Genomic DNA, 52,027 nt, shown 5'->3' with positions numbered 1-52,027 from the left:
CACCCCCGGGGGCCAGAGGCGCGGCACGGCGCCGATCCTCCGGGTGGAGGGAGACGTGGTCCCCTCCGTCTCGCCTATCGCTGTCACAGTGTCCTCCCCGTCCTGATCCGGCTCCACGGCCGAAGCGGTGCGAGCATTCCCGCGGCTCGAGGTCGATCCCGGCTGCGGCATCCTTTTTGTCCTGCGATACGACCCAAATGTAAGCGCGGTCACACTAGCCGTGTCAAGGGTTTTCCCAGACTTTTTGTGATCGATCACAGTTCTCCCCGGTCAGGGCCGCTCGCCGCATGGATCTCTTCTGCCCCGCAACGCACACGCCGGCAACGACGCACCGCGGAGGGGGCCCCTAGACTGGAGCCCATGCCGGTTCAGATGAGCGACGAGGACTTCGACGAGGCAGCCTCCCGCGCCCTGGAGATGATCCCGCAGGCCCTGCGCGACAAGCTGGACAACGTCGCCGTCTTCGTGGAGGACCGCTACGAGCCGGAGCCCGGAGAGCACCCGGACACGGTGCTGCTGGGCCTCTATGAGGGCATCCCGTTGACCGAGCGCGGCGGGGAGCCGTGGGCCATGCCGGACCGCATCACCCTGTACAAGGAGCCGATCCTGCAGATGTGCTCCACACGCGACGAGGTCGTCGAACAGGTGACCATCACCGTCGTTCACGAGGTCGCCCATTTCTTCGGCATCGACGACGCGACGCTGCATCGCCTCGGCTGGGGATGAGCGCGCCGGACCACAGGGCGCACAGCCCCCTCTCCCCACCCCTGAGGCCAGGCCGTATCACATGAGGAAGTCGAAGTCACGGAAGCTCAACCTTCAACCTACTTGAAGGTTGAGCGATACCTTTCCGTGACCTCCGATCCCCGGAATGACGCGGATCCGGGCCTCACAGGTAGATCACAGGAACGACACGAGCTGTTGCCAAGGTGACGAAACCGCAACTATCGTGACGGGTGTAGCGCCACATGGCCGTCATGCGATTCCCTTCTCTGACGGTCGTCGGCACCACTGTCACCCGTGACGGCGTCAACACGTCCGAGCGGAACGGAGGCCCCTGACAGGGTCTGCGGGACAGCAGGGCCGGAGACCGTCGGTGTCGCCGATGAGAGTCCTGGGGCACTGGTCCGACAATCCCATCGCGGGAGCTCTGCGCGTCGTCGCGGTCCGCAGATCTCCACGGTCGAACCAGCACCCCACAGGACCGAGGCGTCCGCATCCAGCGGCCGGCCCGAGCGCGTGGTGCTGCGCCCGTGAGGAACAAGTGAGGAACTACCGTGAAGAACCGCCGCAATCTCGGCGTGGCAGCAGTGACTGCCGCCGTCGTGACGACTGCCCTGGTCGGGACGACGCTTCCCGATCTGCTGGCTGACCGCGCCGCCAGCACCGTCCAGCAGCAGAACCAGAACGCCGAGGGATCCGCAGCCTCCGTCGTGGTGACCGAGCTTCCGGAAGTGCCCTCGGCCAAGGAGATCTCCAGCGCCAAGGAATCCTCCCAGGCGACGGACCAGATGATCTCCGAGATCAACGAGCGACTCTCGCAGGCCAACCAGCGCGCTCTGGAGCTCGAGGCCGCGGTGCAGATGGAGCACCAGAACGCCCTCGAGGCCGAACAGGAGGCCGCTGAGGCCGCCGCCGCAGCCGAGGCAGCCCGAGAGGCCGCCGAGACCGCCGACTCCGGCGCGGCTGAGCAGTACGCCGCCGGCGACACCGGCGCGGGCGACGTCCTCCTCTCCGAGGATGAGAACGCCCTGGCGGACGCCGCCACCGAACAGCGGCTCGAGGATCAGGCCGAGTCCGACGCCGCGCAGGCCGAGCAGGAATCCTCCGAGGCCGACGCGCTGGCCGAACAGGCCGCCCAGCAGTCCACGGCCGCCGCCGAAGCTGCCGAGGCCGCTGACCGGCAGTCCGAGGAGAGCGCCGAGCACGTCACCCAGGTCGGTGAGCGCGCCCTCGAGCTCATCGAAGAGCTGGCCGACCTCAAGGGCGTGCCCGTGGAGATCCTCCGCGCCCAGATCGAGGCGAACTCAGACTTCCACGACGAGAACGGCGACGTCGACCCGCAGCAGATCGCCTACCGCATCGCGCAGCTGCGCGAGATGATGTCGGCCGACTCCGAGGACGAGGAGTCAGCGGAGGACGCCGAGGACGAGACCGCCGAGGACTCGTCGGACGATGAAGAAGGGGAAGCTTCATCGCCCGACGAGTCCGAGGCCCCAGACCCTGCCGATGCTGAGCTCCCGGCTCAGAGCCTCGACCAGTACCTCGAAGGGACCCGGGAGCTCGTGCAGCGCCTGGCCGAGCTGGAGGACACGGACGTCGAGTCCCTGTTCGCCGAGCTCATCGAGAACGAGGACTTCCTGGACGAGGACGGCCTGCTGGACCACTCCGCCGTGCTGGCACGCGTCTACGAGCTCGAGCCGGAGCCTGAGCCTGAGCCTGAGCCTGAGGATGAAGACGAGGACGCTGAAGGCACTGAGGACGAGGATGCCGATGACGCCGCGGCAGACGAGACCTCGGCAGACGAGACCTCCGAGGAGGAGGACGCCCCGGCAACCTCCTCGCACCGCCTGGAGGACTACCTGCCCGGCACCCAGGGCCTGGTGGAGCGCCTCGCCGAGCTGGAGGACACCGACGTCGAGTCGCTGTTCGCCGAGCTCATCGCCGACGACGACTACACCGACTCCGACGGCCTGCTCGACCACGCAGCCATCCAGGCCCGTGTCTACGAGCTCGAGCCGGAGCCCGAGCCGGAGCCTGAGGAAGATGAGGCCAGCGAGGACGAGGCCAGCGACGCCGACGCGTCCGAGGACGAGGCTGCCGAGGAGGAGCCGGCCCAGCCGGCCCACCGCCTGGACGACTACCTGCCCGGCACCCAGGGGCTCGTCAAGGAGCTCGCCGAGCTCGAGGACGAGTCCGTGGAATCGATGTTCGCCAAGCTGATCGACGACTCGGACTTCACCGACTCCGACGGCCTGCTGGACCACAGCGCCATCCGCGCCCGTGTCGCCGAGCTCACCCCCGAGCCCGAGCCTGAGCCGGAGGAGGAGAGCAGCAGCTCCTCCAGCTCCTCCGAGGAGAGCGCCCCGCAGCCTTCCGGTCCGAGCCTGGACCAGTACCTGCCGGGCACCCGCGCGCTGGTCGAGGAGCTCGCCGAGCTTGAGGGCGAATCCGCCTCCGACATGTTCGACCAGCTGATCAAGGACTCGGACTTCACCGACTCCTCCGGCCTGCTGGACCACAGCGCCATCCGCGCCCGGGTCGCCGAGCTCACCCCCGAGCCGGAGCCTGAGCCTGAGCCTGAGCCGGAGGAGGACAGCAGCAGCTCGTCGAGCTCCGGGTCCTCCAGCTCCGGATCATCGGGCAGCGGATCCTCCGGCTCCTCCGGCAGCAGCTCTTCGCAGCCGACCGGACCGAGCCTGGACCAGTACCTGCCCGGCACCCGTGCTCTGGTGGAGCAGCTGGCTGAGCTGCGCGGTGACGGAGTGCAGGAGACCTTCGAGTCCATCCTGGGAGACTCCGACCTGGTGGGCGGCAACGGCGTCATCGACCACGCCGCCCTGCAGCGCGAGGTCACCCGCCTCACTCCGGCACCCGAGCCCGAGCCGGAGCCCGCGCCCGAAGAGAGCAGCAGCTCCTCCGGCTCCGGGTCCTCGGACTCCGGGTCCTCCAGCTCCGGCAGCTCGAGCTCCGGCTCGGGCGGGCAGTCCGTGGCCGCGGGCAGCTCCTCGGCCGCACAGATCGCCGTGGACTTCGCCGTCGGCAAGGTCAACGAGCCGGGCACCCACTATGTGCTGGGCGCCACCGGCCCGAAGGCCTGGGACTGCTCCTCGCTGATGCAGGCGGCGTTCGCCCAGGCCGGGATCTTCCTGCCGCGCACCGCGCACCAGCAGTTCCAGGGCGGCCAGTCGGTCTCGCTGGACAACCTGCAGCCCGGTGACATCGTCTTCTGGGTCAACGGCGGCCGCGCCACCCACAACGCGATCTACATCGGCAACGGCAAGATCGCCCATGCCCGGAACCCGCAGGCGGGACTGACGGTCACCGACCTGTACTACGCCTACCAGGACCCGCACCCGGTGGCGAAGCGCTACTGGTGATCCGCCGGCAGGCGACCACCTGCTGACCACGGCGGGCCCGGACGGACACTGCGTCTGTCCGGGCCCGCCGTCGTCATACCGCACAGCCGACCCGGCCGGTGTGGCGCACAGCTCAGTGATTCGGCATACTTGCCCTGATATTCGGGGATTCCCCCATTTGATCCTGCGGCCCGCGGTCACCCCGACGGTTCGCCGCCAGTCATCACTCCGCATCTGAGAGGAAAGGCTCTCGTGATCAACATCCTCTGGGGCATCATGGGCATGACCGTGGTGCTCGCCATCGCCATCCTGTTCTCCGTGGACAGACGCAAGATCAACGTCCGCACCGTCGCGATCGCCCTGGCCATCCAGGTGTTCTTCGCCGTCGTCGTCCTCTACCTCCCGTGGGGCCAGACTGCCCTGGCCGGGGTCACGCGCGTCGTGCAGAGCATCATCGACGTCTCGGGCGAAGGCATCGACTTCGTCTTCGGCGACCTGGCCGGCGAAGGGATGTTCTCCTTCGCGCTGGCAGTGCTGCCGGTGATCATCTTCTTCGCCTCGCTGACCGCGGTGCTCTACCACCTGAAGATTCTGCAGTTCGTCGTCCGTGTCATCGGAGGTGCCCTGCAGAAGCTGCTGGGCACCTCCCGGGCCGAGTCCATGAGCGCTGCGGCGAACATCTTCGTCGGCCAGACCGAGGCCCCGCTGGTCATCCGCCCCTACATCTCGGGGATGACCAAGTCCGAGCTCTTCGCCGTCATGGTCGGAGGGCTCTCCACCGTCGCCGGGTCCGTGCTGGTGGGTTACGCCGGCATGGGCGCCAGCCTGGAGTATCTGATCGCCGCCAGCTTCATGGCCGCTCCCGGCGCGCTGCTGATGGCCAAGATCATCATCCCTGCCGGATCCTTCGATGAGATCGACGCCGGCAAGTCCGAGCGCCAGGCCGGTGACGAGGCGACGCTGGGCGGCAGCCGCTACACCAGGGGCCGCAGGGCGGCCGCAGCAGGTGCTGACACCGTCGGTGACGAGGTCTCAGGGTCGACCACCACGCTGACCGAAGACCGCCCCGCCACGGACGACGCCACCGACAGCGACGACGTCTCAAGCCCTGAGGACTCCACGACGTCGGACGGGGAGCGCCCCCGTCCGGACGTCTCGGTCACGGACACCGCTGCGGCCGCGGCCGGCTCCGAGGAGAAGCCGCGCAACGTCATCGACGCCGCCGCCCGTGGCGCCGGGGACGGCCTGCGCCTCGCTGCGAACGTCGGCGCCATGCTGCTGGCGTTCATCTCACTGATCGCCCTGATCAACCTCGGCATCGGTCAGGTCGGCGGCTGGTTCGGCGCCCCGGACCTGACGTTCGAACAGATCATGGGCTACGTGTTCGCGCCGCTGATGTGGGCCGTGGGCGTCCCGTGGGAGGAGGCCGTGGCCGCGGGGTCCTTCCTGGGCCAGAAGCTGGTGCTCAACGAGTTCGTCGCCTTCGCCGACTTCGCGCCCCAGGCTGAGGCCTTCTCCGTGAAGTCCCAGGCGGTCATCACGTTCGCGCTGACCGGTTTCGCGAACTTCAGCTCCATGGCCATCCTGCTCGGCGGGCTGGGCGGGATCGCGAAGAACCGCCGCTCCGACATCGCTCAGCTGGGCCTGCGTGCCGTGCTCGCCGGCACCCTGGCGAACCTGATGAGCGCCGCGATCGTGGGCATGATGATCTTCTGACCCCACCGTCCATGGCCGTGCGACGCCGTCGCACACCTGCACCCCAGCTCCCCGTCCGGATCGGCCGGTGAGCTGGGGTGTTCCACATCTCGTACCGCGCGAGTCCTGGGCTGTACCATGGGGTCACCCCACGCGGGACCCGACGCGCCTTGGAGGTCAGGATGAACGTCGTACCAGCTCAGAACCCCGGACAGGGCACCTCAGGCCAGAGGCCCGACGGCTCCCGTCGGCACGGTGTGGTCGTCGGCGTCGACGGCTCGGAGCAGTCGCTGCGCGCCGCCCACTGGGCCGCCGCGGAGGCGAACCGTCGGCAGCTGCCGCTGACCGTGGTGACGGCCTACTCGCTGCCCGCCTTCGCCGCCTCCTCCATGGACGGCGGCTATGCGCTCATGGACGAGTCGGCGCTGCGCCAGGGCTCGGAGAAGGTCATCGATCAGGCCAAGGAGTTTCTGCGCGACTATCCCGGCGAGGTGGAGTACACGATAGAGTCCGGCGACCCCGCCGGGGTCCTGCTCGACTACTCGCAGGAGGCCGAAGTCCTGGTGGTCGGCAGCCGCGGGCGCGGCGGCTTCCTGGGTCGGCTGCTCGGATCGGTGTCCGCCGCCCTGCCGGCGCACGCGAAGTGTCCCACCGTGGTGGTGCCGCTGAAGTTCTCCTGCCAGGAGACCAACGCCGTCACCACCGCCACCGGCGCGATCCCCATCATCACCCCGGACGCCTCTGCTTCGGAGAGCGCCTCGGAGTCTCCACGGCGCAGCGATGACAGGCGACCCGTGGTCGCCGGCGTGGACGGTTCCGACTATGGCCGGGTCGCCGCGCTGGTCGCCGCCCGGGAGGCCAGCGAGCGCGGCACCACGCTCCGAATCGTCTGTGCACTGCCCCCGCTGGGCGCCACGCTGGTGTGGATCCCCACGCATGTGGAGGACGGGCAGGCAGTGGAGGAGCTGCGCGAGAAGCTCGAGGCCGGCCGCCGCTGGCTGCACAGCCACTACCCGAACCTGCACATCGACGCCGAGGTCATCGACGGCACCGCCGTGGACGTCCTGGTGGAGGAGACCCGCCACGCGCAGCTCACGGTGCTGGGCACCCGGGGCCGCGGCGGCTTCGCCGGCATGCTGCTGGGATCGACCTCCCAGGGCGTGCTCCACCACGCAGAGGGCCCCCTGATGGTGGTCCCGGAGAAGAAGGACCGGCGATTGGCCGACCGCCCGGAGTTCGGACCCGTCCTCGGTGAGTGAGCCTCCCGCCGGGAGGTGAGCCGGGACAGCAGGAGAGGACGCATCATGGGCATCGGAGGAGTGGGCAAGGTCGCCATCGGCGTGCGGGACCAGCAGCGGGCGCTGTCCTTCTGGGTGGACGTCGTGGGCTGCCAGGTGGCGATCGACGCGCCCTACGGCGAGAGCGGCGAACGCTGGCTCGAGGTCACCACGCCTGACGGACAGACCCGGCTGGTGCTCAGCCTCGACCCGGACGGCGAACACACCCAGGATGCTCCGGAGGGCCTGCCCACCTCGGAGGTCTTCTTCTACGCGGAGGACCTGAGAGCGACCTACGAGGTGCTGACCGCCCGGGGTGTGCGATTCCCGACCCCGCCCCAGGAGCACCCCTGGGGCTGGTGGTCGCTGTTCGAGGACACCGAGGGGAACCGATTCGCCCTACAGCAGCGCGGCTGAGCCGCTGAGCGCCCTGCCTGGCGCTGCGGCTCACGACGTCGGCTGGGCCCCGGTGGTCCGGACGGCGTCGGCCCCTGCACGCACACCGCGACGCACCGCCTCCTCCACGGAGGCGTCGGCGTCGAGCGCCGCCGCCAGGGCGCCCACGAACGCGTCCCCCGCCCCGGTGGTGTCCACCACGTCCACTGCGGGTGCCGGCACATGTGTGACCTCGACGCCGGACCCCGGCAGGGACCGGCCGAGGTAGGCCCCGGCCGCCCCGGCCGTCATCACCACCGAGGGCACGCCGTCGGAGACCAGCGCCCGCACGGCCGCCAACCCTCCGCCGACGGGCCCCTCGGCGGCGCCGGGGGTCGATCCCCGGGAGCCAGCCAGCAGCGCAGCGGCATGCACGGCCTCATGCTCGTTGACCACCAACGGGTCAGCACGACGCAGCGTCGCGGCGGAGACCTCCACCGCGGGTGCCAGGTTCAGCACCACCCGCCCCTGGGCGAGGCGTGCGGCCTCCTCCACACCCTCCCGCGGGATCTCGCCCTGCAGCACGACGACGGCGGCCTGGCTCAGCCGTGCCTCATGTCCGGCGACGGCGTCACGGTCCAACTCCGTGTTCGCCCCGGGGATCACCACGATCGAGTTCTCGCCGACGTCGTCCACCGTCACCACGGCGAGTCCGGTGGGTGCTGCAACGGTGACCAGCCCGGTGAGGTCCACGCCGGCGGCGCGCAGACCCGACTGCGCCGGCTCGGCGAACTCGTCGGAGCCGACCGCGCCGATGAACGTCACTGATGCGCCGCGGGCGGCTGCGGCCACAGCTTGGTTCGCGCCCTTCCCGCCGGGACGGACCTCCAGGTCCTGCCCCAACACGGTCTCCCCCGGGGCGGGGTGTCTGCGGGCACGGACGATCAGGTCGACGTTGATCGAGCCGACCACCACGACGCCCACGATGCCGCGCTCAGTCGCCGAGGGCGGATTCGAGTCGGGCGACCTTGCCCTCCAGCTCACCGCTGTGACCGGGACGGATGTCCGCCTTGATGACCAGGGAGATGCGACTGCCGTAGGGGGCCACCGCCTGGGTGGCGCGCTTGACGACGTCGAAGACCTCGTCCCACTCGCCCTCGATCTCGGTGAACATCGCGCTGGTGCGGTTCGGCAGCCCGGAGTCCCGGACCACTGCCACCGCGGCGGCGACCGCCTCGTGGACGGAGCCGTCCTCGGTCTGGCCTTCATGGCCGGGCTGCGGAGTGCCGGAAGTTGCCACAGAGAATGCCACGATCATGGCACCAGACTAGGGGCGCGCTCCGTGTCCTGACCAGAGGTGCTCACCGCCGCGATGACCCGGGCGGGGAAGTTCGTGGTCATCTCCTGCACGCCCAGAGCCAGCAGCAGCTCGACGTCCTCGAGCTCGTCCACGGTCCAGACCCGCAGGCCCGTCCCGCGGGCCAGCCAGGCCTTCACGTCGGCGCGTCGTTCCCGCACGAAGCGCATGCCCGGTCCGGCCAGCCCCACCTGGGCGTTCCACACCATGGCCTCGCAGTCGCGGGCCGTGCCGCGCATGACTGCCGAGACCACGGGCCGCAGCGCGAAGGAGAACCGCAGGTGCTCGAGCCGACGCAGCACCTGCTCCTCGGTGACCTGGTCGAAGAGCGCACAGAGCTTCTCCGGGGGCACCATCTCCGCCAGGTGGAGGAGGGAGCCCGGGGAGAAGCTCATGAAGGAGACGTCGACCTGCGGAGCCGAGGCCGCGGCGTGGCGAGACCGGGCCCCTCGGCCCGGGACCAGCGAGGTCTCCGGGTCCCAGCCGAATCGCAGCAGGATCTGCAGCACCTTCTCCTCCAACCGGTGCCCGAAGGGCGAGGGGTGCTTGAGCTCCACCGCCAGGCCGACATCCCGGCCCGCGTCGACCAGCAGCTCCAGCAGATCCTCGAACGTCATCAGCTGCTCGCCGGGGCGCCCATACTCGGCGGGCAGCCGCGGCGTCTTCCAGGAGTGCACGTCGAGCCGGCGCATGTCGGCCAGGGTGAGGTCGGCGACCGCGCCGTGGCCGTCCGAGGTGCGGTCCACCAGGGCGTCGTGGAAGCAGACCACCTCTCCGTCACGGGTCAGGTGCACATCGATCTCGATGCCGTCCGCCCCTTCGTCCAGGGCACGTCGGTAGGCGGCCCGGGTGTGCTCCGGGAAGAGGCCGGAGGAGCCCCGGTGGGCGTAGACCTTCGCCCGACGGCGGGGACGCAGGGGGGTCATGAGGTCCAGGTCCGCCGGCAGCGGGTGCAGCGCGGGGTCGGGGATGCGCCCCACCGGGTGGGCCTGGGGCAGCGGGGACACCGGGCCGCTGGATCCGTGTCGACGTCGTTCATCAGCCACGGCTTCACGCTATCCCGCCGAGACCAACGGCGTGCGACGCCCAGGCGACGCGCCCCGGCGACTCCGGGTGAACAGCAGACGACAGGTCGGCCCCTCCCCTGCCCGGGGCTGTGGGACGACCGGCCGCGCCGTCCATCAGGCGTCCCGATCCTCGCCAGGGGTTGCGGATGCGGAGCCCTCGGGGGCGCGCGACGGCGACTCGGGCGCCTCGGCCTGGACCTTCTGCAGCTGCTGCTCGGCCCGCTGAGCACGCTTGCGTGCACGCTCCAGCTTGAGCTCGCGGCGGCGGGCGTCGCTGTCACTGCGACGCTCCTTCAGCTGGGTCCGACGCTCGGCACGCAGCTCCTTCTTCCTTCCGCGCCGCTCCTTCCGGTCGGCGCGGAACTTCTCGCGCTCCAGCGCGCGGCGCATGTCGTCGATCAGTGCCTGGGGGGTCTGCTCCGGAAGCTCCCCGAAGGTGCGGTGCGCGGCGCGGACGATCTGCTTGGCCAATACGTGGTTGGCCGCTCCCCCGACCACCGCGCCGATCCCGAAGGGGATCGCACGGGCCACCATGGTGGTCCCCTGGCGGATGAAGAAGCGCTTGACGAACTGCCGCTTGATCTGGTCCACGACGAGGCCACCCACACTGGATGAGCTCGCCAAGGATCGCATCGGCACCAGGGTGGAGAACGGTCCGGCGCCGCGGCCATCCACCTGCTCGGAGAGCTCCCCGAGCAGCTGGCGCCCTTCCTCGCCCAGCATGATCCCCATGACGAGGACCTGGGCCCGCTGCGGGTCCTCCGTGGAGACCCCGGACAGCTCGGCCACAGACTGCGCGTACAGGGCGCTGGTCTCCAGGAAGCCGCCGGTCGCCACTGCCGAGAGTCCCAAAGACACGACGGTCCCCACCGAGGGGATCGCCGCGGTCGCGCCGATGGCGGCGCCCGCTCCGGTCATCACGCGGACGAACTCCTTGTCCAGTTCTCGCGCCAGCTGCCGGTTGCTCAACGTCGGGTGGTTCTTCCGCAGGTGACGCAGATTCGCCATCACCAGGGGGCGCTGCACGGTGACGGCGCGGGTCAGGAAGCTCTCGGCGGCCGGGGTCAGGCTCCCGTCGTCGGCGAAGGCCTGTCGGGAGGCGAAGGTCAGCGCCTGCTGGCCGAAGAAGGTCGCGGCCGCGCCCCGCATGATCGACCGGCCGCGCCGCTCCTTCTTCCGGCGGGGAGCCGGCGCCGGGCGTGGACTGGAGGGCCGGGGCGCCGGTGCCGGCGCCTCGGCAGGGGCGGGCGTGCGGTCGAGGGCACCACCGCGGGGGATCAGCGAATCAGGGGTCATTCTGCGGCTCCGATGGGTCGTCAGCTCCTCTGCCGCGGACGGGCCGCGACCGGGAGACGGGGACGGGGCGTTCTCCAAGGGAGACTAACGCATCCACCAGGACGCGGGGCAGTCGGGGCGCACCGCTGACGGGTCAGTCGGTCGCTCGGCCCGTGGGACGCGTCAGGGCGCCTGAAGATCCACCCAGACGAGGCGGTCGGCGAGCACGGCATTCCCGGCGGGGTCCACAAGGTCGAAGCCGAACTCACCCTCTGCGGGCCAGAAGATCCCGGAGTCGCTGACCTCGGCCTCGGCGTCGGGCAGCACGAGGGAGACGCGCCGATCCGGCTCCCCCTCGACGGCCCGGGTGGCGTGCTCGTCGGTGTCCGTGTCGTCTCCGGCGCGCGCGCTGAGCGGCTGGTCCGTGACGGCCTCCGGGAGCGGGTCCTGCACTGCCGGGGAGTCCAGCAGCGGCAGGTCACGGTCGTCCTCGGGCTCGGCCTCGGCCGGGGCGCTGTCCCCGGGCCCGGCGCCGGGCTCGCCGACCACCACGAAGGAGGAATCGGGCTCGAGGGCTCCGGCCTCCCCGACGTCGTCATAGATGTAGGCGCCGCCCTGAGGGTCAGCGGACACGTAGTCCTCGATGAAGCGACGCTCGTCGGCTGCTCGGACGTCGTCGAAGCTGCGGGCCTCCTGCTCCGGCGTCTGGCTGTTGGCGATGACGTGGAGGGTCTCGCCGTCGTCGCCGATCTCCACCGGCACGTCCCACAAGGAGGTGGCCGAGAGCCGCAGGACGGACTTGTCCAGATCGGAGTAGTCGGCCTGGGGCAGCGAGTTGTCCGGCATGTCCTGCCACAGGAAGTCCTGGAAGGTGCGGACCTCGTCCTCGAGGATCGGGTACGCCGAGTAGACCACCATCCCGTGCTGGCCGGGGAACTCGCCGTAGCCCAGGGCGTCGCCGGGGCCGCCGATGCGGCCGTCGCCGTCGAGGTCGGTGCCCGAGTCGATGCCCGAGTTCGTCGGGGCGGTGTAGACGTAGGGCAGGTCCAGGCCTGCCGGGGCCAGATAGCGGGCGTTGAGGGTGTCTGCGATCCGACCGTCGGAGTCGTGGGTGATGCCGGTGAGGACCAGGATGTCCGGGGCGTTCAGATGCGCGGTGCGGGCCACGGTCCGAGCGGCGGGGCTGTGCCCGCCGCGGAGGGTCTCCAGCACGGTCTCTGCCGAATCGCCCGTCAGGCCCGCGTGCAGGGTGGCGACCCGGACATCGCCCTCGGCCTTCTCCACCGTGGTGTCCGCGGCGTCGGCAGCATCCGCGGCCTCCTCGGGCGCCGGCGTCGGCAGAGGCTGCCCGGGGGCCGGGTACGACGGCAGCGACGGCGCGGAGGACTCCTCGCCGTCGCTGGCATGTGTCGCATGCGCCGGACCGGCGGCTCCCAGGAGGAGCCCTCCGGCGATTCCGGCGGTCGCGCTGATCGCCAGGGTGCGGCGAAGTCCGTGCGCGGACATACGTGGGCCTGTAGGCATGCTGACCACCGTAGCGGCGGCCGGTGCCTCATCCAACCCAGATCAGCTCAAAGATTGAACAGTTACGGAGGTGTGACACTCGGGCGATGGAACGATTCATCGTTGTGACATGTTCGTGATGTGGATGCATGGTGACACACGCCACAGCGGGGCCGCCCCTGACCGGGACGACCCCGCCGTCACGATGCGCCTCGGGCCTCAGCCTCCAGACCGCCGCCCGAGGCGTCGCCTCATCCTTGGTCAGGATGCTTGGAGAGGTGCACGATCGCCGCGACCAGACCACCCCAGACGGTGATCAGCGCGACGAGCATCATCACGATCGCTGCAGCGTCCATCAGCGCTCCCCTCCTTCCGACGCGGACGAGTCGGCGGGTCCGCCGCGGCGGCGGCCATCGGCGCCGACCAGCTCGTCATAGTTGTCCTCATCGATCTCCGGGTCCTCCATATGCATGGCCGACCGGGCGTTCCACGGGCTCAGCGTCAGCACCACCGCGAGCACGGTGACCAGCGCCAGCGAGCCCCAGCCGAATGTGGCCACCACCCAGGTGTCGAAGCCGCCGTAGCCCTCGGCGATCTTGTCGGAGATGTCCATGTAGAGCAGCACGGCCAGCACGATCGGCAGCACGATGCCGATCAGCGCCTTCCAGACCGTGCCGACCCGGAAGGAGCCGTAGGCGTTGAGGCCCGCGGCCAGCACGTCCATCTTCCGGAACACCCAGGCCACCAGCAGGACCGCGACGAAGGCGCCGCCCACGATGCCGATGTTGTTGGAGAACGCGTCGACGGTGTCCAGGATGGTCACCCCGGAGACCCCGCCGATCAGCACGATCGAGATGATCGCGCTGGAACCTCCGACGACGGCGACCGTCAGACCGCGCGACCAGCCCGTCTTGTCCTTCACCGCGGAGATCACGACCTCCAGGATGGAGATCTGCGAGGTGAAGCCCGCCAGGGTCAGCGAGCCGAAGAACAGCACACCCACCAGGGCGGAGGCGGGAGCCTCGGAAATGATCGTCGGGAAGGCCACGAACGCCAGCCCCAGCCCGGAGGAGACGACCTCGTCCACGGCCGTGTTGGCCGCCAGCGCCAGGAAGCCCAAGGCCGAGAAGACACCGATGGCCGCCAGCAGCTCGAACGAGGAGTTCGCGAACCCGACCACGAGACCGGACCCGGTGGCGTTCGACTTCCGCTTCAGGTACGAGGCATAGGTGATCATGATGCCGAATCCGACCGACAGGCTGAAGAAGATCTGCCCGTAGGCCTGGATCCACACTGTGGCGTCCGTCAGCGCGCCCCAGTCCGGAGTGAACAGGGCGTTCAGCCCGGCGGCCGCGCCCTCGAGGGTCAGCGAGTAGGCCACCAGAATGGCGAACATGACGAACAGCACCGGCATCCCGATCAGGGACACCGTGGCGATGCCGCGGCGCACGCCGACGGCCAGGCAGAACAGCAGCAGCGCCCAGACGGCGATCAGCGGCCAGCCCACCTGCGCCACGAAGTCCACCGACAGTCCTGCGCCTTCGGCGCCGCCGCCGTCGTACTGCAGGTACTCGGCGAAGAAGAAGCCCTCGGCGTCGTCGCCCCAGGCCTGGGACAGTGAGAACCAGGTGTAGCTGGCCGCCCAGGCGATGATGGCCGCGTAGTATATGGAGATCAGGAAGCAGATCCCCACCTGAAACCAGCCGATGACCTCCGCGCCGGGGTGCAGACGCTTGAAGGCCATGGGCGGGGAGCCGCGGAACTTGTGGCCCACGGCGTAGTCGAACAGCAGGATCGGGATGCCTGCGGTGAGCAGGGCGATGAGATACGGGATCAGGAAGGCGCCGCCACCGTTCTCATAGGTGATGTAGGGGAAGCGCCAGATGTTGCCCAGCCCGACAGCCGAGCCGATGGCGGTGAGGATGAAGGCCTTCCGGCCTGCGAAGGACTCGCGGATCCGCACGCCGCCGGCCGAGCCCGAGGAGCCGACAGAGCTGCTCATGGTCTCTCTCCTGACGGAAGAAGAAGAATTGATTGGATAACCTCTTATCCTGACAGAACATCTGCGCTATCGTCACCAGTCAGGGCCGCGCGGCTTGCCCTCGGGACTCCACTTAAGGCCTAATGGACCATGAGCGTCAGTTTTTCGAGAATGAGATGCGCCATGACCATGACGGCGTCGACGCCGCTGCAGACTGCTGACCAGGCGACTGCTCCCTCCGGGAGGACCTGGCGGCGCGCACGGCTCCGCCGTCTTTTTCATGCCTTCACCACGATCGAGACGCTGACCGAGACGACACTGCAGCACAAGATTTCACGGTAATACACAACCAAGGAGGACTTCATGGCTTCGCACACCGAAGCAGAAGTGAACCATTGGTCGGTGAGCTACGTCTGGCGAAGCCTCAGCAAGCCAGTCTTCATCCCGGCCGTCCTGATCATCGCCGCCGCCCTGATCTTCGCCACCTGGTTCGGCCGGGAGCACGGCGACGAGGCCTTCGAACAGCTCAACAGCAACATCGTCAACGGGATCGGCTGGTGGTACGTCGCCATCGTCACCGGGTTCGTGCTCTTCGCGATCTGGGCCGGGCTCTCCAAGGCGGGCAACATCCGACTGGGCCGGGATGACGAGAAGCCGGAGTTTTCGATCCTGTCCTGGTTCACCATGCTGTTCTCCGCCGGCATGGGCATCGGCCTCGTGTTCTGGGGCGTGGCCGAGCCGCTGTGGCACATGGTGGCCCCGCCGGACATCAGTGGTGAGGTCGGCGTCGACGCCGCCGGTGAGACCCTGATGGCCACTCAGGCCGAGCTGTCCGGCACGGCCATCGGCCAGTCGCTGTTCCACTGGGGCCTGCATGCCTGGGCGATCTACGTGGTCGTCGGGCTGGGCCTGGCCTATATGACCTTCCGCCGTGGGCGCCCGCTGTCCATCCGGTGGCTGCTCGAGCCGGTCTTCGGCCGGCGGCTCATCGAGTCCTGGGTCGGTCACGTCATCGACGTCGTCGCGATCGTCGGCACCGTCTTCGGCGTGGTCACCTCGCTGGGCCTCGGCGTCCAGCAGATCGCCGCGGGGCTCGAGTTCATGGGCTGGGCGGAGTCCAACACGGCGCTGCTCACCTGGCTGATCGTGGGCATCACCGCCATCGCCACCATTTCGGTGATCACGGGTGTCCACAAGGGACTGAAGTGGCTGTCCAACATCAACATGACCATGGCCGCCGCCCTGGCCATCTTCGTCCTGCTGGCCGGCCCCACGCTGTACCTGCTGCAGCAGCTGGTGGCCAACGCCGGCGAGTATGCCTGGGCGTTCCCGCAGCTGATGTTCGAGACCGGCGCCTCCTACGCGGGCGGCGACGGCGGCGGCTGGTCCGCCGACTGGACCATCTACTACTGGGGCTGGTGGATGAGCTGGGCACCCTTCGTGGGCATGTTCATCGCCCGCATCTCCCGGGGCCGCACCATCCGTGAGTTCGTCTTCGGCGTGCTGCTGGCCCCGACCCTGATCGGCATCATCTGGTTCTCGATCTTCGGATCCTCCGGAATCTACTACCAGCTGACCGAAGGCGTCATGGTCGACGCCGAGGGCAACATCGGTACCGAGGCCGCGCTGTTCACCTTGCTGGAGCAGCTGCCGATCGCCTCCATCACCGCAGTGGTGGCGATCCTGGTGATCGCGTTCTTCTTCATCACCTCGTCCGACTCCGGCTCGCTGGTGGTCGACATCCTCTCCCACGGCGGCCGTCCCGACACGCCTCGCCTGACGCGAGTGTTCTGGGCTCTGGTCGAGGGTGCGGCGGCCATCGTGCTGATCGCCGCCGCGGGCGAGGCGGCCGACGCAGCTCTGCGCGTGCTGCAGGTCAGCTCCATCGCCGCAGCCGCCCCGCTGTCCATCGTGCTGGTGCTGGCGGTGATCGGCATGATCCGGATGCTGTACTACGAGGGCGCGACGGCGCCTCGCTATGTGCGGATTCGCCCGCAGGCCTCCCCGGCCTCCCTGGTGGACACCGCCCGCGAGGTGGCCGGGGCCGAAGAGGGCCCCGCGGTGGAGCGGAGCCTGCGCAAGATCGTCGCGGGCCAGGGCCGGGCCCTGTCCGGGTTCTTCGGCGGCACGTCCTCGACCCTGTCCGGCCTGCCATCCGGCACCGGCCGTGGGGTCACGGACAGCACCGTCACCACCACGGACGAGATGGTCTTCGCCATCCACGACGTCCCGGCCCACGCGACGCAGGTCAACCCGGAGACCGGCACGCTCAACCTCGACGAGGAGGCGTATTACCACGACCCGATCGCCGACGAGCAGTTCGACACCCCGGAGTTCGCCGAGTCCGCCGAGGGCTGGGAGCAGGAGTCCGGGCACCTCTACGACGAAGTCGTCGGCAACGGCGACTCCGGCGAGGAGGAGGAGAACCCGCAGGCCTGACCCGCTGAACGGTCCCTGAGAATGCCGCTGGGCCCCGTCCGAATCATCGGACGGGGCCCAGCGGCGTTCTCAGGCGGCTGCGATCATAGGACACCGCAGCCAGGCGGGGGTCAGGAGCCGGGATTGAACTCGGCCGGGTTCGGGCCGAGGCGCCCGCCCTTCTCCAGACCGTCGATGGCCTCCAGCTCGGCGTCGGTCAGCTCAAAGCCGAGGACGTCGAAGTTGGCGGCGATCCGCTCGTCGGTGACCGACTTCGGGAACAGGATGCGGCCCTGCTGCAGGTGCCAGCGGATGACCGCCTGCGCCGGGGTCACTCCGTGGGCCTCGGCGGCGGCCCGCACGGCCGACTCGTCGAAGACCTGCCCCTGCGCCAGCGGGCTCCAGGCCTCGGTGGCGATGCCGTGCTTCTGGTTCGCCTCCACGACCTCGCGCTGCTGCAGGTAGGGGTGGATCTCGATCTGGTTGACCGCAGGGGTGCGGCCACCCAGGGCCACGATCCGGTCCAGGTGCTCCTCCAGGTGGTTGGAGACGCCGATCGAGGTGGACAGGCCCGCCTCAGCGATGTCCTCCAGGCCCTCCCAGGCACGCAGGTACTGGTCGGTGGCCGGCGCGGGCCAGTGGGTCAGGTACAGGTCCACGCGGTCCAGGCCGAGCTTCTCCAGGGAGGTCTCCATGGCGGCCTTGGCCTCAGCGCGGCCGAAGTCCGAGACCCAGAGCTTGGTGGTCACGTAGAGCTCGTCACGCGGAATCCCCGAGGCGGCGATGGCGCGCCCGACGCCCTCCTCGTTGCCGTAGACGGCCGCGGTGTCGATGTGCCGGTAGCCGACCTCGAGGGCCTTTGAGACCACACGCTCAGCGTCCTCGGCGGGCACCTGCCAGACGCCGAAGCCGAACTGCGGGATCTCCGTGCCGTCGTTGAGTGTGACAGTGGGTACAGCAGTCATCGCTTCCTTCTCTCTCACGGGTACACAGGCGAGCGAGAGCGCTCACGCCAGGTGTGAACCACCAGGATGTCAGGTTCATTCCGGCAACCAGCCATTTGTCTCCGGTGGCGCAACAAAACGTCACGACGACGGCGCGCCCTCCAGCCAGGCGCCCCGCGTCATCACCGCGCGCACCTCCAGATCATCATCCAGGACCACCACATCGGCGAGGGACCCCGCCGCGAGGGTGCCGACCTCCTCGAGCCCGACCATCTGCGCCGGGTGGGCCGTGGCGGCCTGGAGAACCTGGTCCAGGGGAAGCTGCGCGCGCTGCACGCTGTGCCGCACGGCGGCCGAGATCGTCAGCGTGGAACCGGCGATCGAGCCGAGCTCTCCGGAGGGCTCCACCACGCGGGCCTCACCGTCGTCCACCTGAACCTCGAGGCTGCCCAGCCGGTACCGGCCGTCGGCGGCGGCCGCGGCGGACATGGCGTCCGAGACCAACACGCAGCGGTGAGGCTTCACCGTGAAGGCCAGCCGTTGTGCGGCCGGGTGGACGTGCACGCCGTCGGTGATGAGCTCCACCCACGCGTCCGGATCCTCCAGCAGCGCGGCGACCGGGCCGGGCGCCCGGTGATGCAGGGACGGCATCGCGTTGAACAGGTGGGTGCCCACACTGGCCCCGTGAGCCAGCGCCTCCCGGATCAGATCGTAGTCGGCGTCCGTGTGGCCCACGGCGGCGACGACGCCGGCATCGACGAGCCTGCGCACCGCCTCCAGGCCTCCGGGCAGCTCCGGGGCGAGTGTGACCATGCGGATCAGTCCGGTGGCGAGGAACTGGTCGAGCGCCTGCAGATCGGGCGCGCGCAGGTGCTCTTCATGATGGGCGCCGCGACGCCGGGCGTTCAGCCAGGGCCCCTCCAGGTGGACGCCGGCGATCTCGCCGGACTGCACCAGTTCCCGCAGCCCGGCCAACGAGTCGTGCATCACCGGGTACGGGTCGGTGACCAGTGAGGCCAGCATGGTGGTGGTGCCGTGGCGCAGGTGTGCCGCCCGGGCCGTGCGGGCCGCCTCCGCGCCGTCGAGGAACGAGGCCCCTCCCCCGCCGTGGACATGGACGTCCACGAATCCCGGGGAGAGCACACCGTGCTCGATGCTGACATCTGCCGGTGCGGGTGGCTCCCCCGGGCCCGACTCCACGATGCGTTCCCCCTGGAGGCGGAGCCACCAGGGGGACACATCGCCGGCGGGGGTCAGGGCCGCCGTCGCGTGGATCAGCGTCATCCGCGCTGCTCCGAGGCGGGGGTGGACTCGGTGTCCTCGTCCTCACGGCCGGGCGTCTTGAGGTTCCAGAGCCTGATCACCGCGCGGAACAGCACGTAGTAGATCACCGCGTAGCCCAATCCGATGGGGATCAGCAGCCAGGGGTCAGTACCGATGTTCCAGTTGAGCACGAAGTCGAAGAGACCGGCGGAGAAGCCGAAGCCCATCTTGATCTCCAGGAAGTTCACCAAGGCCATCGCCGTACCCGTGAGGAATGCGTGGATGACGTAGAGCGGGAACGCGACGAACATGAAGGCGAACTCGAGCGGCTCGGTGACACCGGTCAGGAAGGCGGTGAGGGCACCGGCGCCCATCAGACCACCGACGGCCTTCTTCTGCGACGGCCGAGCCGCGTGATAGATGGCGAGGGCGGCAGCCGGGAGGGCGAACATCATGATCGGGAAGAAGCCGGTCATGAAGGACCCGGCCGTGGGGTCTCCGCTGAGGAATCGGGCGATGTCACCGTGGACGACCGTGCCTTCGGCCGTCTCATAGGAACCCAGGATGAACCACGGCGGGTTGTTCAGGATGTGGTGCAGACCCAGCGGGATCAGCAGGCGGTTCATCATGCCGTAGACGAACCCACCGAGCACGGCGTTCGCCGCGACCCATTCACCCAGGGCCGTGATCCCGGCGTCGAAGAGCGGGTAGATGAAGCTCATCAGCACGGCGATGATGATCGCCGCCAGCGCGGTGATGATCGGCACGAAGCGCCGGCCTCCGAAGAACGCCAGGTACGGGGGCAGCTTGATGCGGTAGTAGCGCTGCCACAGCCAGGCCGCGACCAGACCGATGACGATGCCTCCGAGCACGTGGAAATTGATCAGGGCCTGCTCCTCACCCTCGGCCGGTGCGCCGAGCACCAGCGGCGACATCGCCTCAGTGACGGCGTCATAGACCAGGTACCCGATCAGGGCGGCGAGTGCGGTGGAGCCATCGGCCTTCTTGGCCATGCCGATGGCCACACCCAGGGCGAAGAGCAGCGGCAGGTGGGCGAACAGAGCGTCACCGGCACTTCCGACGACAGACGCGACCTGGTTCCAACCCAGTCCCTCCTCGCCGAGCAGGTCGGGCTGGCCGAGACGCAGCAGCAGAGCCGCTGCCGGCAGGGACGCGATGGGCAGCAGCAGGCTGCGGCCGAACTTCTGCACCGGCGCCAGGTTGATCTTGGGCATCGTGGATCTCTTCTTGGTCTCGGGGCCGCTGTCGGCGGTTTCGGGCGAACTCATCGGAGCGCTCCTTCCAGGGGCGAGTGAATCGGTGGTGGTGGGGTGGTTCTCTGTGGAGTCGGGCCGTTCAGGAGGACGACACGTCGTCCCGGCTGAGACTCATGTGGACCTGATAGCGGTCCCCGCGGTAGCGGGAGACCACATGCTCGGCCGGTCGGCCCGCCGCGTGGGAGACGCGACGGAAGACCAGCAGCGGGGTGGCCGGCTCGGCCTCCAGCATCCGTGCCGTCGGAGCGTCCGCCGCCTCACCCCACAGGGTCTGCTCGGCGGCGTCGATGAGGACGCCGTAGTCGGCGGAGAAGATGTCATAGAGGGACCCTGTGAGGTCCCGGCGGTCGAGATCCGGGAACAGGGAGGCCGGATACCATCCGGTCTCCACGGCGATGGGCTGCCCGTCGGCGCAGCGGACCCGGGTCAACGCCCAAGCCCGGCCACGCGATCCGGGGGTGTCCATCCCCAGCGAGGCGGCCGCCTCCGGAGGAGGTTCCACCGCCTCGCAGCTGATCAGCCGTGTGGTCGGGTGCAGCCCGCGGCGGCGCATGTCCTGGGTGAAGGACGCCAGGTGCAGCCGGCTCTCCAGCCGGGGCTGCACCACGAAGGTCCCCTTGCCGGGCACCCGCCGCAGCAGACCGTCCACGATCAGTGAGTCCACAGCCTTGCGGACGGTGGCGCGGGAGACCCCGTACTCGGTCATCAGCGTGCGTTCCGAGGGGATCATCTCCCCCGGCGTCAGCGACTCCGTGGCCAGGCGCGCGACGGCGGCGCTGAGCTGGATGTGCTTCGGCTCAGGACCATCGGTGATGCGCTGGTCCTGCCGCTGCTCGTCCTCCAGGGTCACGTGATCCACCTCTCGACAACTCGCTGCGTGATTGATACGGTCTGGTACGTACCAGTTGACTATGGCGTCGATCACAGGCGATGTCAAGGGCACCACCACACAGCCCGTCGGTCCTTCTCCCGAAAGCAGGAATCCATGTCCCTCCCGCAGGCACGGTCTACCCAGATGGCGCGAGAGATCGCCGAGCAGCCCGAGGCGCTGCGCGCCACCCTCGAGGCGCTGCTCCCGTCCCAGGGGCGTCTCAGCGAGCTGCTCTCCGGCCGACGCCACGTCCTCTTCGCTGCCCGCGGCACCAGCGACCACGCCGCCGTCTACGGCCGCTACCTGCTGGAGACCCAAGCCGGCCTCACCGGTGGACTGGCCTCCCCCAGCGTCGCCACGCATTACCGGTCCGACCTGGACCTCGCCGACTCCGTGCTCGTCAGCGCCTCGCAGTCCGGGCGCACGGAGGAGATCGTCGCCACCCAGCGCTGGGGCCGGGACCACGGTGCGGCCGCCGTCGCGCTGACGAACGGTGCCACCTCCCCGCTGGCGGCCGAGGCCGACGTCGCCCTGATCACCCGTGCCGGCGAGGAGCTCGCCGTCCCGGCGACCAAGTCCTACACCGCCCAGCTGGTCGGCATGGTGGTGCTCACCCTCGCCGCGCTGCGCCGGCGAGACCCGCAGGCCGCGGACGCCCTGGAAGAGCGGCTGCGTCACGTCCCCGAGGCTGTCGAGCGCCTGCTCGCCGCGCGCGCCGGGGTGGACGCCGCCGTCGAGGTCCTCGCCTCCCACCGCACCACGGTGGCCACAGGTCGCGGACTGCTCATGGGCACCGCCCTGGAGACCGCCCTGAAGATCGAAGAGACCTGCCTGCGCCCAGTGCGCGGGTACTCCTACGCGGATCTGCGCCACGGTCCCATCGCCGCCGTCGGTGAGGGCGTGGCCGCCGTCGTGCACGCCGCCGCGGACGGCCCGCTGAGCGAGCCGATGGTCCACCTGGCCCGTGACCTGCAGGAGCGCGGTGCCACCGTGATCGGCATCGGAGGAAACCCCGAGTTCCAGGCCGCCGCGGACGTCCACGTGCCCGGTGCCGACCTGCCGGAGACCCTTGCCCCGCTGGCCAACATCGTGCCCGCCCAGCTGATCGTCGAGGAGCTCTCCCGCACTCTAGGCCTCGACCCGGACGCGCCCCAGGGACTGGCGAAGGTCACCCGCACCGACGCGTGACCTGCCCCGGCATCCCGCAGCTTCACCCACCTCGACCGCACCACCCACACCCCTAGAGAAGGAGCCCCTCATGGCTGACCGTGCAGAGCAGATCCTGGCCGGACTCGGCGGATCCGAGAACATCATCGAGATCGAGCCGTGCATCACCCGGCTGCGCACCGAGGTCGAAGACGCCTCGCTCGTGGACGAGAAGGCCCTCAAGGCCGCCGGCGCCCACGGCGTGATGATCAGCGGCACCGTGGTGCAGGTGGTCGTCGGGCCCGAGGCCGACACCATCGCCGAAGACATCGAGGACCTCCGGTGACCGCTGAGAGACCGGCAGTCTCGCCGACGCGGGTGACCGCCCCCTGCCCGGGGCGGGTCCTCCCCCTCAGTGAGGTGCCGGACCCGGTGTTCTCCTCCGCGATGGTCGGGCCCGGCATCGCCCTGGACCCGTCGCCGGAGGAGACCACCGTCTGCGCCCCGCTGGCCGGGAAGATCGTGAAGATCCACCCGCACGCCTTCGTGATCCAGGCCGAGTCCGGCGTCGGGGTGCTGGTCCACCTGGGCATCAACACGGTCCGACTCGAGGGTGAGGGCTTCGAAGTCCTGGCCGAGCAGGGCGCCACCGTGCACCGCGGCGACCCCATGGTCCGCTGGACGCCCGGGGAGATCACCGGCGACGGGATCTCCACCGTCATCCCCGTGGTGGCGCTGGACCAGCCGGAGGATGCCGTGACGACGACGACGGCGGACCACGTCACCGCCGGAGACGACCTGCTGCAGATCTCCCGGTGACCTCACCGGCCCGCCGAGCCCGGGACGACGCCCTCATCCCTGGTCAGCGGGACGCTCCTGCCTTAGTCTGACTGCATCGACGACGTCGCGGAGCCAGCCTCCGCGGCGTCGTCACCTCCCGGTGCAGCTGCCGCCTGACACCGGCGGCACCCGCACCAGTCGAGCAGCAGAGGAGCAGAGATGACATCGTCCCCCGAGGCCGCGGCGCGACGCGCCGTCGTCGGCCGTGCCCTGCTGATCCTGGCGGCCCTGGGTGCCGCCGGCGCCGCAGGTGCCGGCATCGCCCAGCTGGCCTCCGCCGCCGACGACCACCTGATCTACGACGCCTGGCGCGCCTTCGGCCTGGTGGTCTTCGCCGGACTGTTCGCCCTGGTGGCCTGGCGGCCGACCGCCTACCCCGGCGTGCTGGAGCTGGCCTTCCTGCACAAGCTCGGCCTGGCGCTGGTCGCCTGGTCCCAGCTGGAGACGGCCGACGGCGCCTGGTTGACGCTCATCCTGGACGGTCTGCTCGCGGTGGGGCTGCTGGTGGCCTATGTGCTGCTGGGCTGCCACCGGGCCTGGAAGCGCGCCAAGCCCGCCGACGCCGTCGCGGACTCCCCGGCGGCGAGACTGGGGCGGAAGTCCTCCGGGAAGTCCCCACGGAAGTCCTCGGGGACGGAGCCCGCGACGCTGGAGGCCACCAAGCCGATGCCCGACCCGAGCGGACGCGGCGACCGACCGACCTCCACCGGCAGCACCTCAGGATCCGGGACCTCCACCGGCCCGAACGCGGCCGACGGCGGCTCCGGTGACTCCCAGGGACCCAGTGACTCCCAGGGGCCCAGTGACTCCCAGGGGCCCGGGGGCATCCCCCGTCCGCCGCGCTCCTCCCCCTGAGCAGCCCCCTGCCCCTGCCTCCGGCCGAGTTGGTCTGGAGTTGTGGATACTCGACTCGATCGACTCGAGTATCCACAACTCCAGACCAACTCGGCGTAGGGGGGAGGTAGCCCGGCCGAGACAACGATGTCGGATTCCTGCTGGCGCCGACGGCGTCACCGGCGCATGCTGGTGACGTGACCACCTCACTGCTCCCCGACGCCGAGGCCTGCATCAAGGCCGTGCGCACCCGTGACGCCCGCTTCGACGGGCGGCTCTACGTGGGCGTGACCAGCACGGGGATCTACTGCCGACCCAGCTGCCCGGCTCCGCCGCCGAATCGTGAGCATCTGACCTTCCACCCGACGGCCGCCGCGGCCCAGCGCGCCGGGTTCCGGGCCTGCCGCCGCTGCCGCCCGGAGGCCTCTCCCGGCTCGCCGGAGTGGAATATCCGCCAGGACACGACCGCCCGGGCGATGCGGCTGATCGCCGACGGCGAGGTGGACCGCACCGGCGTGGAAGGACTCGCCGCGTCCCTGGGATACAGCTCCCGGCAGGTGGAACGGGTGCTCCGCGCCGAGCTCGGAGCCGGGCCGATCGCCCTGGCACGGGCCCAGCGGGCCTCCACCGCGCGGACGCTCATCGAAGGCACCGCGCTGAGCTTCACCGAGATCGCCTTCGCCGCCGGGTTCTCCTCGGTGCGGTCCTTCAACGAGACGGTGCGCGCCGTGTTCGCCGCCTCCCCCAGCCAGCTGCGGGCCGCCCGCCGCAACGGACGATCCGTGGCCGTCGTCCGGCCGGGGCAGGCCGCTGACCGGGCACCCCAGGACGACGGCGGCACCCCACACCGGCTGAGGCTGCGACTCGCCTACCGGCCCCCGCTGCACGTGCCGAGTCTGTTCGGGCACCTCATCGCCACCGCCGTCCCCGGAGTGGAGACCTGGTCCCCGGCCTCCGGAACCTTCCATCGGGCACTGCGCCTGCCGCATGGCCTCGGGGTGGCCTCCCTGACCCCGGACGACGGCGAGCGCGGCCGGATCGACGCCGAGCTGCGGCTCTCCGATCTGCGGGACCTGACCTCCGCGGTGCAGCGGTGCCGCCGTCTGCTGGATCTGGATGCGGATCCGGTCGGCATCGACGAGGCCATGAGCGCCGACCCGGTGCTCGCCGAGCTGGTGGCCAGCACCCCCGGCTGCCGACTACCCGGCACCACCGACCCCGAGGAGCTGGCCTTTCGTGTGGTGCTGGGCCAGCAGGTCTCCACCACCGCCGCCGGCACGACGGGTGCCCGCCTCACCCGGGCCGTCGGCGACCCGCTGCCCGATGCCCTGCGTGTGCCCGACGGCCCCACGCATCTGTTCCCCACGGCCGCGGCCCTCGCCTCAGCGGAAGCCAACGCCCCCTCGGACGATGACGACGACGGCACGGCCCCATGGGGAGCAGCCTGGCCAGGCATGCCGGCGTCGCGCCGCGAGACCCTCCACGGGGTGGCGGATGCTCTGACCTCCGGGCGGCTGCGTCTCGATGTCGGCGCTCCCTGGGCGGAGGCCCGCCGCGAACTGGCCGCCCTGCGTGGGATCGGCCCGTGGAGCGTGGAGATGATCGCACTGCGCGGGCTGGGGGATCCGGACGCCTTCCCCGCCACCGACCTGGGAACCCGGCTGGCTGCGCAGGGACTGGGCCTGCCCGGTGACCCGCGCCCGCTGACCGCACGCGCCGAGACCTGGCGGCCCTGGCGCTCCTATGCCACCGCCCTGCTGTGGGCGAGCAGCGACCACGCCGTCGCCCGCCTGCCGCAGCCCTCACCCCACACGAAGGAGACCAGCCCATGAGCCGGACGCCCACACAGGACGCAGAGGCTTCCCAGGCGACACAGAACACCCAGTCAGCACAGGGTGCGCGGTCGCACAGCATGATCGACTCCCCGGTGGGGCCGCTGGCGCTGGTGACCGACGGCGAGGCGCTGACCGGCGTCTTCATGGCCGAGCACCGTCATGCCGCCACGGATCGTCGGGGTGAGGCGGTGGCTCTCGGTGACGCCGCCGCCGTCGTGCGCCGCGCCGCCGAGCAGCTGGGCGAGTACTTCGTCGGCGACCGCCGGACCTTCGACCTGCCCCTGGCGCCGGAGGGCACCGCCTTCCAGCAGCGGGTGTGGGCGGCGCTGCAGGAGATCCCCTACGGGGAGACCTGGAGCTACGGACAGCTGGCCGCGCACCTGGGGAGCCCCGGCGCCTCGCGGGCGGTGGGGCTGGCCAACGGCCGCAATCCGATCTCCATCATCGTGCCCTGCCACCGGGTGATCGGCGCCGACGGCTCGATGACCGGCTACGGCGGCGGCGTTCCCCGGAAGGAGCATCTGCTGGCCCTGGAACGCGGGGAGCAGCCGCTGTTCCCCGCGACCGGGGGACCCGTGCCCAGCTGAGCGGCGCCGGAGGGCAGCCAGCTAGGCGCAGATCCCCCACATCGACCGGCAGGACCAGGGCGGAGAAGATCAGGGTCAGGCCCAGCGGAACTCGACGCCGCCGCCGAGATCGTGGCGACGGGCATCGCGCTCGGCCTCCGCACGGAGCCGGTCACGGCGCCCTGCCGTGTGCCCTGCCGTGCGCCCTGCCGTGCGCCGTGAGGTCCGGCGTGAGGTCCGGCGGCCCCGACCCTGGGGCGCCTGGGCGTCCGCCTTCGGGCTCACGCCCGGCCCGTCGCCCCTGCCATCGCCACCGTCGTGCCCGCTGCCGTCAGCACCGGTGTCGCCGTCACCATCGGCGTCTCCGCCGTCCTCGGCATGGCGCATCCGCTGCTCGGCGGCCTCCACCATCGACTGCCGCACCTGCGTCATGGACCAGACAACGGCCGCCCCCAGCAGCGCGGCGGCCGCGACGAACACCGTCGGCAGGCCGAAATGCTCGCCGATGAACCCGCCCAGCACCGCACCCAGCGGCATCAGCCCGAAGCCGACCGTGGTGATCGCGCCGGTCATCCGGCCCAGCACCTCACCGCTGACCAGGCGCTGGAACAGCGTGAAGGCGATGACATTGCCGGTCATGTTGAGGAAGCCCTGCAGGAGACCGGCGAGCAGCAGGACGTCGAAGCGGGGAAAGAGCACCGGCAGCAGCATGATCGGCACCTGCGCCAGGAAGGAGCCGAGCATCAGCGGCACCTCGGGAGCGCGCCGCGTCATCCGCTCCACCAGGAAGGAGGCACTGACAGCACCCACCGCACTGGCCACGGCGAAGAACGGGTACTGCGCCTCGGTGAGCCCGATCGCCGACCCCTGCCCCACCGCCCAGAGGACGAACACGGACATGAACGCCGTGGAGGCGAGGTTGGCGGCGCAGGACATGATCACCAACGGCCGCAGCACCGGGTGACGCCACACCAGGCGCAGCCCCTCGAAGACCGCGCTCAGACCGGCATCCGACGGCGACCTCTCCCCCTCGGCGGGCTGCTTCAGCTCCTCTGCGGCCCGCGGCTCTTCGGCAGCCCGCGTCACCGCGGTGGCTCGCGGCTGACCGGTGCGGCCCGCACGGTAGTCGCCGCGCAGCCCGAGGGTGATCAGCAGCACCGCCGCCGCACAGACTGCCGCGGAGAAACCCAGGAGCCAGCCGGCGCCGAGCACCACGAGCAGCCCGGCCACGGGGCGACCGATGAAGTCGTTGAAGACCTGCTCGGCGGCCATGGTGCGCCCGTTGGCGGCAGCCAACCGGGAGCGGGGCGCCACCTGCGGGACCATAGTGCGCCCAGCCAGATCCGCGAAGACCTGGGTGAGTCCGTAGAGACCCATGAAGAGGATCAGCACCTCGATGCGCAGCGCCCCGGCCAGGGCGACCGCGATCAGGCCCACCAGGACGACGACCCGCAGGCTCAGGGCCACGATCCGGACCCGGCGGCGGTCGGAACGGTCGATCACCACCCCGGCGAACAGCCCGAACAGGAGCCAGGGCAGCCAGAACAGCGCCGAGAGCAGGGAGATCTCCTGCGGAGACCGGGTCAGCGAGACGGCGATCAGCGGGATGCCGGTCATCAGGACGCCGTCCGCGAGATTCGCCAGCGCCACGCTGCCCAGATGGGCCTGGAACCGCCGGCCGAGAGGTTCGGTTCCGGAGGTGGCCCCGTGGCTGACGCCGTCGTCGGACGTCTGCTCCGCTGTGGTGGTGTGCGCCATGGTGATCATCTCCGTAGACTGGTGCCGAGAAAGGTTTGCAGAGATTTCTCTGCAACAACTTCTATGCAAAGGTATCTCTGCATATGAGCGCGCGCAAGACCCCCGGCCCGGAAAGTTCTGCCCAGCTGCCCGACCAGGCCCCGGAGAAGCTGCCCGGTGAGGCGGATCTACGGATGGACGCGAAGACCATGAAGGCCTTCGCCCATCCGCTGCGGATGGCGATGTACTCCTACCTGTCCGACCAGGGCTCGGCCACCGCCACCCAGCTGGCCAAACATCTGGAAGAGAGCACCGGGCAGACCAGCTACCACCTGCGTCAGCTGGAGAAGCACGGCCTCGTGGAGGAGGATCCGGAGAAAGGCACCGGGCGCGAGCGGTGGTGGAAGCCCTCGGGGTTCAGCCTGCGCGCTGAAGTCATCCAGGGTGACCCGAGTCAGACACCGATGGCGCAGACCGTCATCCAGCACCAGATGCAGGAGCGCCTCCAGACCCTGCGCCGCTGGATGACCCACATCGACGAGGAGCCGCAGCACTGGATCGAGGCCTCCGTGGACTCGACCCACACCGCCACCATGTCCACCGAGGAGATGCGGGCGATGCGCGACGAGCTGATGGAGGTCATCGCACGCCACACCGACGCCGCCTCCGAGCGGGTGAAGACCTCAGGTCCGGGCAACGACGACCGCCGCGCCCGCGTCTATCTCAGCGTGCTGCCGCTGCCCTCACCCGAGGCCTGAGGCCGTCACACGCCCAGCCGGCGGCGCAGCTCCCGAGCATGGCGGCGGGAGACCTCCACCCGGCTGCGCTGGCGGTCGTTCATCACCAGCACCAGCGCACCACGGAAGTCCGGGACGAGCTCGCGCACATAGCGCAGGTTCACCAGATACGAGCGGTGGACACGGAAGAAGTGACCCTGCAGGCGACGCTCGAGCTCATTCAGCGAGAAGGAGACCAACACCCGTTCATCGCCGAGCTTCAGCGAGGAGTACCCCCGGGCCGCGGAGGCATAGACGATGGAGTCCCCGTCCACCAGCATGGTCCGACCGTCCTTCTGCACGGGGATCCTCACCAGCGGCTCCGGCTCGGCAGCCCGCGGGCGGACCGCCTGGCGCTCAGCGTCGGCCGCGGCAGGGACGCCGTCGTCGTGGCGCGCTCCCGGCTCGGCACGCTCCCCTCCCGAGGAGAGCGCACGCTCCACGGCCCGCTGGAGACGCTCGGCGTCGAAGGGTTTGACCAGATAGTCGGCGGCGGCGAGATCGAAGGCCTCGACGGCGTGGTCCGGGTAGGCGGTGGTGAAGATGACCTGCGGCCGATGCGGCATCTCCCGGAGCTGTTCGGCGATCTCCAGCCCGGAGAGCCCGGGCATCCGGATGTCCAGGAACACGAGGTCGTAGTCCAGGGAGTTCAGCAGCACCAGCGCCTCTTCCCCGTTGGTGGCCTCCCCGACCACCTGCACGCGCCCGACCTCCTCGAGGAGATAGCGCAGCTCCTCGCGGGCGGGGGCCTCGTCATCCACGATCAGCGCGCGGGGCATCATCCGTTCAGTATAGAGCTGGCATCCAGGGTTCCATGACGGGCGTCACAGCGCGGATCCCGCCCCGACCCGCACTCACAGATCCAGACGGCCGCCCGTCCTGCGATACACCCAGACCACGAGCACGGCGTCCACGATCAGCCACGTCACCCATGAGACCGCCATGTACCCCCAGTAGCCGCTGGCCGACGCCGAGGAGAGGGGCTCCATGAAGTTGTACTGCACCATCTGGAAGAGGTTGTTGAACAGGGCGTGGGCGAACACTGCGGGCCAGACGCTGCCGGAGAGATACCGCAGAGCGCTGACGAGGACGGCCGCCAGCAGCAGATCGATGGTCTTGGAGACGACGTCGCGCCCGTCGAGCTCCCCGGCGTGGGCGAGCGCTGCGAGGAGCGGCAGATGCCACAGCGCCCACAGGCCGCCGATGAGGGCGGTGGTCGCCGCGAATCGGTGCCGGCTCAGCAACGACGTGAGGTATCCCCGCCATGCCAGCTCCTCCCCCGCCACGGGGATCATGAACACGACCGCCACCGGTAGCGTCAGCAGCGCGGCCAACGCCGCGCCCTCCACCCAGCGCAGCTCGATCATGCCGGCCGCCCCTGAGGCGAGGAGCGGGACGACAGCGGTGATCACCAGAGCGATGAGAGCCACGAGCGACACCGCGAGGATCGAGCCGCTTCTGCCGCGCAGGGTCGCCCCGGAGGCGGCCCAGAGCCTCCACGGGGCCTCCCCCGCCTCGCCCCCTGGGGCCTGCCGAACCCGGGATCGATGGACGGCATGGAGGACCAGGATCGCCAGGAACGGCACCCATTGGAACACCGGAGTGAGCACGGTGAGATAGGCCGGATCCGCCCCGGCGTAGACAGGCATGGTCGCCAGCACCACTGCGGCCATGACGAGGACCGCGAAGGCAAGGACGAACGGCGTGGCCCTCGGGCGCCCGGCCGCCAGTTTTGTACGCTGTACAGACTCCATGATGGTCATGGATAGAGGTGCCGCAGTGATGCGAACAAGTGGGAGGGCCCGGAAACCTGGCCCACGAGGCGATCTGTCGGTCCCGCTGGTGCTCGCCGCCGCGACCGCGGTGCTCGAGCGGGACGGGATGGACGCCTTCAGCCTCCGGGGCGTCGCCCGCGAGCTCGGCGTGGCCCCGAATGCGCTCTACACCTACGCACGGTCACGCGATGCGCTCCTCGAAGAGGTCGCGGACGCGGCGCTGGAGCACCTGGATCTCACACTCCTGTCCCCCGACGGCGCCAGCCCGAGCCCGGGCACGCCGCGAGCCGACCCAGACGAGGACCAGGAGGCGGCACGACGGCGCGTGGTCGACTTCGCGGCCCACGTGCTGGCGGAGTTCCGTGCGCATCCGGCGATCGCGCGTGTGCTGTTCGACCGCCCGATCGGCGGCCCGGGGGCCTACCGGCTCAACGAGGCGCTGATCGGCGCGATCCACAGGTGCGGCCCGAGCGTGCCGGTTTCCGCCCGCATCGCCTACCCCCTGACGGCCCTGGTCTTCGGCCACGCGATCATCGAGGTCACCGATGATGCACGCACCCGCTGGCCGCCCCTACCTGATCCGGCCACGAGTCCGCTGAGCGTCGCCGGCGCCGAGCCGGTCCCGGAGATCGAGGACGTCTTCCGCTGGTCCGGGGAGAACCTGCTGATCGGATGCGGCTGCTGACCGCGCCCCGGCCCGGACACGGCGTCAGAGCCGGCCTGGAGCCGCGCGGGTGCCCGTCACGTCATCGGCACACGCAGGTCCACCACGGTACCGCCGCTGCGCGGAGTGGAGATGGAGAGGTCATAGCGGTCCCCGAACAGGGACTCCAGCCGCTCGGTGATGTTCGTCAGCCCCACTCCTGCGTGGCCGACGGCGTCCACCCCGGTCAGCACGCTGTCCTCATGGTCGCCCACATCCTGGTCCCCGCTGAGCAGCTTCGCCAGCACCTCGGCATCCATGCCGACGCCGTCGTCGGAGACCCGGATATGGGTGGTGCGGGTCAGCGGGTCCACCCGGGCCCGCAGCCGCACTGTGCCGCCCTCCTTCTTGTCCGCGATGCCGTGCTTGACCGCGTTCTCCACCAGCGGCTGGATGGTCAGCACCGGCACCCGGGAGGTCAGCACCTGCGGGTCGATGTCGTAGCGGACCTGCAGCCTGTCCCCGAAGCGGGCCTGTTCCAGGGACAGGTAGGTGCGCACGAAGTAGTACTCCTGGGCGAACTCGGCGAAGTGCCCCTCCTGGCGGACCGCGTAGCGGAAGAACTCGGAGAGCCGCAGCAGCAGCTCCCGGGCCTCCTCCGGCCGGGTGCGCGCCTTGGAGGCGATGGTGTTGAGGATGTTGAACAGGAAGTGCGGATTGATCTGAGCCCGGAGGGCGTCCAGCCGGGCGTGGGTGGCCAGGCGGCGCTCCCGGTCCAGCTCGGCGAGCTCCAGGTGCAGGGACAGCATGGTGGCCATGTCCTCCACCAGCTGTTTCGGCGGGATCTCGGTGCGCGCCTGGAACACCCCCAGGGAGCCCACCACCCGCGAGCCGATGGCCAGCGGTGCGATCACCGCGGAGCGCAGCGCACAGTCCGGGACCTTGCAGCCCAGCCCGGCCGCGTCCCGCACCACCACGGTGCGGCCCTTCTCGATGGCACGCACCGCCGCGCGGGTCTGCATCTCCCCGCCCACCCGGTGGTGGTCCGCCCCCGGCCCCACGAAGGCGAGGATGTCCTCCCGGTCCGTGATCGCGATGGCGTCCCCGGAGAGCATGGGACGCAGCAGCTCAGCGGTGCGGCGGGCCGCGTCCGGGGTGAGCCCGGAGCGCAGCGGCACCGAGCGTCCTGCAGCCGCCAGGTCCCGCACTCCGCGGGCCGCCTCGAGCCGGTCCCGCTCATCCCGGGGCGGGATGCGGCCGCCCACGCTGCCGCCCACTCGGCCGCCGCGGCGACCACGGGGCCCGCGCAGCGCCGACGGGTAGCCCAGCACGACGGCGAGCGTGAGCACCGTGCCGGCGCCGATGGTCGGCAGGATCGCCAACGGCGGATGCACCAGCACCTGGGTCACCAGGTACACCAGGGTCCAGATGGCCACCACTGCCCCGGCCAGGATGAGGCTACCGCGCATCGTTCCTCCTTCTGCCCGGCCGCGGCAGGCGGGTTCGACGGCGGCCGGCGGCGTCGTGGCGCTCCGCCCGCCGGGCGGCGATGGTCAGCCGGGCGAGCCGCTCGGCCTGCCGGTCCGCCGCGGTGCCGTGCATGATCCTCCAGGCCTGTTCGACGTCGTCGGGCGGTGTGGTGCGCAGGGAGACCACGACGGCGACGACGCCGGCCACCGGGGCGGCCACCAGAGTGGGGGCCACCAGCAGCTCCCGCCACCAGGCCGGCTCCAGGAGGCTTCCGGCGGTGAACATGACCACCGCGAGCGCCCCGCCGGTGAGCATCCCGGCCACCGCACCCCGGGCGCTCAGGCGGCGCCACCAGATGGCCAGCACGATCACCGGGGTCAGCGCGGAGCCGGCGACGGCGAACGCCCAGGTGACCATGGTGGCCACCAGGGACGGCATGGCGGGGGTGAACGCGTCGGGCCGCAGGGCGATGGCCAGGGCGGCGGCGGTGGCGGCGGCCACCAGGGTGGTGAGCCGGCCCGCCCACACCGCCTGACGCTGGGTGGCATGCGGGTTGATGTGGCGTTCGTAGACGTCATGGCCCCAGGTGGCGGCGGAGGCGAGCAGCAGCCCGGCCACGGTGGACATCGCGGCGATCAGCGCGGCGGCGGCCACCAGCCCGAGCCCGGATTCCCCGCCGTAGATGCGCCCCAGCACCGGCAGGGCGTGCTCGGGGATGCGCAGCACCCCGTCGATGGTGAGCGGCTCCAGCCAGGGGTGGTCGGCCACGGCGGCGGGGATGATGTCCCGCGCGGCGGTGCCCAGCATGACCGCCAGCGCGTAGAAGGCGCCGATGAGCATCAGCACCCAGACCGTGGTGGTGCGGGCGGCCCGCCCGGTGGGGGCGGTGAAGTAGCGGTTCATCACATGGGGCAGCCCGGCGGTGCCGAGCCCGAGGGTGACCACCAGCGCCACCTGGCCCAGCTGCCCGTAGCGGGCGCCGGGCTCGCCGAACACGGCGGCCTCGCCGTCGTCGATGTGGTTGGTCTCGGGCTGCAGCTCCCAGCCCTGGGCGCCTTCGGCGGGGTTGCTCAGCGGCTCCTGGCTGAGCTGCTCCACTGCCTGCCCGTAGCGGAAGCCGTCCCCGGTGACCACCAGCGCCAGCCAGACGAGCGCGGTGAGCAGCAGCAGGAACTGGACGGCCTGGTTCCAGGTGGTGCCGCGCATCCCCCCGAAGGCCACGACGACGGCGATCACGGCGGTGGAGAGCAGCACCCCGGTGGCGTAGGGGCTCAGTCCCATCACGCCGTGGCCGACCAGCAGCTCCCAGGTGATGCCGCCGCCCACGGACTGCGGGATCAGGTAGAAGAGGATGACCAGCTGCACGATCCCCACGGCGGAGAGCCGGACCGCGTCGGACCCGAGCCGCCGGCCCAGGAAGTCAGCCAGGGAGAATTCGCCGAAGCGGCGCAGCGGGGCGGCCACCAGCAGCAGCACCGGCACGAACCCGGCGGCGAAGCCGACGGCGTACCAGGCGCCGTCGAGCCCGGAGACATAGACGGCGGCGGCGACCCCGAGGAAGGAGGCCGCGGAGAGGTAGTCCCCACAGATGGCCCAGGAGTTGGTGACGACTCCGACCCGCTGCCCGGCCAGGTAGAAGTCCACGGTGGAGGAATGCCGAGGGCGCGTGATGAAGGAGACCCCGAGGACGATGACCAGCACGGCGGTCAGCGTGATGATGGAGGCGGCGGTCATCGGCCGGCCTCCCGGTCGTCGGGATCGCCCTGCGGAACGGCGTCGGCGTCGGGAACGGCGTCGGCGTCGGGAACGGCGTCGGCGTCGGGATCATGGAACGGCGACTCGGGCGGCACTGCGGCGTCGAGCAGGATCCGTCCGTCCTCGCGCCGAAGGCTCTGCTGCTTCTGGGCCTCCTCTGCGGAGTCCTCCGCGGGCTCATCGAGGACGTGCTCCGCTCCGACTCCGGCATGGCCCAGCATGCGGGACTCCACCGACGAGCTGAGGGTCGCGGCGGCGATGCCGATGACGGCGAAGACCACATAGAGGCCGACGCCGGCGGTGAGGAAGCCCGGGCTGAGGTGGCCGACCAGCTGGGCCTCTGACCACCAGTCCAGGGTCATGGTCAGCACCGGGAAGGCGGCCACCAGCAGGAGGAACACCACGAAGTAGGTGGCTGCGATGCGGCGCAGCGTGCGGAAGACCGCGTCGACCTCGGCCGGAGTGTCCCTGACCTCCGGGGATTCGCCCCAGGAGTCTCCGAACCCCCGCAGCCCCAGGTCATCGCGTCTCATGCCGCCAGTCTAGGCAGGTGCGCGGACTGGGCCAGGCGGACGGCGAGGCCGACCGGCGGGGCGCTCATGCTGCGGGCCGGGCCCTCCACAGGCGCACGGCCACCCGGATCAGGACGACCGCGCCGCCGGCGGCGAGGATGAGCCCCATGCCGGGCAGCAGTCCGCCCCAGGAACCGGTCTGTGCGGACAGCTGGATCAGCCGGACCGTCTGCGCTCCGACGATCAGGGCCACCAGCGCCCCGGGGATGATCGCATGCGCGATCGCCAGGCCCCGCTTGGGGACGAACCCTCCGGCGAAGGCCAGGAAGCCGACGGCGAGAGTGACCACACCCGGCCCGTCGGTGCCGCGCAGCGCGAAGCTCTCCCCCGCGATCGGGATGACGACCCACGGCAGGAACGCGGAGATGATGAGCATCAGGCCGCCGAGGATCATGGCGGAGCTGCCGGCGTGGAACACGCCCCAGCCGGTGGCACGGCCCGCCTTGATGCGGGCGGTGATGCCGCCGAAGATGCCTCTCTCTGATCCGCCGGAGCCTCCGGCCCCTGCGGGCGAGCCCGTCGTGCTGCTGCCCATCGCTGCGCCGTTCGCCGTCGTCGTCATGCCCCGATTCTACGAGTGACCAGGGTCACAGGGGCCACCCCGTCCGGCGAATGACCGCCGGACGGCAGTCAACAGTCCACGAACGGCAGGTTCCGCGCCGCGAGCGGTCACCGACACCCCGCACCGACCGCTCGCAGACCCATACCCGCCGCTGGCGAACACAGGGGCGCCGTCTGCGGAGCATCGCTTGTGAGCTGACTCACAGTGGGGTTTCTTGGTCTCATGACCTGCGCCGCCCGAGTGTGGCGCGCAGCCGTCCTGGGCAGCACCGCACAGGATCACTCCGCATTGGAAGGGAAGGGAGCCTCCCATGGCCGACACGGCATATGAGAGCACCTCCGGCGGCGCTCCGCCAGAACAGGACAACTCCTGGCGTGAGCGCTACTGGAAGAAGAATCTGCGCCTGATGATCGTCCTGCTGGCGATCTGGTTCACCGTCTCGTTCGGCTTCGGCGTGCTGCTGATCGAGCCGCTGAACGCCATCGAGATCCTGGGCTTCCCGCTCGGGCTCTGGTTCGCCCAGCAGGGATCCATCTACACGTTCGTGATCCTCATCCTGGTCTACGCCCTGTGGATGGACCGGATCGACGACGAGTTCGGCGTCTCGGAGCGCAACGGGGACGGTGAGCGAGCATGAGCGACATCCAGTTCTGGACCTTCTTCTTCATCATCCTGACCTTCGGGCTCTACATCTTCATCGCCTGGCGCTCGCGGGTGAAGGAGACCAAGGAGTTCTACGTCGCCTCCCAGGGCGTGCCGACCATCGCCAACGGTGCGGCGGTCGCCGCCGACTGGATGTCAGCCGCCTCCTTCATCGGCATGGCCGGCCTGATCGCCTTCCTGGGCTCGGACGGCTCGGTCTACCTGATGGGCTGGACCGGCGGCTACGTGCTGCTGGCCCTGCTGCTGGCCCCCTACCTGCGCAAATGGGGCAAGTTCACCGTCCCGGAGTTCGTGGGCGACCGCTACTCCGAGTCGGTGCGCATCGTCGCCGCCGTCGCCGCCATCGTGGTGTCCTTCACCTACGTGGTCGGCCAGATGAACGGCGGCGGCATCGTCTTCAGCCGCTTCCTGGGGCTCAACCTCACCTGGGGCGTCATCGTCGCCGCCGCGATCATCTTCTTCTACGCGGTGCTCGGCGGCATGAAGGGCATCACCTACACCCAGGTGGCGCAGTACACCGTGCTGATCATCGCCTACCTGATCCCCGCCGTCGCGGTGGCCCAGCAGACCACCGGCATCCCGGTGCCGCAGATCTCCTACGGGAAGATCCTCGCCGAGCTGGACTCCCTGAGCACGGAGTTCGGGCTGCATGAGTTCACCCAGGCGTTCGCCGGGCGCGACGGCGGCCAGATCGACGTGTTCCTGGTGACGGCCTCGCTGATGCTCGGCACCGCCGGCCTGCCGCACGTGATCATCCGGTTCTACACCACCAAGACCGTCCGCGGCGCCCGGTACTCGGCCTTCTGGGCCCTGTTCTTCATCTCCCTGCTGTATCTCACCGCCCCCGCGGTGGGCGCGTTCACCAAGCTGAACCTGCTGCAGGGCGTGCGGGGCGCCACCGTGGACCAGCTGCCGGCCTGGATCGAGACCTGGGGCGCCACCGGCCTGGTGACCGTCGCCGACGGCGTCGACACCATCGAGACGGTGTCCAACAACGCCGCCTCCGGTGCGGATCTGATCGTCAACAACGACATCCTGGTGCTCGCCTCTCCGGAGATCGGCGGCCTGCCCGCCCCGATCATCGGCCTGATGGCGGCCGGCGGCATGGCGGCGGCCATGTCCACCGCGGCCGGGCTGCTGCTGGTCATCTCCTCGGCCGCCTCTCACGACCTGTACTTCCGGGTCTTCAAGAAGGAGGGCGCCTCCGAGAGCCAGCAGATGCTGGTGGGACGTGTGGCGATGGCCGCGGCGATCGTCATCGCGATCTTCGCCGGCATCAACCCGCCAGCGTTCGTGGCCCAGGTGGTGGCGTTCGCCTTCGGGCTGGCGGCCTCCACGTTCTTCCCGATCCTGATCCTCGGGATCTTTTGGAAGCGCGCCAACGGAGTCGGCGCCACCGCCGGCATGCTGACCGGTCTGGTCTTCACCGCTACGTACATGATCTACACGCTGGAGGTGTTCGGCACCGGATCCAACGACCACATCCTGGGCATCAGCCCCGAGGGCATCGGTGCCGTCGGCGCCCTGGTCAACTTCATCGTCACCATCGTGGTGTCGAAGCTGACCGCCCCGCCGTCGCACGAGGTGCAGGAGATGGTCGAGTCCATCCGCTACCCGCAGCAGCGGAAGGTGGGCGCAGACGTCTGACGCTCCGGGTATCGGGCTCAGCCATCCCCTTGCCTGAGCCGCACATCCGGACGGTGGCGGCCCCGTTCGCGAGGTTCCTTCGGGACCTCCGGGCGGGGCCGTCGTCGTGGGTTGTGGGGCCCGCTCCACCTCACACCACCCCACCCCGCCCCGCCGAGTTGGTCTGGAGTTGCGGGTATTCGACTCGATCGAGCCGAGTATCCACAACTCCAGACCAGCTCACGCCGGGGCGATGGTGTTCTCCCGCACCCAGCCCAGGTAGCCCGGGGAGCCGTCGAGGATCGGCTGGACGATCAGCTCGGGCTCCTCGTACGGGTGGTCCCTGGTCAGCAGCTCCTTGATCCCTGGGACGGCCGCGGCGGTGGTCTTCACCGTGAGCAGCTGCTCGGGGTCATCATGCACCTCGCCCTTCCAGCGATAGAAGCTGCGGACGGCGCTGACCTGCACGCAGGCGCCGAGGCCGGCGTCGAGAAGCGCGGCGGCCAGGCGTTCGGCCTGCGGCTCATCCTCCACGGTGGTCTGGACGGACACGAACTCTGCGGCGGTGGGCTGGACATCGTCACACATGGCTCCAGTGTGCCGCACACCCCGCCGGTGACGTGGTCTGAAGTATGCGAAACTCGACTCGATCGAGCCGAGTACCCGAAACTCCGGACCAACTCGGCCCCGACGGACAGCCTGAGCCCGGGGGACGCCCTCAGTCCAGGTGCTTGGCGGTGGTGTCCGGGGCCAGGCGCAGCATCACGACGACGGCGGCCGCCACGCCCACGAGGCAGACGGTGAAGGCCCCCGCCAGCCCCAGCCAGGGCTGCAGCCAGCCCACGAAGAGCAGGGGCCCCACGCCCGCGCCGATGCGGGAGACCGTGGAGGCCCAGCCGAAGCCCGAGCCGCGCATCTCCGTGGGGTAAAGCTCGGAGACGTAGGTGTAGAGCACCGGGATGGCGATCTGGATGATCAGCCCGAAGCCGAGCACCATGACCAGCACCAGGGACGGGACGTCCATGACCAGCGCGAGCCCCACCAGCAGGGCGGTGGCGACCGGGGCGCTGACCGCCAGCAGCGCCTTGCGGCCCGTGGCCTCCACCAGCACGGTGGAGATCAGCACGCCCACGAGCCCGACGCCGGCCATGCCGGCCGAGGTGATGAACGCACGGGACTGCTCGTAGCCGGCCTCGATGAGGAAGTGCGGCATCCACTGCAGGGCGATGTAGTAGACGGTCATCACCGCCAGGAACATCACCCACGCGACCGTGGTGATCCGCCAGCTGTGCGCCCACACTCGACGCAGCTGCACCACCAGGGAGCCGAGGGTCAGGCTGGAGGACTCCGTGCCCGGGATCAGCACGTACTCCTGCGGGGCCGCGCCGGTGCGGGCCACCATGCCGTCGATGATCCGCCGGGCCTCCTCGGTCCGGCCTTGCCGGATCAGATACATGGGGGATTCGGGGATGAAGAGCCGTACGGCGAAGACCAGCAGGGCGGGGAGGATCATGGCCAGAAGCGGCAGCCGCCAGTCGCCCCAGACGCCGACCAGCAGAGCGGAGACGAACCCGGCCAGCGCCGCCCCGATGGGCCACCAGCCGTCCATGGCGGTCAGCACCCGGCCCCGATGCTTGGCAGGGGTGAACTCGCCGACCAGGGCGTAGTCCACCGGCACGCATCCGCCCAGGCCGATGCCGGCCAGGAAGCGGAAGAGCACGAACCAGCTGAGGTCGTTGGTCATGGCCCCGGCGATGGTGAAGATCGAGAAGATCAGCAGCGTCCAGGCGAAGGCCTGCTTGCGGCCGATGCGGTCCGCGATGGTGCCCCACATGACTGCGCCGACCGCCATGCCGATGAGGTTGGCGGTCCCGATCCACGCGGCCTGGGAGGGCGTAAGTCCCCATTCCTCGCTGAGCAGCGGGATGAGGATGCCGTTGAGGGAGACGTCCCAGGCGTCGAACATGAAGCCGAGGCCGCCGATGAGGAAGATCCGGCCCTGGGTGTTCCAGCGCCACGGCAGGGACTGGACGATCATCTCCCCGGTGGGGCGGGCGTCACGGGGTGCGGTGGTGGTGTTCTGAGGCACGAGCACTGAGTGTAGAGCAGACGACGGCGGCCCCGGAGTCCATGGCCGAGCCGCCCTCATCGGGCGTCATCTCGGCGTGGACTCTCGGGGCCGCCGTCGTCGTGCTGCTTCTGGGGCGCGGGACCGACGAGCTCCGCAGAAGGGGCGTCAGTCCGTGGCGATCACTCCCAGGTGATCTCGAGCTCCTCGGCGGTCATGTCGACCACCGGGTCGCCCAGCCAGCGCGGGTCGCCGGTCCACAGCTCGTAGAGGTCGGTGCTGCCGCCTGAGCGTCCCTCGTACTCCACGTCGACGGTGATGCTCACATAGTCGGATCCCACCAGGTTCGGGTTGCTCCAGTCGAGCCGCGGCTCGATGTTCTGCAGGGCCTGCTGGTCGGAGGTCGACATCGAGCGCTCGATGGAGCCTTCGATGACTTCGGCGCCGGAGACCTCGTCAGGCATGTCCAGCCCGCAGCCAGCCTCCTTCTCATTGGAGGCCACGCAGTCCTCCACCTCGGCGATGATCAGATCACGCCAGGTGTCCTCGGCCTCTTCGGTCAGCGCCGGGGTCAGGTCCGCCGTGGAGACGTAGGTGTCGGTGGCGTGGACGACGCTGTCGCCGTCGAACATGAAGTTCTCGTGGGCGATGTCCAGCTCATAGGCCGCACCGAAGAACACGTAGGTGTCGGAGGTGGTGAACTCGACGCCGTTGAGCGTGACGTCCAGCGAGCCCGCCGAGGGTTCGCTGATGCTGATCGCGCCGTCGAGGAACCAGGAGTCGCCCTCGTCATCGGTAGAAGTCCAGAAGCGGTGGGTCACGGACTCCTCACCCAGGGTGAAGGAGGCGGTGACCTCCTCGCTGAAGGCGTAGTCGCCCACCTCCACCTCGTTGACCGAGATCTCAGAGATCGGCGCGAGCTCCACCGAGACGTCCAGGACCTCCTGCGTCATATGCGTGGTGTCGGAGGGCGCGTCGATGAGCGAGAGCGCGCCCTCGGCGTCTCCCTCGGCGAGCGCGGTCAGGTAGGCCTCCACGGCTCCGTGCGGGGTGGAGTCCGCGCCCGGCTCGACGCTGGACTCCTCCTCGCCGCCGTTCTCGCCGCCGCCGTTCTCCGCCTCGGCGTCTCCGCCGCCGCGGCCGAGCACCAGGAACAGCACCACAGCGATGACGATGATCAGCAGCGCCGCGCCGCCGATCAGCCCGAAGATCAGGCCCTTGCCGGGTCCCTTGCCGGAGCTGTCGGGGCCGCCAGGGCCTCCGGGCTGGCCCGGACCTCCGGGGCCACCGGGACCACCGGGGCCACCGGCGCCTGCGGCTCCGCCGGCGCCATAGCCGGCCTGGCCGTACTGGTCACGGTACTGCTGGCCGCCGTAGCCCTGCTGGCCATAGCCGGACTGGCCCTGCTGGCCGTACCCGGACTGGCCCTGCTGGCCGTACCCGGGCTGCCCCTGCTGGCCGTAGCCGGGCTGGGCGCCATAGCCTCCCGCGGCCTGCGGGCTGGATGCGCCCGGCTGCCGGGGGTCAGGCTGACCCTGCTGGGGATCCTGCCCCGGCTGCCAGCCACCTTGCTGTCCGTATGGGTTGTTGTCCGACATGAGTCGCCCCTCTGTCAGTCAGTCGATGCTGACTCCGGTCCTGATCACAGTGCGGTGGATGGGTCCGCGTGCCGGAGTCCAGACCCCAAGGGCTGACTTCGATGCAGGCGCGAACCATCGCGGAACGTGATGGTCCCGCACTCTCCCTCGGGCGCAACCCTACCCTCATCATGTAGCGGGTTCCGCATGGTGACAGGCATGCAGGCGGAATGTTGTGAAGTCGTGACGTACGTGTCAGGGCGGTGCGCACAGGCGCTCTGTCGGCGTCGTTCGGACCCTTCGCCGACGCCGACGGCGGATGCGCTGCTGTTCTCTCAGTCCAAGGTGCCCGCGCGGTAGGCACGGGCCGAGGTCTCCAGCTCCTCAGCAGTGCGGATCAGCTGGTCCGCCCGGGTGGTCATGCGGCGGGCGACCTCCTGAGAGGTGCCCTCGTGGTTGTCCGCCCACAGGGCCTCTCCCCGGGCGATGACCCGGCAGAAGGAGGCGGCCCGGTCGAAGGCGACGTCGATGTCCCCGGTATACATGCCCGCCAGGACCATGTCCGCCAGCTTGGTCATCTCATCGGAGGTGGGCGGCTCGGGCACGCCCGCGATCGCAGCGGTGGTGGTGCCGTCCCCACGACCGGTGCGGTAGTACTCGGCCAATCGGCGGGGGTTCTCCTGGACGGCGGCGCGGATGGCGTAGATCCGCCACAGGCTGCCTGCCAACGAATGGGCCGGGGAATCAGCCCACAGCTCCGCGATGGCCTCGATGCCCTCCGTCTCGGCGAGCCTGATGAAGCGTTCGGTGATCTCCGGATCGTCCGAGTCCCGGCCGTGGTACACCAAAGCGTGGGCGGTGTCGTGGGCGGCCTGCGAGATCGTCGCCGGGTCGGCGCCGCCCTCCTGCTCGTCGAACACCGCGGGCTCGGTCATCTTCGGTCGGCGATGGCGGGCTGTGCTGCTCATCACGTCTCCTTCCGGTGGGGGCAATTATGCCGTGAATCGTCGCTGGTCACCAGGGTGTCAGCAACATGTCCGGCAGGAGCGCGATTCCTGGGCGAGAGAAGTCCCACAGGGGCATCGGAGCGAGGCAGGCGGCTCGTCGCCTGAGCTCCTCGGGGCGGTGGCGACGCCGGCACCCGCCTCCGACCGCCCGGAGTGATGGGCTACGATGGAAGTCGTCCTCGAGCCGCCACGAGGTGCGCCCCGCGGTGCTCCGAGGACCGCATCGCGGGCCTTTAGCTCAGTTGGTAGAGCATCGGACTTTTAATCCGCTGGTCGCGGGTTCGAGCCCCGCAGGGCCCACCATTGAAACCCCTGGTCAGAGCGCCGACACAGCCGGCTCCCCCTCGGACCTCGATCGGCTGCCGCCGTCGCCCGGGTCTCATCCCCGTGCGGCCTGGGCCCTGCCCCGCACGGGATAGCGCAGATGCAGCACGCCTTCGCCTGCGATGACGACGTCAGGATCCTCGAGCAGCAGCGGACCGTCGCTGAAAGACCCGAAGAAGGGCTTGCCTCGGCCGAAGATGACGGGCACCAGGTCCATCGCCACGTAGTCCACCAGCCCCAGCTCCAGAGCTTGCCCACCCATATTGCCCGAGGCGATCCCGATCTCGCCCTCGCCGGCGAGCTCCTGGGCCAGCGCAACGCCGTCCTGGACGGATCCCACGAAATGGAACGGCGCCTCGGGATGCCAACCGTCGGGCTTGGGGCGATGCGAGACGACCACGACATGGTCGCTGGCGGGAGCGTGCCCCTCCCAGCCATTCGTGATGTCGAACAGGTGCCGTCCGATGACCCCCACTGTCTGCCGGCCCCACATGCCGCGCACGTACTCCGCGGAGGCTGCGGAGACCCGGAACGGGGCGCCACCATGCACATCAGCATGGGACTCGTCATCCTGCAACGGATGGTCACCGGAGAAGTACCAGTCGTGCATCGCGCCGACGTCGTCATCCTCCTTCGCGATGAATCCGTCCAGTGTGACGACATTGTGCAGGTAGGTCGTGGCCATCGTGTGCTCCGTCCTCAGTCGCGCGGTGTGGAGTGTGGGATGAGCTCCTGGGCGTGGCCGTGGAGGGTGCGCTGCCCGATGGGCTCGCGTCACAGACACATCACGCCACCTTCATAGAGGGAAGCCTGCATGAGGATCTGATGTCAAGGATCGTCCTGTTACCATGCCGAACCGGGAAAACGGACAGTGCTGCGGACTGGCGCGCGCCGCCGAGATGGTCGGGCGCCGATGGACCCTGCTGATCCTGCGGGACCTGCTGGTCGGACCTCAGCGATACTCGGATCCCGCCGGCGCACTGCCCGGCAACCCCTCCCACCTGCTGTCCACCCGGCTGACCGAGCTGGCGCAGGGTGTTCTGATCTCCCCACGGCCGCCCTCCTCGTCCTCACCTCCACCCACGGCCGAGCTCCATGACGCAGACTCCGCCACCTGGCATCATGAACTCATGGCTCACCTGCACCTCACCGGAGAACCTGCGGCCGACGACCTGCTCTCGAAGGACCCCTTCGCCCTGCTGACCGGCATGCTCCTGGACCAGCAGGTCGCCATGGAGGTCGCGTTCGCAGGACCCCAGAAGCTGCACGAGCGCCTCGGCACCTTGGACCCGGCGACCATCGCCGACTACGACGCCGAGGAGTTCACCGCAGCCTTCCGGGAGAAGCCCGCGGTGCATCGCTTCCCCGGCTCCATGGCGAGCCGCGTGCAGAAGCTGGCCGAGGCTGTGGTGGACGACTGGGACGGCGACGCCGCGGCGATCTGGACCCACGACGCCCCGTCCGGCCCCGAGGTGCTCAAACGCCTCAAGAAGCTGCCCGGCTTCGGGGAGCAGAAGGCGAAGATCTTCCTCGCACTGCTGGGCAAGCAGCTCTCCTTCGACGGCGAGGGCTGGCGGGAGGCCAGCGCGCCCTACGGCGAGACAGATGCCAAACGGTCAGTGGCCGACATCTATGACCGAGAATCGCTGCTCGAAGTCCGCGAGACCAAACGTGCCGCCAAAGCCGCGGCCAGGGCCGAGAAGTCCAGCTGAGGCCAGGCGGCGGCCCGGGGAGCCGCACGAACCCGCCGCCCCCCACCGGAGTCCGCGGATGACGTCCGGCAACATGCCGTTGACCTGATGCCCTCTATCATCGGAGCACACGGCCTGCCGACGCCCGGAAGGACACCACCCGATCATGATCAGCAATGGCGCTGACCACCCCGCACCCCCGGAGACCCCTGCCTCCGGCTCCCGCGCCGCCGACGGCGCGCCCCCGCGCCACACGTCTCCGCGCCGCACCGCGTCCTGGACGTCGGCCCTGGAGCGCGACCCGGGGATGCCGGCGAGCACCTGGCGGCTGCGCAGCGACGCCTGGGAGTATCTGCGGTTCGCGGTGAAGCGCCTGGCACTGGGCAGCGACGACGTCGAGGTCCTCGCCTCCGACAGCGAGATCCACCGCTCCCTGCGCGCTCTGGAGACCATCGAGATGTACTGGGCCGGCTTCGGCCAGCGCTATGTGCGCACCATCGGCGAACTCCTGGAGGACGGCGACTACCGCACCGCCTTCGACCTGATCGGCCGCGTGGTGCACCGGCTGCGCGGCGACACCGTGCCGGATGAGCCCCGGGACGAGCACCTGGAGGAGACTGAGCGGCCCGAGACCACTTCGGACCCGGATCCGCGCCCGCGGTTCGAGGTGCTGATCATCGACGAGACCACCGCCGCCGATCGGGACACCATCCGTTCCGAAGGGCTGCGGCTGCGCGCGCCCGCCGACGCGTTCACCTATGAGTTCGTCGTCGTGCCCTCCGCGGACGACGCCGTCGCCGCGGTGCTGACGAATCCGCACATCCTGGCCTGCGTGGTGCGTCCGGGGTTCAGCGAGCACACCCACCAGCCGCTCAGCCGCGACCTCCGGGAGACCATCGCCCTGGCCCGCTCCCAGGTGTCCGAGGGGTCGGCGTCGTCGCAGAGCCAGCTGGCCTCGGTGCAGCGGGTGCTGCGCCTGGCGGACACGCTGGCCGCACTGCGCCCTGAGCTGGACCTCTACCTGATGGCCGGCGCCCACCTGGAGGAGCTGGCCGGGGCGCTCACCCACCGCTTCCGGCGGGTCTTCTGGCGCGAGGACCAGCTGGAGCTGCACTTGTCCCTGCTGCGCCGGGCCTCCCACCTGTATGACACGCCGTTCTTCACCGCCCTGCAGGACCACGCCCGCCGCCCGGTCGGAGTCTTCCATGCGCTGCCGGTGGCTCGCGGAGGCTCCGTGGTCTCCTCCCAGTGGATCAAGGACCTCGCGGAGTTCTACGGGCTGAACCTGCTGCTGGCCGAGACCAGCGCCACCTCCGGCGGGCTCGACTCCCTGCTGGCGCCCACCGGCACCATCAAGAAGGCCCAAGACCTGGCGGCCCGGGCCTTCGGCGCCCGGCAGACGTTCTTCGTCACCAACGGCACCTCCACCGCGAACAAGATCGTCCACCAGGCGCTGACCGCACCGGGCGACGTCGTGCTGGTGGACCGCAACTGCCACAAGTCCCACCACCATGCGGTGGTCCTCACCGGAGCGAAGCCGGCCTATCTGGAGGCCTACCCGCTCAACGACTTCGCCTTCTACGGGGCTGTGCCGCTGGACCGCATCAAACAGCTGCTGCTCGACTACCGGGCCGCCGGGCGCCTCGACGAGGTACGCATGGTGACCCTGACCAACTGCACCTTCGACGGCATCGTCTACGACCCCGAGCGGGTCATGGCCGAATGCCTGGCCATCAAGCCGGACCTGGTGTTCCTGTGGGACGAAGCGTGGTTCGCCTTCGCCGCATTCCACCCGGTCACCCGGCGTCGCACCGCCATGAACGCGGCGAAGAATCTGGAGGAGCGGCTGAAGTCCCCGGCCCACGCCGCCGCCCACCGGGCCCAGCAGGAACGCCTGCACGACGCCGACGGCGCGCCCGCCCCGGACGAGGTGTGGCTGGCCCAGCAGCTCATCCCCAGCCCGGAGGCCCGCATCCGGGTCTACGCCACCCAGTCCACCCACAAGACGCTGACCGCGCTGCGGCAGGGCTCCATGATCCACGTCCACGACCAGGACTGGGAGCGGGAGGCGGAAGAGTCCTTCCACGAGGCGTACATGACGCACACCTCCACCTCGCCGAACTATCAGATCCTCTCCTCCCTGGACATCGGGCGCCGTCAGGTGGAGCTGGAAGGCTACGCCCTGGTGCAGCGGCAGCTGGACCTGGCCTCCAGCCTGGCCCAGACGATCGCCCGCCACCCGCTGCTGCGCCGCACCTTCCGGGTGCTCACCGCCCATGACCTCATCCCGGCCGAACATCGGGGCACCGGCAGGCCCATGCCGCTGCGCCACGGACTGGCGCCGATGTGGGAGGCCTGGGCGCACGACGAGTTCGTCGTCGACCCCAGCCGCATCACCATCGAGATCAGCCGCACCGGCGTCGACGGGGACACGTTCAAGCACGAGCACCTGATGGACCGGTACGGGATCCAGGTCAACAAGACCAGCGGGAACACGGTGCTGTTCATGACCAACATCGGTACCTCCCGCAGCGCCATCGCCTACCTGATCGAGGTGCTGGTGAAACTGGCCGAACGCTTCGACGCCGCCCTGTCCCGGCGGCATCCCGACGACCGTGCGGCCCAGGATGAGCCGCTGCCCCCGCTGCCGGACTTCAGCGCCTTCTCCCCCGGCTACGCCACCGATGCGGCGCTACCCGACGGCGACATGCGCACCGCGTTCTTCGCCGGCCAGCAGCGCCGGAACACCGAGCACGTGTTCCCCGAGGAGCTGCGAGCCCGGGTCGCCGCCGGCGAGCGCCCGGTCTCCGCCGGGTTCGTCACCCCCTACCCGCCCGGGTTCCCGGTGCTGGTCCCCGGGCAGGTCATCACCAGCGACGTCCTGGAGTTCATGGCGGTGCTCAGCACCCGAGAGGTCCACGGCTACGACCCGCAGCGGGGCTACCGGATCTTCACGACGCCGCCGTCGGCCGCGTGACAGGCCTCGCGTCCCCTCACGACGACGGGCTCACCGGCGCGGCAGGGAGGAGAGGCCGTCCGAGACGCGCTCCACGCGCCGCACGATGGCCGCGGCGAGCACTGTGGCCGCCTCCGGCACCTTGTGCAGGTTCAGCACCGGTTCGAACAGTTCGGCTTCCAGCAGCACGATGCCGTGCTGGGCGCTGGTGACCAGGTCGACTCGGGCATAGAGCGGGGAGGCCGCCGGGGAGACGACGTCGATGGCCTCCATGACCTGGTGGGCGAAGGACGCCTCCGCGGCGGTGGCCTCCACCGGCTGCGGGTCCTCGGAGTACTCTCCGCCGGCCAGTCCCCCTCCGCGGGCCAGGATCGCCCCCTTGCTGATGGTGTGGGTGTGCTGCCCGTCGATGAAGTACAGCGCCTTCTCCGCCCCCTCGGAGAGCTCCGGCACCTCCGGCTGGATCATCACGGTGCGTCCTGCCGCCAGGATCTGCTCGCCCAGGCGCCGGGCGTCGTCGCTGGAGGCCTGCAGCAGCCCGGTGTGCAGGGCGCCGGCAGAGACCGTGGGCTTCAGCACGATCCAGTCGTCGACATGGGCGGCCAGGGCCGCAGGCAGCTGCTCCGGCGTATCCGCCCACCGGGTGGGCACGGTAGCCACCCCGTGGGACTCGAGCTCCCGCAGGTAGACCTTGTCCAGATTCCAGTCCACCAGGGCCGGAGTGTTCAGCACCGGCACGTACCGGTGGGTCTGCTCCAGCCAGGCGCGGAACTCGTCCTCCCGCCAGGGGTAGTCCCAGGGACTGCGCAGCACCAACAGGTCATAGTCGCCGTCGCCGGGGGTGTGCGCGTGCCAGACCACCGGGGTGGCCCGCAGCCCGGCGGCGCGCAGCGCGGGCAGCAGCAGCCCGGTGTCCGGGTCCTGCACGCCCGGCAGATACTGGTCGGTCACGACGACGCCCACATGTGCGCTCACGGTCCACCTCCGCTGATCCTCGGGACGCCTCGGCGCGATGACGACGCCGGGCCCTTCGACGATACAACGGCCGACGGCGTCGGCACGTCCCGGGTCCGGGTGTCACTCCTCTGCGGCCAGCACGGCGGCGCGGGCGGCGATCGCCCCCTGGGTGGGAGCCACAGCGATCAGCCCGTCATAGAGCTGCAGGAGGCGAGCCCTGTCCAGCCTCCCGGTGCGCTTCCGATCGCAATGCGCCGACTGGATGGCGGCCTCGAGCTGGAATCGCCCCAGCGGGGCGCCGAGCCCATGCGCCCGGCGCAGGAGCCCCTCCGCCTGCTGGATCAGCCGAGGGTCCCAGAGAGCGGTGTCCTGCTCCTGGATCGGCGGCCACGGTACAGCGGCACGGGCCGGCGCCCGCGACTGGGCGTAGGTGAGCAGGGCGGCCAGCCCCCACGCCTCGGGCTCGTCGCCCAGCAACTCAGCCACCACGAGGGCCAGCCACCGCGCCTCCTCCGCCAGCGACTCCCGCACGGAGTCGTACTGGTCGAGCCAGTCACTGGCATACGCCCCGTAGATCGCCTCCAGGACTGCGGCCAGCCGAGCAGGCATGTCCTGACGGCCCGGGATCTGGAAGGGGATGCCGGCGTCGCGGATGCGGCGTTTGGTCCGGACCAGTCGCTGGGCCATCGTCGCCGTCGGGACGTCGTAGAGACTCGCCACCTGCTGGGCCTCACGGCCGAAGACCACCTGGAGCATCAGCGGGGTGCGCATGGACTCGGCGATCCCCGGGTGGGCGCAGGCGAACAGCAGCTCCAGACGTCTGTCCGGGATCCGGTCGACGTCGACCTCGTCCAGCTGAACGCCACGGGCCGCCAACCCCTCCGCGACTCGAGCGTCAGGACGGTCCGCATCGATCGGCACCGAGGTGCGCACGGCCGCAGACCCGAGATGATCTCGCAGCCGGTTCCTGCCCACGGTCAGCAGCCACGCCTCCGGGCGCTGTGGCACCCCGCTCTCCGGCCAGGTGCACAGCGCCCGCTCGAAGGCGTCGGCCAGGGCGTCCTCCGCCAGGGCGAGGTCCCGCACGGCGGCCGCCAGCAGGGCCAGCAGACGGGCCCGGGACTCTGCGGCCAGGCGCTCCACCGCCTCGCGGGCGGGCTCCGGGGCAGCGTCATGGGTGGTGTCGACCTCCGCCGGAGGCTCGTTCCGATGCACCGGTGCGCCTCCGACCGGTCAGCTCACCGGCGCTTCGCCCAGCCACTGACTGTCCACGAAACGGGTGGCCACGGGGCGGATCTCGATGTGCCCCCACTCGACGGCCGGCGCCCGTCCCGCCCAGGCGACGGCCTCGTCGAGATCCGCCACCTCCACGGTGACGATGCCGCCCAGGCGCTCCTCGCCGTCGGCGAAAGGGCCCTCCTGGATGCGGAGGTCCCCTGGTGAGCCGGAGACCGACGTCGTCGCGTGAGTGTCATGCAGGACTTCCAGACCACGCAGCACGCCGGCCTCCTCGAGCGATGTCGCGTAGGCGTCGAACGCCCGCATCCCTTCGGCGAGCTGTTCCTCGGTGAGCTCTCCGGGGGCGGGCTCCGGGTAGTAGAGCAGCAGGGTGCATCGCATGGTCACCACGTCCTTTCGTCGGGATGATGATCTGACACAGTGATGACGATCGGCGCGGGCCAGAATCGACACCTGCGCGGTCAGCCGTCCAGCTGGGCCCGCCAGATCGGCCAGCCCCAGCAGAGGCAGAACGGATGCCCGGCCGGGTCGGCGTACACCTGGAACCCGGTGGCGGCGTCGAGGTCCTCGGCCGCCTCCAGCAGCTCCGCTCCGAGCCCCATGACCCGCTCATGCTCGGCCCGAATGTCCTCCACATAGAGGTCCAGGTGGATCTGCTGCGGCTGCCCGTCCGGCCACTCAGGCCTCACATGGTCCGGGGCGTGCTGCACGGCCAACGGGTAGTCGCCGTCCACCTCCACCTCATACCAGCTCGGATCGGAGGGTCTGACGCGGCCCCCGTACACGCCGGCCCAGAAGGAGGCGACTGTGGCGACGTCGTCGGCGTCCAGGACCACGATCTGCTGCGCGAATCTCATGGACGCATCCTGACATCAGCACGCGGGCCGGGTCCCGGGCTGCCGCCCGATCTCGGCCTCCCGATCTCGGCCTCCCCGGCCATCAGTCACCCCACGGGCGCGATGCGAGCCCGCAGCAGGCAGAAGATGTTGCCCTCCGGGTCCTGCAGGACGTGCCATTCCTCCTCACCGGACTGCCCGACGTCGGCGGGGCGAGCCCCGGCGGCCAGCAACCGGTCCAGCTCTGCCGCCTGGTCCCGGTCGGTGGCGTTGAGGTCAAGGTGAAGCCGCGGTGTGGCCACGGAGGAGAGTTCATCTCGGGGGCTGAGGATGATGGTGGGCTGAGAGCCGCCGAACCCGTCCCGGGCGCCGATCTCGATGCTGCCGTCGCCGGGGCGGTCCAGGACCACGAAGTCCAGCACCTCGCACCAGAACTCCGCCAGCCGCTCCGGCTCCCGACATTCCAGCACCAGCTCACCGATCCTGCACGCCATGGACAGCCCCTCCATCGTCTGATCAGTCGATTCGACGTCGCCCGGCACCGGCGCGGGCGACCCGACAGCATCCTGCCACGCCGGAGAACCGCAGGGAATGGGCCGCCGACCCTGCTGCCCGGCACCCCGCCGCCGGTAGCCTGAGCGTGCGGGCGACGGCGCCGTCGTCCCCCGCCCCCCCCGCAGCTCCTCCGGCATGCTGGCAGAAGGTGGTCCCGGTGACTCCCACGGTCGACGACGTCCGCACCCTCGCACTGTCCTTGCCCGATGTCGTGGAAGGGACCTCCCGCGGGCATCCTCAGTGGTCGATCCGGGGTGCGGCCTTCGCCTGGGAGCGGCCGTTCACGCAGGCCGACATCCGGCGCTTCGGCGATGAGACGCCGCCCTCGGGCCCCATCGTGGCCGTCCGGGTGGAGGACCTCGACGAGAAGGCCGCCATCCTCGGCTCGGGGGTCCCGGGCCTGTTCAGCACCCCGCACTTCGACGGCCACCCCTCCGTGCTGATCCAGCTGGAGACCATCGATCCTGACGACCTGCGTGTGGCGCTCGAGGACGCCTGGTTCGCCTGCGCGCCCGCGGACCTCGCCGAGGAGTTCCTGGGCCGGCGTCGGGACAGACGCTGATCCGCATCGAGTTGGTCTGGAGTTTGGGGGGGGGGGGGGGGGGGGGGGGGGGGGGGGGCCCACACAGACCCCC

At 70.2% G+C, this 52,027-nt stretch carries 47 protein-coding genes, 1 tRNA gene and 1 pseudogene; 21 read left to right on the top strand and 28 right to left on the bottom strand.

The window, feature by feature from the left end; all coding sequences use genetic code 11:
* The first annotated feature begins 360 nt into the window (after positions 1–360).
* The 5 genes from Q7C18_RS15860 to Q7C18_RS15840 all read left to right on the top strand — a co-directional run bounded on the left by Q7C18_RS15860 (position 361) and on the right by Q7C18_RS15840 (position 7,468).
* Positions 361–726 (top strand): metallopeptidase family protein, encoded by a 366-nt coding sequence (locus Q7C18_RS15860; RefSeq protein WP_311026198.1) that lies wholly within the window; start codon positions 361–363, stop codon positions 724–726.
* 551 nt (positions 727–1,277) lie between these two features.
* Positions 1,278–4,100, top strand: a complete 2,823-nt coding sequence (locus Q7C18_RS15855; protein ID WP_311026197.1) for a C40 family peptidase — start codon at positions 1,278–1,280, stop codon at positions 4,098–4,100.
* 231 nt (positions 4,101–4,331) lie between these two features.
* Positions 4,332–5,795, top strand: coding sequence for a NupC/NupG family nucleoside CNT transporter (locus Q7C18_RS15850; RefSeq protein ID WP_311026196.1), 1,464 nt, complete (start codon positions 4,332–4,334; stop codon positions 5,793–5,795).
* Between the two features lie 161 nt (positions 5,796–5,956).
* Positions 5,957–7,033: a universal stress protein gene (locus Q7C18_RS15845; protein ID WP_311026195.1), complete on the top strand. Its 1,077-nt coding sequence runs from the start codon at positions 5,957–5,959 to the stop codon at positions 7,031–7,033.
* Between the two features lie 45 nt (positions 7,034–7,078).
* The gene (locus tag Q7C18_RS15840; protein ID WP_311026194.1) at positions 7,079–7,468 is read left to right on the top strand and encodes a VOC family protein; all 390 of its coding nucleotides are present in this window, start codon (positions 7,079–7,081) and stop codon (positions 7,466–7,468) included.
* A gap of 30 nt (positions 7,469–7,498) precedes the next feature.
* On the opposite strand, the gene Q7C18_RS15835 is transcribed toward Q7C18_RS15840, so the two are convergent.
* From Q7C18_RS15835 to Q7C18_RS15805, 7 genes are all read right to left on the bottom strand, one after another.
* Positions 7,499–8,401 carry a ribokinase gene (locus tag Q7C18_RS15835; RefSeq protein WP_311026193.1) on the bottom strand — a complete coding sequence of 301 codons (903 nt, stop codon included), beginning with the start codon at positions 8,399–8,401 and terminating at the stop codon, positions 7,499–7,501.
* Between the two features lie 19 nt (positions 8,402–8,420).
* A complete protein-coding gene (locus tag Q7C18_RS15830) occupies positions 8,421–8,744 on the bottom strand; it encodes a thiamine-binding protein (RefSeq protein WP_311026192.1) in 324 nt (107 codons plus the stop codon).
* Complete coding sequence (locus tag Q7C18_RS15825; RefSeq protein WP_311026191.1) at positions 8,741–9,829, bottom strand: glycerophosphodiester phosphodiesterase family protein; 1,089 nt, start codon at positions 9,827–9,829, stop codon at positions 8,741–8,743. Before Q7C18_RS15825 ends, Q7C18_RS15830 begins: the two co-directional genes overlap by 4 nt.
* A 135-nt stretch (positions 9,830–9,964) precedes the next feature.
* Positions 9,965–11,146: a hypothetical protein gene (locus tag Q7C18_RS15820; protein WP_311026190.1), complete on the bottom strand. Its 1,182-nt coding sequence runs from the start codon at positions 11,144–11,146 to the stop codon at positions 9,965–9,967.
* A gap of 162 nt (positions 11,147–11,308) precedes the next feature.
* Positions 11,309–12,649, bottom strand: coding sequence for an endonuclease/exonuclease/phosphatase family protein (locus tag Q7C18_RS15815; protein WP_139827799.1), 1,341 nt, complete (start codon positions 12,647–12,649; stop codon positions 11,309–11,311).
* A 230-nt stretch (positions 12,650–12,879) separates the two neighbouring features.
* On the bottom strand, positions 12,880–12,984 hold the full coding sequence (locus tag Q7C18_RS15810; RefSeq protein WP_170922698.1) for a methionine/alanine import family NSS transporter small subunit: 105 nt from the start codon (positions 12,982–12,984) through the stop codon (positions 12,880–12,882).
* Entirely contained in the window at positions 12,984–14,630 is a 1,647-nt protein-coding gene (locus tag Q7C18_RS15805; protein ID WP_311026189.1) for a sodium-dependent transporter, read from the bottom strand. Before Q7C18_RS15805 ends, Q7C18_RS15810 begins: the two co-directional genes overlap by 1 nt.
* A 342-nt stretch (positions 14,631–14,972) precedes the next feature.
* On the opposite strand from Q7C18_RS15805, the gene Q7C18_RS15800 reads away from it, so the two are divergent.
* Positions 14,973–17,048 carry a BCCT family transporter gene (locus tag Q7C18_RS15800; RefSeq protein ID WP_311026188.1) on the top strand — a complete coding sequence of 692 codons (2,076 nt, stop codon included), beginning with the start codon at positions 14,973–14,975 and terminating at the stop codon, positions 17,046–17,048.
* Between the two features lie 110 nt (positions 17,049–17,158).
* Here Q7C18_RS15800 and Q7C18_RS15795 read toward each other — a convergent pair whose 3' ends face one another.
* The 4 genes from Q7C18_RS15795 to Q7C18_RS15780 form a co-directional block, all read right to left on the bottom strand.
* Positions 17,159–17,992, bottom strand: coding sequence for an aldo/keto reductase (locus Q7C18_RS15795; protein WP_311026187.1), 834 nt, complete (start codon positions 17,990–17,992; stop codon positions 17,159–17,161).
* Between the two features lie 120 nt (positions 17,993–18,112).
* On the bottom strand, positions 18,113–19,255 hold the full coding sequence (nagA, locus tag Q7C18_RS15790; protein ID WP_311026186.1) for an N-acetylglucosamine-6-phosphate deacetylase: 1,143 nt from the start codon (positions 19,253–19,255) through the stop codon (positions 18,113–18,115).
* Positions 19,252–20,523, bottom strand: a complete 1,272-nt coding sequence (locus Q7C18_RS15785; protein WP_396954384.1) for a PTS transporter subunit EIIC — start codon at positions 20,521–20,523, stop codon at positions 19,252–19,254. The genes nagA and Q7C18_RS15785 overlap by 4 nt, the downstream gene beginning before the upstream one ends.
* A gap of 67 nt (positions 20,524–20,590) precedes the next feature.
* Positions 20,591–21,361, bottom strand: a complete 771-nt coding sequence (locus Q7C18_RS15780) for a GntR family transcriptional regulator (protein ID WP_311026185.1) — start codon at positions 21,359–21,361, stop codon at positions 20,591–20,593.
* A gap of 165 nt (positions 21,362–21,526) precedes the next feature.
* On the opposite strand from Q7C18_RS15780, the gene Q7C18_RS15775 reads away from it, so the two are divergent.
* The 6 genes from Q7C18_RS15775 to Q7C18_RS15750 all read left to right on the top strand — a co-directional run bounded on the left by Q7C18_RS15775 (position 21,527) and on the right by Q7C18_RS15750 (position 26,624).
* Positions 21,527–22,570 carry an SIS domain-containing protein gene (locus Q7C18_RS15775; RefSeq protein ID WP_083277635.1) on the top strand — a complete coding sequence of 348 codons (1,044 nt, stop codon included), beginning with the start codon at positions 21,527–21,529 and terminating at the stop codon, positions 22,568–22,570.
* A 70-nt stretch (positions 22,571–22,640) separates the two neighbouring features.
* Entirely contained in the window at positions 22,641–22,874 is a 234-nt protein-coding gene (locus tag Q7C18_RS15770) for a glucose PTS transporter subunit EIIB (RefSeq protein ID WP_070161229.1), read from the top strand.
* The gene (locus Q7C18_RS15765; RefSeq protein ID WP_311026184.1) at positions 22,871–23,347 is read left to right on the top strand and encodes a PTS glucose transporter subunit IIA; all 477 of its coding nucleotides are present in this window, start codon (positions 22,871–22,873) and stop codon (positions 23,345–23,347) included. Before Q7C18_RS15770 ends, Q7C18_RS15765 begins: the two co-directional genes overlap by 4 nt.
* A 180-nt stretch (positions 23,348–23,527) precedes the next feature.
* Positions 23,528–24,223, top strand: coding sequence for a hypothetical protein (locus Q7C18_RS15760; protein ID WP_311026183.1), 696 nt, complete (start codon positions 23,528–23,530; stop codon positions 24,221–24,223).
* A 176-nt stretch (positions 24,224–24,399) separates the two neighbouring features.
* Positions 24,400–26,034 carry an AlkA N-terminal domain-containing protein gene (locus Q7C18_RS15755; protein WP_311026182.1) on the top strand — a complete coding sequence of 545 codons (1,635 nt, stop codon included), beginning with the start codon at positions 24,400–24,402 and terminating at the stop codon, positions 26,032–26,034.
* Complete coding sequence (locus tag Q7C18_RS15750; protein ID WP_311026181.1) at positions 26,031–26,624, top strand: methylated-DNA--[protein]-cysteine S-methyltransferase; 594 nt, start codon at positions 26,031–26,033, stop codon at positions 26,622–26,624. Before Q7C18_RS15755 ends, Q7C18_RS15750 begins: the two co-directional genes overlap by 4 nt.
* Positions 26,625–26,699: 75 nt before the next feature.
* Here the strand turns inward: Q7C18_RS15750 and Q7C18_RS15745 are convergent, their stop codons facing one another.
* Complete coding sequence (locus Q7C18_RS15745) at positions 26,700–28,361, bottom strand: MFS transporter (RefSeq protein ID WP_311026180.1); 1,662 nt, start codon at positions 28,359–28,361, stop codon at positions 26,700–26,702.
* An 83-nt stretch (positions 28,362–28,444) separates the two neighbouring features.
* Here Q7C18_RS15745 and Q7C18_RS15740 point away from each other — a divergent pair, with 83 nt between their 5' ends.
* Positions 28,445–29,098 carry a helix-turn-helix domain-containing protein gene (locus tag Q7C18_RS15740; RefSeq protein ID WP_311026179.1) on the top strand — a complete coding sequence of 218 codons (654 nt, stop codon included), beginning with the start codon at positions 28,445–28,447 and terminating at the stop codon, positions 29,096–29,098.
* Positions 29,099–29,103: 5 nt separating this feature from the next.
* Here Q7C18_RS15740 and Q7C18_RS15735 read toward each other — a convergent pair whose 3' ends face one another.
* Both Q7C18_RS15735 and Q7C18_RS15730 read right to left on the bottom strand, forming a co-directional pair.
* Positions 29,104–29,898, bottom strand: coding sequence for a response regulator transcription factor (locus Q7C18_RS15735; RefSeq protein ID WP_311026178.1), 795 nt, complete (start codon positions 29,896–29,898; stop codon positions 29,104–29,106).
* A gap of 72 nt (positions 29,899–29,970) precedes the next feature.
* Complete coding sequence (locus tag Q7C18_RS15730; protein WP_311026177.1) at positions 29,971–30,870, bottom strand: type II CAAX prenyl endopeptidase Rce1 family protein; 900 nt, start codon at positions 30,868–30,870, stop codon at positions 29,971–29,973.
* Between the two features lie 88 nt (positions 30,871–30,958).
* On the opposite strand from Q7C18_RS15730, the gene Q7C18_RS15725 reads away from it, so the two are divergent.
* Positions 30,959–31,576 (top strand): helix-turn-helix domain-containing protein, encoded by a 618-nt coding sequence (locus Q7C18_RS15725; protein ID WP_311026176.1) that lies wholly within the window; start codon positions 30,959–30,961, stop codon positions 31,574–31,576.
* 56 nt (positions 31,577–31,632) lie between these two features.
* Here the strand turns inward: Q7C18_RS15725 and Q7C18_RS15720 are convergent, their stop codons facing one another.
* The 4 genes from Q7C18_RS15720 to Q7C18_RS15705 all read right to left on the bottom strand — a co-directional run bounded on the left by Q7C18_RS15720 (position 31,633) and on the right by Q7C18_RS15705 (position 35,893).
* Positions 31,633–33,003: a histidine kinase gene (locus Q7C18_RS15720; protein ID WP_311026175.1), complete on the bottom strand. Its 1,371-nt coding sequence runs from the start codon at positions 33,001–33,003 to the stop codon at positions 31,633–31,635.
* The gene (locus Q7C18_RS15715; protein WP_311026174.1) at positions 32,993–34,738 is read right to left on the bottom strand and encodes a cation acetate symporter; all 1,746 of its coding nucleotides are present in this window, start codon (positions 34,736–34,738) and stop codon (positions 32,993–32,995) included. The genes Q7C18_RS15720 and Q7C18_RS15715 overlap by 11 nt, the downstream gene beginning before the upstream one ends.
* Positions 34,735–35,292 carry a hypothetical protein gene (locus Q7C18_RS15710; protein WP_311026173.1) on the bottom strand — a complete coding sequence of 186 codons (558 nt, stop codon included), beginning with the start codon at positions 35,290–35,292 and terminating at the stop codon, positions 34,735–34,737. The genes Q7C18_RS15715 and Q7C18_RS15710 overlap by 4 nt, the downstream gene beginning before the upstream one ends.
* Before the next feature lie 64 nt (positions 35,293–35,356).
* Positions 35,357–35,893 (bottom strand): hypothetical protein, encoded by a 537-nt coding sequence (locus tag Q7C18_RS15705; protein ID WP_311026172.1) that lies wholly within the window; start codon positions 35,891–35,893, stop codon positions 35,357–35,359.
* Positions 35,894–36,203: 310 nt separating this feature from the next.
* Between Q7C18_RS15705 and Q7C18_RS15700 the strand changes: the two genes are divergently transcribed.
* The gene (locus Q7C18_RS15700) at positions 36,204–36,530 is read left to right on the top strand and encodes a DUF4212 domain-containing protein (RefSeq protein ID WP_083277246.1); all 327 of its coding nucleotides are present in this window, start codon (positions 36,204–36,206) and stop codon (positions 36,528–36,530) included.
* On the top strand, positions 36,527–38,203 hold the full coding sequence (locus Q7C18_RS15695; protein WP_311026171.1) for a sodium:solute symporter family protein: 1,677 nt from the start codon (positions 36,527–36,529) through the stop codon (positions 38,201–38,203). The genes Q7C18_RS15700 and Q7C18_RS15695 overlap by 4 nt, the downstream gene beginning before the upstream one ends.
* Positions 38,204–38,422: 219 nt before the next feature.
* Here the strand turns inward: Q7C18_RS15695 and cutA are convergent, their stop codons facing one another.
* The 4 genes from cutA to Q7C18_RS15675 form a co-directional block, all read right to left on the bottom strand.
* Positions 38,423–38,770, bottom strand: coding sequence for a divalent-cation tolerance protein CutA (gene cutA / locus Q7C18_RS15690; RefSeq protein WP_311026170.1), 348 nt, complete (start codon positions 38,768–38,770; stop codon positions 38,423–38,425).
* Positions 38,771–38,900: 130 nt separating this feature from the next.
* Positions 38,901–40,220, bottom strand: a complete 1,320-nt coding sequence (locus Q7C18_RS15685) for an MFS transporter (protein WP_311026201.1) — start codon at positions 40,218–40,220, stop codon at positions 38,901–38,903.
* 212 nt (positions 40,221–40,432) lie between these two features.
* Positions 40,433–41,848: a hypothetical protein gene (locus Q7C18_RS15680; protein ID WP_311026169.1), complete on the bottom strand. Its 1,416-nt coding sequence runs from the start codon at positions 41,846–41,848 to the stop codon at positions 40,433–40,435.
* A gap of 314 nt (positions 41,849–42,162) precedes the next feature.
* Positions 42,163–42,795, bottom strand: a complete 633-nt coding sequence (locus tag Q7C18_RS15675; protein WP_311026168.1) for a hypothetical protein — start codon at positions 42,793–42,795, stop codon at positions 42,163–42,165.
* A gap of 266 nt (positions 42,796–43,061) precedes the next feature.
* Here Q7C18_RS15675 and Q7C18_RS15670 point away from each other — a divergent pair.
* Positions 43,062–43,137, top strand: a tRNA-Lys gene (locus Q7C18_RS15670).
* A gap of 76 nt (positions 43,138–43,213) precedes the next feature.
* Here the strand turns inward: Q7C18_RS15670 and Q7C18_RS15665 are convergent.
* The gene (locus tag Q7C18_RS15665) at positions 43,214–43,843 is read right to left on the bottom strand and encodes a dihydrofolate reductase family protein (RefSeq protein ID WP_070162672.1); all 630 of its coding nucleotides are present in this window, start codon (positions 43,841–43,843) and stop codon (positions 43,214–43,216) included.
* 163 nt (positions 43,844–44,006) lie between these two features.
* Between Q7C18_RS15665 and Q7C18_RS15660 the strand changes: the two are divergent.
* The 3 genes and pseudogenes from Q7C18_RS15660 to Q7C18_RS15650 all read left to right on the top strand — a co-directional run.
* Positions 44,007–44,201 (top strand): annotated as a pseudogene (locus Q7C18_RS15660) (winged helix-turn-helix transcriptional regulator); the annotation flags it as partial.
* A gap of 87 nt (positions 44,202–44,288) precedes the next feature.
* Positions 44,289–44,870, top strand: a complete 582-nt coding sequence (locus Q7C18_RS15655; RefSeq protein WP_311026200.1) for an HhH-GPD-type base excision DNA repair protein — start codon at positions 44,289–44,291, stop codon at positions 44,868–44,870.
* Between the two features lie 145 nt (positions 44,871–45,015).
* Positions 45,016–47,826, top strand: coding sequence for an aminotransferase class I/II-fold pyridoxal phosphate-dependent enzyme (locus tag Q7C18_RS15650; protein WP_396954383.1), 2,811 nt, complete (start codon positions 45,016–45,018; stop codon positions 47,824–47,826).
* Between the two features lie 30 nt (positions 47,827–47,856).
* Here the strand turns inward: Q7C18_RS15650 and Q7C18_RS15645 are convergent, their stop codons facing one another.
* From Q7C18_RS15645 to Q7C18_RS15625, 5 genes are all read right to left on the bottom strand, one after another.
* On the bottom strand, positions 47,857–48,780 hold the full coding sequence (locus tag Q7C18_RS15645) for a hypothetical protein (RefSeq protein ID WP_311026167.1): 924 nt from the start codon (positions 48,778–48,780) through the stop codon (positions 47,857–47,859).
* A gap of 102 nt (positions 48,781–48,882) precedes the next feature.
* Positions 48,883–49,977, bottom strand: coding sequence for a DUF6596 domain-containing protein (locus tag Q7C18_RS15640; RefSeq protein WP_311026166.1), 1,095 nt, complete (start codon positions 49,975–49,977; stop codon positions 48,883–48,885).
* Between the two features lie 18 nt (positions 49,978–49,995).
* The gene (locus Q7C18_RS15635) at positions 49,996–50,382 is read right to left on the bottom strand and encodes a YciI family protein (protein ID WP_311026165.1); all 387 of its coding nucleotides are present in this window, start codon (positions 50,380–50,382) and stop codon (positions 49,996–49,998) included.
* A gap of 80 nt (positions 50,383–50,462) precedes the next feature.
* A complete protein-coding gene (locus Q7C18_RS15630; protein WP_311026164.1) occupies positions 50,463–50,858 on the bottom strand; it encodes a VOC family protein in 396 nt (131 codons plus the stop codon).
* 86 nt (positions 50,859–50,944) lie between these two features.
* The gene (locus tag Q7C18_RS15625) at positions 50,945–51,331 is read right to left on the bottom strand and encodes a VOC family protein (protein WP_311026163.1); all 387 of its coding nucleotides are present in this window, start codon (positions 51,329–51,331) and stop codon (positions 50,945–50,947) included.
* Between the two features lie 218 nt (positions 51,332–51,549).
* Between Q7C18_RS15625 and Q7C18_RS15620 the strand changes: the two genes are divergently transcribed.
* Positions 51,550–51,954, top strand: a complete 405-nt coding sequence (locus Q7C18_RS15620; protein ID WP_311026162.1) for a hypothetical protein — start codon at positions 51,550–51,552, stop codon at positions 51,952–51,954.
* Positions 51,955–52,027 lie beyond the last annotated feature (73 nt).

It is taken from the genome of Nesterenkonia sp. CL21, assembly GCF_031705515.1.
Classification (GTDB): Bacteria; Actinomycetota; Actinomycetes; order Actinomycetales; family Micrococcaceae; genus Nesterenkonia; species Nesterenkonia aethiopica.
Note: the sequence above shows the minus strand (reverse complement) of the source record. Positions and strands in the feature narration are given on the sequence as shown.

Coding starts and splice junctions, on each gene's coding strand:
- Q7C18_RS15830 (WP_311026192.1), bottom strand. CDS start 8,744: ATGATCGTGGCATTCTCTGTGGCAACTTCCGGCACTCCGCAGCCCGGC.
- Q7C18_RS15840 (WP_311026194.1), top strand. CDS start 7,079: ATGGGCATCGGAGGAGTGGGCAAGGTCGCCATCGGCGTGCGGGACCAG.
- Q7C18_RS15760 (WP_311026183.1), top strand. CDS start 23,528: ATGACATCGTCCCCCGAGGCCGCGGCGCGACGCGCCGTCGTCGGCCGT.
- Q7C18_RS15845 (WP_311026195.1), top strand. CDS start 5,957: ATGAACGTCGTACCAGCTCAGAACCCCGGACAGGGCACCTCAGGCCAG.
- Q7C18_RS15705 (WP_311026172.1), bottom strand. CDS start 35,893: ATGACGACGACGGCGAACGGCGCAGCGATGGGCAGCAGCACGACGGGC.
- Q7C18_RS15710 (WP_311026173.1), bottom strand. CDS start 35,292: ATGAGACGCGATGACCTGGGGCTGCGGGGGTTCGGAGACTCCTGGGGC.
- Q7C18_RS15795 (WP_311026187.1), bottom strand. CDS start 17,992: ATGACTGCTGTACCCACTGTCACACTCAACGACGGCACGGAGATCCCG.
- nagA (WP_311026186.1), bottom strand. CDS start 19,255: ATGACGCTGATCCACGCGACGGCGGCCCTGACCCCCGCCGGCGATGTG.
- Q7C18_RS15700 (WP_083277246.1), top strand. CDS start 36,204: ATGGCCGACACGGCATATGAGAGCACCTCCGGCGGCGCTCCGCCAGAA.
- Q7C18_RS15720 (WP_311026175.1), bottom strand. CDS start 33,003: ATGCGCGGTAGCCTCATCCTGGCCGGGGCAGTGGTGGCCATCTGGACC.
- Q7C18_RS15635 (WP_311026165.1), bottom strand. CDS start 50,382: ATGCGATGCACCCTGCTGCTCTACTACCCGGAGCCCGCCCCCGGAGAG.
- Q7C18_RS15625 (WP_311026163.1), bottom strand. CDS start 51,331: ATGGCGTGCAGGATCGGTGAGCTGGTGCTGGAATGTCGGGAGCCGGAG.
- Q7C18_RS15735 (WP_311026178.1), bottom strand. CDS start 29,898: ATGATGCCCCGCGCGCTGATCGTGGATGACGAGGCCCCCGCCCGCGAG.
- Q7C18_RS15680 (WP_311026169.1), bottom strand. CDS start 41,848: ATGTCGGACAACAACCCATACGGACAGCAAGGTGGCTGGCAGCCGGGG.
- Q7C18_RS15750 (WP_311026181.1), top strand. CDS start 26,031: ATGAGCCGGACGCCCACACAGGACGCAGAGGCTTCCCAGGCGACACAG.
- Q7C18_RS15675 (WP_311026168.1), bottom strand. CDS start 42,795: ATGAGCAGCACAGCCCGCCATCGCCGACCGAAGATGACCGAGCCCGCG.
- Q7C18_RS15630 (WP_311026164.1), bottom strand. CDS start 50,858: ATGAGATTCGCGCAGCAGATCGTGGTCCTGGACGCCGACGACGTCGCC.
- Q7C18_RS15815 (WP_139827799.1), bottom strand. CDS start 12,649: ATGCCTACAGGCCCACGTATGTCCGCGCACGGACTTCGCCGCACCCTG.
- Q7C18_RS15775 (WP_083277635.1), top strand. CDS start 21,527: ATGGCGCGAGAGATCGCCGAGCAGCCCGAGGCGCTGCGCGCCACCCTC.
- Q7C18_RS15800 (WP_311026188.1), top strand. CDS start 14,973: ATGGCTTCGCACACCGAAGCAGAAGTGAACCATTGGTCGGTGAGCTAC.
- Q7C18_RS15715 (WP_311026174.1), bottom strand. CDS start 34,738: ATGACCGCCGCCTCCATCATCACGCTGACCGCCGTGCTGGTCATCGTC.
- Q7C18_RS15745 (WP_311026180.1), bottom strand. CDS start 28,361: ATGGCGCACACCACCACAGCGGAGCAGACGTCCGACGACGGCGTCAGC.
- Q7C18_RS15685 (WP_311026201.1), bottom strand. CDS start 40,220: ATGATCGTCCAGTCCCTGCCGTGGCGCTGGAACACCCAGGGCCGGATC.
- Q7C18_RS15860 (WP_311026198.1), top strand. CDS start 361: ATGCCGGTTCAGATGAGCGACGAGGACTTCGACGAGGCAGCCTCCCGC.
- Q7C18_RS15740 (WP_311026179.1), top strand. CDS start 28,445: ATGAGCGCGCGCAAGACCCCCGGCCCGGAAAGTTCTGCCCAGCTGCCC.
- cutA (WP_311026170.1), bottom strand. CDS start 38,770: ATGTGTGACGATGTCCAGCCCACCGCCGCAGAGTTCGTGTCCGTCCAG.
- Q7C18_RS15810 (WP_170922698.1), bottom strand. CDS start 12,984: ATGGACGCTGCAGCGATCGTGATGATGCTCGTCGCGCTGATCACCGTC.
- Q7C18_RS15665 (WP_070162672.1), bottom strand. CDS start 43,843: ATGGCCACGACCTACCTGCACAATGTCGTCACACTGGACGGATTCATC.
- Q7C18_RS15820 (WP_311026190.1), bottom strand. CDS start 11,146: ATGACCCCTGATTCGCTGATCCCCCGCGGTGGTGCCCTCGACCGCACG.
- Q7C18_RS15785 (WP_396954384.1), bottom strand. CDS start 20,523: ATGAGTTCGCCCGAAACCGCCGACAGCGGCCCCGAGACCAAGAAGAGA.
- Q7C18_RS15695 (WP_311026171.1), top strand. CDS start 36,527: ATGAGCGACATCCAGTTCTGGACCTTCTTCTTCATCATCCTGACCTTC.
- Q7C18_RS15650 (WP_396954383.1), top strand. CDS start 45,016: ATGATCAGCAATGGCGCTGACCACCCCGCACCCCCGGAGACCCCTGCC.
- Q7C18_RS15805 (WP_311026189.1), bottom strand. CDS start 14,630: ATGAGCAGCTCTGTCGGCTCCTCGGGCTCGGCCGGCGGCGTGCGGATC.
- Q7C18_RS15655 (WP_311026200.1), top strand. CDS start 44,289: ATGGCTCACCTGCACCTCACCGGAGAACCTGCGGCCGACGACCTGCTC.
- Q7C18_RS15770 (WP_070161229.1), top strand. CDS start 22,641: ATGGCTGACCGTGCAGAGCAGATCCTGGCCGGACTCGGCGGATCCGAG.
- Q7C18_RS15730 (WP_311026177.1), bottom strand. CDS start 30,870: ATGGAGTCTGTACAGCGTACAAAACTGGCGGCCGGGCGCCCGAGGGCC.